Consider the following 56,759-nt stretch of genomic DNA (forward strand, 5'->3'; position numbering starts at 1 on the left):
AGAACGTCCAGGCCGGGCTGCGCACCGACTATCTCTTCCGCATCGCCAACCAGCGCGGCGGGATCGTCCTGGGCACGGGCGACCTCTCCGAGCTGGCCCTGGGCTGGTGCACCTACGGGGTCGGCGACCAGATGAGCCACTACGGGGTCAACGCCGGCGTCCCCAAGACGCTGATGCAACAGCTCGTGCACTGGGTCGCCGACTCCGAGCAGCTGCCGGAGGTCTCCGACACACTGCGCTCCGTCCTCGACACCGAGATCAGCCCGGAGCTCGTGCCGAGCACGGACGGGGACCGTCCCCAGTCCACCCAGAACAAGATCGGCCCGTACGCCCTGCAGGACTTCACGCTCTACCACGTGCTGCGGCACGGCTACCGCCCGAGCAAGATCGCCTTCCTCGCCGAGCAGGCGTGGTCGGACGCGACGAAGGGGGCGTGGCCCGCCTCCGTGCCCGAGGAGGATCGCGGGGAGTACGACCTCGCGATGATCCGCCGCTGGCTGGTCGTCTTCGTCGAGCGGTTCTTCGCGAACCAGTTCAAGCGGTCGGCGATGCCCAACGGCCCGAAGGTGCTGCCCGGCGGGTCACTGTCGCCGCGTGGTGACTGGCGGATGCCGAGCGACGTCTCCGGGGCGCGGTGGCTGGCCGAGATCGAGGACGAGGTCCCCGGGGCCTGACCAACGAACGATGGCGGGTGGTCACCACCCGGGGGCGATGACCACCCGCCACGTCGCGCGAGTGTGCGGGAGCTGCTACTGGATGCCGAGGGACTCGCTGTCGGTCGCGGAGTCGCCGCCCTTGCTGTAGGTGTAGCTGCCCATGCCCATCCGGGCCATCACGACGCCGGCCACGATCGTCACCACGGCCAGGATGGCGGCGACGATCCCCAAGGTGGGGCTCAGCAGGATGACGGCCAGCGTGCCGATGCCGCCCGACAGGATCCCGATGGCCATGACGGTCCACCACGCAGGGTTCTGTGCGTGGCCCAACTCCTCGACGGAGTGCGGGCCCGTCGGGGGATGCGGAAGACGAGGATGCTTGCTCATGGCGACATCATCCCATGCCCCCGCCCCCGTCGGACAGGGACCGCAACCATGGACCCGCACATCCTGCGCGGCTACGGTGAACTGGATCGCTACACCTGACGAAAGGTGGCCCCGATGGCCGTGTCCACCCGGTTGCGACGGGTCTCCGCAGGCTCGCGGGACACGCTCACCACCCACCCACCAAGCACCGGGATGGGATGGTCCGGCCACGACTTCCCCCACCCGCCCGGGCGTCGCCGTGTCCTCGGGGACGCCTTCGCCAAGGGCGCCGACCCGACGACGCCGGTGCAGAACATGCTGGCCGTCGCGCGCGACCTCGGGCCGGTCTACGAGATTCTCGCCCTGGGGCGCAAGTTCGTCTTCGTCGCCGGGGTCGACCTCGTCGGCGAGCTCTGCGACGACAAGCGCTTCGTCAAGACCCTCGCCCCCGGCGTGCACGACCTGCGGATGTTCGTCGGCGACGGTCTCTTCACCGCCCACACCGACGAGCCCAACTGGCGTCTCGCGCACGACCTGCTCGTCCCGGCCTTCGCCAAGCCCGCGATGCGGCGCTACCACGACGTCATGGTCGAGACCACGGACGAACTCATCGACGTGTGGGAGGAGGCCGGGAGCGCCGGGCACCACGTCGACGTCTCCCCGTGGCTGACCAAGCTCACCCTCGAGTCGATCGCGCGCGCGGCCTTCAGCCACACCTTCGCCAGCTTCGAGACCGAGGAGGTCGACCCCTTCGTCACGACCTTCGTCGCCTCCATGTCCTACGCGGCCGGCCGCTCCAACCTCGCCTCGCTCCCGCTCGTCGGCCGGCACCTGGTGCGCCGGCACGACCGCCGAGCGCTGGACCGACACCGCTACATCGACGACCTGCTGCAGCGGATCGTCGCCGAGCGCGCGGCGAGCGGTGAGCAGGTCGACGACCTGCTCGGGCGGATGATGCAGGTGCCGGTCGACGATGCCGGGACGATGCTCGAGGCACAGAACGTGCGCCACCAGATCCTCACCCTCCTCGTCGCCGGGCACGAGACCACCTCCGGCGCACTGTCCTTCGCGCTGTACCACCTCACCCGCGAGCCGGAGGTGCTCGCCCGGGTCCGCGCCGAGCTCGACGAGGTGCTGGGCACGGATCCCACGGCGACGCCGACCTTCGAGCAGGTGCCCAAGCTGCGCTACCTGCGCCGAGTCGTCGACGAGACGCTGCGGCTGTGGCCGACGGCTCCCGGCTTCGCGCGCTCCCCGCGGGAGACGACGGTCATCGGGGTCGACGGCAGCGCCGGCGTGCCCGGCGGGCTGACGATGACGCCGCAGGACTCGATGCTCGTCTTCATCCCGCAGTTGCACCGCGACCCGGACGTGTGGCCGGACCCGGACCGCTTCGACCCCGACCGCTTCCTGCCGGAGCACAACCGGGCGCGTCCCGCTCACGCCTACAAGCCCTTCGGCACCGGCGAGCGCGCCTGCATCGGTCGCCAGTTCGCGCTCCACGAGGCGGTGATCGTCCTGGCGAAGCTGCTGCACCGCTTCGACATCATGCCCGAGCCCGACTACCAGCTGACGATCACCGAGAGGTTGACGCTGATGCCCGTCGGCTTCCGAGTGGGACTGACCCGCCGCTGACCTCGGGTCGGGAGGTCACCGCAGCTCCCGGCGGATCACCTTCCCGTTGGTCGTGCGTGGCAGCGCATCGATCACGCGCACCTCGCGCGGGTGCTTGTAGGCGGCGAGTCGCTCACCGGCCCGGGCGAGCACGCGCTCGCGGATCGTCACCGCGTCAGTCGCCGGATCGGTCGGCACGACCCACGCGCAGACGAGGGTCACGCCGTCACCGACGTCCAGCGGACCGGCCGCGACCTCGGCCACACCATCGACGTCGGAGAGCGCGCCCTCGATCTCATTCGGTGAGATCCGGTACCCCATCGCGGTGATCACGTCGTCGCAGCGGCCCTGATAGGTCAGGTACCCGTCGGCGTCGAGGGAGGCCAGGTCATTGGTGACGAACCATTCACCGCGCAGCACCTCGAGGTTCTCCTCCGGACGACGCCAGTAGCCCAGCATCAGACCCGGGTCGTCACGGTGGACGGCCAGGCGACCGTTCTCCCCCACCGGCAGCGGGGTCGGGTCGTCGAGCCGGTCGGGGTCGAGCACGGTGATCCGGCGACCGGGTTGGGCGCGGCCGGGGCTCCCGGGTCGCACCGGCACGTCGGGGCCGCTGGAGACGAAGGTCGAGATCTCGCTCATCCCGAGCGCCTCGTACAGCGGCACCCCGGTCGATTCGGTCCACTCCCGCCACAGCGGCGAGGGGAGGGCCTCACCGGCCACGAGCGCCGCCCGCAGCGAGGACAGGTCCCACTCGTCGGGGTCACCGTGTCGCAGCAGGTGCCGGTAGACGCCGGGCACCGCAGCGAGGTGGGTCGCGCCGTACGCCTCGACCAGACGAGGCCAGAGCAGCCGGTCCCGCGGGCCGTCGTGGACGACTGCCGTCGCGGCGTTCGCCCACGGGTCGCTCAGGCCGACGCCGAGTGTGTACGTCCAGTTCAGCGCCCCCGCGTGCACCATGACGTCGCCCTCGGTCAGGCCGTACCAGCCGCGGTACATCGGACGTCGCCCCCACGCGCTGCGATGGGCGTGGGTGACCCCCTTCGGCCTGCCGGTGGTGCCGGAGGTGTAGCTGATGAACGCGGCCCGGTCCGGGTGGCCGACATCGTGCTCGGCGCGCTCGTCGCCGGCGACCCACTCGCCGATCGTGTGTGCCGTGATCGTCGGGATGTGCGGCGGGACGGTCAGCGGCAGGTCCTCGTCGAGGGCGACCGCCTTCGCGCCGCAGTCGGTGAGCAGACCTGCGGCCTCCTCGCTCGTCAGCTGGGCACTGGTGGGGACGGCGACGAGGCCGGCGGCGATCGCACCGAAGAAGACGAAGGGGAACTCCGCCCGGTTGCCCATCCGCAGCAGCACCCGGTCACCGCGCTCCAGGCCGAGCCCGGTCAGCCCGGCCGCGACGGCACGGACGGTGTCGTCGACCTGCGCGAAGGTCCACGACGACTCGTCCCCCGGGCCGGTGTGCACGACCACGAGTGCCGGGCGGTCAGGAGCGCGCCGGGCCGGGTCGGCCACGCAGTACTGCGACATGCCGAAGGGGGCGGGCGTCGCCTCTCCCGGGGCGGGCGCGACGGGCCAGCGGCTCACATCTCCTCGTGGGTGTCCGGGTCCGCGTCGAAGAGACGACCGTCGGGCCGGCCGAGCGCGGTGATCGCCTCGACCTGCGCGGCGGAGAGGTCGAAGCCGAGCACCTCGAGGTTGCCCGCCTGGCGCTGCGGGTCCGCGGACTTCGGCAGCGGCAGCGCGTCGAGGTGCAGGTGCCAGCGCAGGACGACCTGGGCCGGCGTGACCCCGTGGGCCCGCGCCGCGGTCGCCACCGGCTCGGCCGTCAGGACCTCACCCGCGCGACCCAACGGCGCCCACGACTGGGTGGTGATGCCGCGGCGCTCGTTGTCTGCGCGCTGCTGGACCTGGGGGAAGAAGGGGTGCAGCTCGATCTGGTTCGACGCGGGCGTGACGCCGGTGGCCTCGATGATCGCGTCGAGGTGGTGCGGCGTGAAGTTGCTGACCCCGATCGAGCGGACGAGCCCTTCCTCCTTCGCCTCGACGAGCCGCTCCCACGCACGCACGAAGGTGCCCTGCGAGGGGTTGGGCCAGTGGATCAGGGCGCTGTCGACGAAGTCGAGGTCCATCACCTGCAGCGTCGTGCGCAGACTGCGGTGGGCACCCCGGTGGTCACGACCGGGGATCTTCGTCTGGATGAAGACGTCACCCCGGTCGACACCGCTCGCCCGGATGGCCTCGGTGACCTCGCGCTCGTTGCGGTAGTTCACCGCCGTGTCGAGGAAGCGGTACCCGGCCTCGAGTGCAGAGGCCATGGCGCGCACGCCGGTGTCGCCACGAAGGGGGTAGGTGCCGAAGCCGAGGACCGGCACCGACGTGCCGTCCCCGAGGGTGCGGGTGGGAAGTTCAGCCATGTCCCCAACGTAGGGGACGCAGCCGAACTGCGCAGTGGGCGTTGCGCGCGGTGGGTCAGCCGTCGATGACGGCGAGCAGATCCCCCTTCGCCGTGAGGTACTCGGCCTCGAGCTGGTCGACGAGCTGGGCCACCGGGAGGACCTCGGTGATGCCGGCAACGGAGTGCCCGGCGCTCCACACGTCCTTCCACGCCTTGGGTGCGGGGCCGGTGGGCTGCTCCCGGGCGTGCGGGTTGGTCACGTGGGAGACGTCGATCGCGTCCGGGACGGGCAGGTTGTCCGGGTCGAGACCGGCCCCGATGATGCTCTCGCGCAGGAAGTTCCCCGGGATCGTGCTGATCGAGGGTGTGTAGACGATCTCCTCGGCGCCGGACCGCACGAGCATCTCACGGTACTCCTCGGTGGCGATCGACTCCTGCGTCGCCAGGAAGCGCGTGCCCATGTATGCCAGGTCCGCGCCGGCCGCCTGGGCGGCCAGGACGTCGCGCCCGGTGCTCAGCGAGCCACCGAGGATGAGCGGCCCGTCCCACACACGGCGGACCTCGGTGATCAGGGCGAAGGGGTTGAGCCCGCCCGCGTGCCCGCCGGCCCCTGCAGAGACGAGGATCAGTCCGTCGACGCCGGCCTCGGCGGCCTTGGTCGCGAACCTCGCGTTGGTGACGTCGTGGAAGACCAGACCGCCGTAGGAGTGGACCGCGTCGACGACGTCCTTGGCCGCGCCGAGGCTGGTGATGACGACCGGGACCTCGTGCGCGACGATCCTCTCCAGGTCGGCCTCGATGCGCTTGTTCGTCCGGTGGACGATGAAGTTCACACCGTACGGAGCGGGCTCGCGTCCGGAACCGTCAGGCTGGGCGAGCGCCTCCTCGATCCGGGTCAACCAGTCGTCGAAGTCCTCGGTCGTGCGCAGGTTGAGGGCCGGGAAGGTGCCGAGCACCCCCGCGCGGCAGGCACCGATGACCAGATCGGGGCCGGAGCCGAGGAACATCGGTGCGGAGATCACCGGGAGGCGCAGGCGCCCCCGAAGCTGCGTGGGCATCGTCATGGCCCCATTGTTCACTTGTTCGCCCGAGGCGCTTCGACCGCCCCCACCCCGCAACTGCCGAGGCTCTTGCAGATCCGACGCAGCCTCTCTGCGCAACTGCTCAGGCTCTTGCGGGCCGACGGTCGCCGAGGGAGTCGTCCAGGTTGCTCGAGCTGCCCGGCAACGGCAGCTCCTCCGGTGCGTGCGCGCCGACGGGCACCTGCTCCCCCTTCGCGCCGATCGGGACGAAGAGCATGTCCTGCGTGAGATCCGCGCGGCGGAAGGCGATCAGGTCCTTGACGTAGTTCTGCGGCATCGTCCACGGCGCCCGGTCACCGACCTTGGGGAACCGGGAGATCACGCGCTGCACGTAGCCGGACGTCAGGTCGAGGATCGGGCCGGCGGTCATGCCGTCGGGGGCGACGGGCACGGCCACCCCGAGGCCGCGGTCACGCATGTGCCGCACGAGCCGCGCGACGTAGCGGCTGACGAGGTCCGCGCGCAGCGTCCACGAGGCGTTGACGTAGCCGACCGTCATGGTGACGTTCGGGACGCCGGCGAGCATCAGGCCCCGGTAGGCGAAGCGTCGGGCCAACGGGACCTCCTGCCCGTCGACGACGAAACGGATCCCGCCGAGGGCCTTCATCAGCAGGCCGGTCGCGGTGACGACGATGTCCGCCTCCACGATCCTGCCGTCGGTGAGGCGGATGCCCTCGGGGACGAAGCGGTCGACGTGCCCCGTGACGACGCAGGCGCGCCCGCGGCGCATCTGCGCGTACAGGTCGCCGTCCGGCACGACGCACAAACGCTGGTCCCACACGTCGTACGGCGGGTCGAAGTGCTCGTCGATGACGTCCTGGGGCAGGTGGCGCCCGAGGTTCCCCCGGACGATCCGCCTGGCGGCCTTCGGCCGACGCCGGGAGAGCTGATAGAGGAAGGTCTGCAGGGCGAGGTTCTTCACCCGCGTCGCGGACTGCACGGCCCGGGGTCCCAGCCGCCGGCGCAGCAGCCGGACGAAGGGGTCGACCGAGGGCTGGTCGACAACGTAGCTCGGGGTGCGCTGCAGCATCGTCACGTGCGCGGCCTCGTCGGCCATCGCGGGCACGACGGTGACGGCCGTGGCGCCGGAGCCGATGACGACGACTCGCCGGCCGGCGTGCTCGAGGTCCTGCGGCCAGAACTGCGGGTGGACCACCTGCCCGGCGAAGTCCTCGACCCCGTCGAAGCCCGGGTCGTGCGTCTGCTCGTAGTCGTAGTACCCGCTGCCGAGGTGGACGAAGCCGGCACGCACCTGCCGCGGGCCGTCGGCGGTCTCGAGGTGGACCGTCCACTCCTGCTGGTCACTCGACCAGGTCGCGCTGCTCACCCGGCAGCCGGTGTGGACCAGCTCGGCGATGCCGGTCTCCTCGGCGGTCTCGCGGATGTAGTCGAGGATGTCGGCACCGTCGGCGATGGCCTTGCGGCCCGTCCACGGCCGGAACGGAAAGGACAGCGTGGACATGTCGGAGTCCGAGCGCACCCCGGGGTATCGGAAGAGATCCCACGTCCCGCCGGTCACCCCGCGCGCCTCGACGAGTGCGAGCTCGATGTCGGGGTTGGCCTCGCGGATGCGGTGCGCGGCCCCGATCCCGGACAGGCCGGCGCCGACGACGAGGACGTCGACCCGCTCGGGCAGCTCACGGTGTGTCTGGGGCTCGGTGGTCATCCTCGACCTCTCCTCGACGGACGTTCCTCGTCGGTAACCTACCGCTCCGGCACCGTCAGCAGGCAGGCGCCCGGCTCGGCGAAGGGGATCAGCTCGGCCGGCTCGGCGTCGTCACCGCGGTCGAGGGTCCCGTCGACGAGGCCGAGGTGGACCTGGCAGATGACGTCGGGGTTCTCCACGGCGAGGTCCAGGAGGGGGCAGGTGGTCAGGCGCACGGTCGCGCCGTCGCGCACCGGCCCGAAGCCCAGGTCGGCGAGGGTCGAGTCGAGGTGCTCACGCTCGGTCAGCGTGGCCCCGGGCGCGGCCAACCGCTCACCCCACGCCCGGCCGATGCGTCGGGCACGGTCGCGCACCTGCGGGCCGTCACCGCCGGCGATGAGGTCGGCGGCGAAGGCACCGGCGAGCGCCCGATACTCCTCCACCCGCACACCCGGCTGCGGACCGGCCTCGTACAGCACGGCGGGACGACCGCGGCCCTCGGCGGGGGCGGTGTCGGAGGTGACGAGGGATCGCCTGAGCAGCTGCGTGAGGTGGCTGCGGACGGTGTTCTCGTGGGAGCCGACGCTGGCGGCGATCTCGGCGACCCGCATGGGGCGGCCGCTGGCGCGCAGCGCCTCGAGCACCTGCCGCACCGCGGCCCCGAGATCGCTCGGGTCCGCCTCCGGCGCGGGCCCGGGCCCGAGGTCTTTGTTTTCCACGAGACCTAATGTAGTAATTTGGGACGGGGTCGAGCAACTCCCTTCCCCGACCCGAGTCGACGGCAAAGGAAGCACCATGTCCACGCACCTGCCCCTCGCCCAGGAGATCCCCGTCCTCGACGTGCGGCCCATCCCGCGCTCCATCCGGCACGCGACCGTCATCGGTGCGCTCTCGGCGATCGGGCCGGGCCGGGCCCTCGACCTCGTCGCCCCCCACGACCCACGGCCCCTGCTGCGGCAGGTCGAGGGTCTCGAGCCGGACACCTGGAACGTCGAGTACCTCGAGGAGGGCCCCGACACCTGGACCCTGCGGCTGACCCGAGCCGAGCCCTGACCCGACGATGTGCTCCTACTGCGGGTGCCGCTCCATCGGCGTCATCGGTCGCTTCAGCACCGAGCACGACGAGCTGATCAACGTGACCGGCCTGCTGCGACGCGCCGTGGGCGCGGACCGCAGGGACGAGGTCGTCGCGCTCGTCGACGACGTCGCCCGTCTGCTCCGGCCGCACACCGACGCGGAAGAGGTCGGTCTGTTCGCCGTGCTGCGTCGCGACGAGGACTTCACCGGGCACATCGACACCCTGTGCGGCGAGCACGTGGGCCTCGACGACCTCCTTGCCCGCATCCGTGCCGGCGAGAGCCACCTCGTCGACCGCTTCGACGCGGAGCTGCGGTCGCACATCCAGCGTGAGGAGAACGGTCTCTTCCCCGCCTCCCTGACCACACTCGGTGGCGCCGAGTGGGACGAGGTCGACGAGCTGACCGCCGCCGCCGTCCCCGTGTCCCCCCTTCGCTCGGCATGAGCCCCGACCTCTCCTCGCCGCAGCCGGCACCCGGGGCCCGGCCGAAGGGGGGCGGCTGGGCGATGCGGGACCGTCCCGGCCTGCTGTGGATGATCTCCGCCGTCATCACGGCGGTCGTGCACCCCTTCGTCCCGGACTCGACCTGGCTGATGGTCCACATGGTCGCCCTGGGTGCGCTGACCCACTCGATCATGGTGTGGAGCACGCACTTCACGGTCAGCCTGCTGAAGAACCGCCCCGACATCGACGTCCGCGCCACGCAGAACCGGCGCCTCGTGCTGCTCCACCTGGGCATCATCGGTGTGCTCATCGGGGTCCCGACCACGTGGTGGTGGCTCACCCTCCTCGGCGCCACGGGCGTCGCCGTCGCGGTCGTGTGGCACGGGTGGCAGCTGCTGCGGCGTCTGCGCGGCGCCCTCCCCGGGCGGTTCCGGGTCGTCGTGCACCACTACCTCGCCTCGGCCGCCTTCCTGCCCGTCGGCGCGACCCTCGGCGTGCTCCTCGCCCGCGGATACCCGCAGGAGATGCACGCGCGGATGACGCTGGCGCACTCCCTCGTCAACGTGCTCGGCTGGGTGGGCATCACCGTCGCCGGCACCCTGATCACACTGTGGCCGACGATCCTGCGCGTGCGCATGGACCCGGCCGCCGAGAAGCGCGCCACGCAGGCCCTGCCCGGCCTGGTCACCGGCCTCTCCCTCGCCGTCGTCGGTGCGCTCGCCGGGTGGCGCTGGGTGCTGCTCGCCGGTGTGCTCGGCTACCTGGTCGCCCTGCTGTGGACCGGGCGGTCGCTGCTCGCCCCCGCCCGCGCCAAGCCACCGATGCACTTCGCGTCCTGGTCCGTGGCGGCCGGAGCGGCGTGGTTCCTCGTGGGCATCGCGATGATCGCCTGGCGTGTCGCCACCGCACCCGACATGACCGCGGTGACCATCGGGTACGGCCGGGTGGCGGCAGTGCTCATCGTCGGTTTCGGCCTGCAGGTGCTCTGTGGTGCCCTCAGCCACCTGATGCCCGCGGTCATCGGCGGCGGACCGAAGGTCGTGCGGGTCGGGATCAGCGCCTTCGACCGGCTGGGGATGACGCGGATCGTCATCATCAACGTCCCGCTCGCCCTGGCCCTCCTGCCGGTCCCGTCCGGGACCCGGGTCGTGCTGACCGCCCTCGTACTCATCGGGCTCGCGGCCTTCATCCCGATCATGCTCACCGGCATCACGCAGCTCGTCGCGGCCCGACGCGAGGTCGCGGCCTCGACCCCGGCCCCACGCCGTGACCCCGAGCTGGGACGGGCCGAGGCCGCCCGGGTGCTCGATCCGCCGTTCCCACGCACTCAGCTCATGGCCGGTGTCACCCTCGTCGCCCTGGCGCTCGCCGCCGGGCCGACCCTCCAGCCGGTTCTCGACGGTACCGCCGGCGCCACCGCGGCCCCGGCGACCAGCGTCGAGCCCACCGGCGAGACCACGACGGTCGAGGTCGTCGCCCAGGAGGACATGAGCTACTCCCCCTCCCGCGTCGAGGTGCCGGCCGGCGACCGGCTGGTCATCGAGCTGACCAGCGAGGACGGCAGCACCGTCCACGACCTCTACTTCGACGACGAGCACCAGACCCCGCGCCTGACGAAGGGGGAGAGCGCCACCCTCGACGTCGGCATCGTCGGCGCGGACCGAGAGGGCTGGTGCACCGTCACCGGCCACAAGGCCATGGGGATGACCTTCGACGTCGAGGTCATCGGCGGCGCAGCCGCCGACGATGACCCCTCGGAGTCCGCCGACGGACGCACGGGACCCGGCAGGCACGGCATGCACGGCGGGAGCGGCGGCGACGGGCCCACGTCCGGGGACGACGCCCCCTTCGCCCTGGATCCGAGCCGGGAGTGGCCCGAGGACCTCGACGCCTACGACCCCGTCCTGCCGCCCCTCGGTGACGGGGCCACCCACCGGGTGACGCTGCGGGTGCAGGACCTGCAGGTCGAGGTCGCGCCCGGGGTCACGCAGACCCGCTGGACCTTCGGGGACACCGCCCCCGGGCCGGTACTGCACGGACGGGTCGGCGACGAGTTCGTCGTCACGCTCGTCAACGACGGGAGCATCGGGCACTCGATCGACTTCCACGCCGGCGCCCTGGCTCCCGATCGCCCCATGCGCACGATCGCTCCCGGTGAGGAGCTGACCTACACCTTCACCGCCGAGCGCGCGGGCATCTGGATGTACCACTGCGCCACGGCGCCGATGTCGACGCACATCGCCAAGGGCATGCACGGCGCGGTGGTCATCGAGCCCCCGGACCTGCCCGAGGCGGATCGCTCGTACGTGCTGACCGCCTCCGAGATCCACGGCGGCGAGTCCACGGACGGGGCGCCGGCCGTCACGACCTTCAACGGGCGGGCCTTCCAGTACGACGCGGACCAGCTGACGGCGAAGGTCGGTGAGCGGGTGCGCTTCTGGGTGCTCGACGCCGGGCCCGACGGCCCGCTGTCCTTCCACGTCATCGGTGGCCAGTTCGACACCGTGTGGGAGGAGGGCGCCTACCGGGTCGGCGGGCCCGATCGTGTCGGCGGGCAGGACACCGGGTCCCAGGCGCTCGGGCTGCTCCCGGGGCAGGGCGGCTTCGTCGAGCTGACCTTCCCCGAGCCGGGCCACTACCCCTTCGTCAACCACGTGATGACCGCCGGGGAGAAGGGGGCACACGGGATCGTCCACGTGCGCTGAGGTCGTGCGTCTGTAGTGTGGTCCTTCCGGGACCACACCCCGCGCATCCCCACGATGCGGTCCAGCAAGCGTCGCCACGCCGGCGGCAGGAGGGAGCCCGAGAGTGACCCCCACTCACGAGTCGACCACCACATCCGAGCAGCAGGACCGGGCGGAGAGCACGACACGCGATCCGCACCCGGAGCGACGCGATCCCAGCAAGGGATTCGTGGCGCTGCTGGGCTGGAGCCCCAACGCCGTGGAGGCCGTCGAGCAGTTCAACCGGCGCTACGTCGTCGTGGCGCCGGACTGGGCCGAGGACTACTGCCGCGAGCACGAGATCCCCTACGTGCCCTGGAACTTCGAGCGGCTCAACGACCGCTCCATGGAGATCGCCGAGACCCTGCAGGGGCTCGGTGTCGACGTCGCGATCCCGCTGTTCGAGGAGACGGTCGAGTGGGCCGGCGCCATCAACGCGGTCGTGATGGACCAGCCGAAGCTCTTCGGACAGGCGATGCTCCTGCGGGACAAGGCGCTGATGAAGCGCCGCGCCCAGCTCGGCGGCATCCGCGTGGGCATCTTCGAGGAGGCCTACGAGCAGGAGGACGTCATCCGCTTCCTCAAGCGCGTCAACCAGACCCTGCTGAAGCTCGACGGCGACCCCAACGACCCGATCCACCTGAAGGCGCTCGACAAGGCCGGATGCCTCGGCCACCGGATCATCCGCACCCCGGACGAGGTGGACTCCATCCCGGAGGAGGAGTTCCCCGTCCTGATGGAGTCCCACCTGGACGGGTGGGAGTTCGCGGTGGAGGCCTGGGTGCACGACGGGAAGATCCGCTTCCTCAACATCTCCGAGTACGTCCGGCTCGGGTACTCCGTCTTCGTCCCGGCCTCGCCGGACCTGGAGCGATACCGACCGGAGATCACCCGGCAGCTGGAGAAGCTGATCAAGACCTTCGACATCGATTTCGGCTTCGTCCACCCCGAGTACTTCGTCACCAGTGACGGCGAGATGTACTTCGGCGAGGTCGCCTACCGTCCGCCGGGCTTCAAGGTCTTCGAGCTCCTCGAGCGCGCCTACGGGTTCAACGCCTACCAGGCACTCGTGCTGGCCTTCGACCCCAAGACGACCGAGGAGGAGATCACGAGCTTCTTCCCGCGGGAGGTCGAGGACGCGACCGGATACGCCGGGTGCTTCGGGGTGTACCCGCGACGGCGCGTGGTGAGCACGCTCGAGATGCCCGAGGAGACCGAGGACCACGAGTACTTCGAGTCGCACGAGCTGTCCACCCCGCTGGAGGAGACGGTGACCAAGCGCACCGCCTTCGGGACCCACTGGGGCCTGCTCTACTTCTTCGGCGACGAGCCGCACACGATGCGCGAGCTGCTGTCGCGACAGGAAGACCTTGACTTCTACGTCTGACGGAGTGATCCGCGTGGACTCGGACACCTCCCTACTGGACAAGCGCCTGCGCACCCTGACCGACGCGGTCCGGGCCTTCGACGACGCCGGTGACCTCGGCAAGACCACCCGACTGCGCCGGGTCCTGGACGGGCTCCGACTGGTCCTGCGGCAGCCGGGTGGGCCGGCGGCCGTGCAAGCACGTGCCGGCGAGCTCGAGTCGGCCGGGATCTTCGCGGGGACCGACTGGGCGAGCCCCAGGTCCTTGGTCCCCGCGCTCAGTCCCGCTTCGCTCAGGAGCGCCGACACCGACACCGTCGTGATGGAGGTCGTCAGCGACCTGCGTCTGGTGGCCATCGCACTCGGCGAGTTGGCGCATCCCGACATCTGCGCGGACGAGGCCCGCGAGCACGTCCTGCAGGTGCTGGCGGCCAATACCTCGCTGCTCTTCTCCACTCCCACGGAGGCCGAGCGCGAGCAGCAGGGCCGGATGGCCCAGGTGACCCGGGCCGCGATGCAGCACATCGTCGATCAGCTCGGTTATGGCTCGGTCCTCGACCAGGTGGTCGAGGAGATCTGGCGGATCCTTCGCCAGCGCCCGGTCCAGGTCGATCACATCAAGGCCACCATCGCGCAGATCGCCGTGGCGGTGACCGATCCGGACACCGGCGCAGGACACCTGCCCCTCGGGGTCGATCGCCTCGTCAGCAGCCTCTTCGGTCCGACCGAGGCATCCCGGGACGACCCGGGCGTCGGTGAGTACCGGCGGCGCCTGGAGTCGATGGACGACATGGCGCTGCAGTACGAGGCCAGCGGCTTCGCCCGGTCGATGCACGACACCGGACTCGTGTCCGCCTACCACGCGGTCCTGCTGCGTTTCCTGCGTGAGCGCAGCAACTTCCTCCTCAGCGAGGCGTTGGGCCTGTCGAGCACCGGCCGGGAGAGCCTGCTGAGTTTCCACGACCTCGTCGACAAGCTCATCGACGAGGCGGTGCATCCCGAGACGGCGCAGGACGTCTACGGGCTGGCGCTCATGCTGGAGCGGGGGGTGCTCTTCGAGCCACCCGTGGCTCCCGCGCTGTGGCGGCAGCTGTCCCTGCCGCTGTCCGCGCACGCTCGTGAGCGCCTCGAGCTCGCCTTCGGCACGGCCCACGATGCGCGCGTCTGGCTGCTCGCCGGGACGCTGTCCGTGCTGGGCCAACCACTGGGCATCGGGCAGGGGGACAACCCGACCTGCCAGTCGGCCCGGGCCATGTCCATGTGGGCCTACAACGACCCCGACTACCTCCTCCAGACGATCGTCTGGGCTGCCCGTGACGACGAGGTCGTCATGCACTTCGAGGGACAGACGATCTCCTCCCGCGACACCGCAGTCGGTCTGGCGGCCACACTGCCGATCGACCTCGACGCCGCCTCGCTGCTCGTGGTCCCCCACCTGGATCGGATCTACGCCGAGATGGGTCACCGCTGCGCCGAGCGTGAGGGCGACCCGCACCGGTGGATCAACCCCGAGTTCCACGGGTGGTGGGCGGGCCGGGGGTTCCGGATCAACGTCGACGTCGGGACCGGCAGGCTGACCGACCTGGACGGGTTCGTCCGGCACTTCTACGCCAGCTATCACCCCTTCCACAACGGTGGTCAGCCGCTGATCCACCCGCAGCCGGCAGGAATCGCCGTCACGGACGCCGCTGCCCGCTTCGTCGGGTGGCACGCGATCACGGTGTTGCGCGTGGCCCTGGATCCCGCGGGCACGATGCGCGTCTACTTCTACAACCCGAACAACGACAGCGGCCAGGACTGGGGCGATGACGTCGTCGTGAGCACGGCCGGCACCGGGGAACGCTTCGGCGAGGCGTCCCTCCCCTTCGAGCAGTTCGCCTCACGGCTGTACATCTTCCACTTCGACCCGCTCGAACCCGGCGACTACGGCTCGGTGACCTCCGACGAGGTCGAGCGAGTCGTGGCGGCCATCACGCGCACCTGGGGCGCGGACCGCCTCCCCGAGGTGCCGCCGGGCGACTGAGCGTCCGCAGGGACGGTGGGCGGTCAGCCGCCCGGCCGCTGGCCGGCCGTGTTCGCGTCCGAGGTCGGGGCGGCCCGGTTGATCGACGCGATGATGACGTCGACGACGAGTTCCGGGTGGTCGTGCTGCGGGCAGTGCCCGCAGTCCGGCAGCGTCACGTGAGTGGCCCCGGGCAGGCGGGTGCGTGCGGTGTGCGCCTCGGAGGGCAGGAGGAGTCGGTCGGTGTCGCCCCAGGCGACGGTCGTCGGGACCTGCACGTCCTTGGTGAAGCGCATGACGGTCGCCCGGACAAAGTGCGGCCAGAACCCCTTCGACCGGCGCAGGTTGAGGGTGTCGTCGACCGCGGCCTCGACCGTGACCGTCTCGGGGTGGGTGTACAGCGAGCGGAAGGCGGCCCTGCGGAACCATGCCTGCCCGGCCAGCCTGCGGTGCACCGCCTCGGGCAGGTAGCTGCCGAACTTCATCATGAGCAGGTTCGCGGCGATGTTGGGCAGGTGGTGCACCGGGAAGAATCCGGCCGGGGAGAAGACCGTGGCGGTACGGACCGCGCCGGTGTGGGCCAGCTCGAGCGCGACGGCGCCGCCGAGGGAGTTGCCCACGACGTGCGGCCGATCGAGTCCGAGCGAGGCGAAGAGCCGCTCGAGCTGCTCCGCCGTGCTGCGCATCGAGTACCCGTCCGGCCGGGTCGGTGTCGGTGAGGTGCCGTGTCCCGGCAGGTCGACGGCGTAGACGTCGTACCCCCGGTCGTTCAGCAGCTGCGGCACCTCGCCCCACGCCTGGCGACGGTGACCGATCCCGTGGACGAGCGCAACCGGCTCGCCCGGGCCGGGCAGGTGGGAGTAGGCGATGGTGCTCTTCATGACTCCGATGTTACTTCCTAGTCACCTCCTGCGGCGAGGGCGCTCCGCCGGGACAGGCGGGCGAGGGCGGTGCGCTCTCACGCACAGATCACGCGCTCCGGCCGACGGGCGCCGCTAACGTGTCGCCATGGAGCCGGACGGGGCAGGAGACACACGCAGCCGCACCGCTGCGTGGACCCGGGTTCGGCGCACCGCCTGGCAGTTGATCACCTCGACCGTGGCAGCATCGTTCCGTCACCGGGTCATGGGGCTTGCCGCCGAGGCTGCCTTCTTCGCCATCCTGTCGCTTCCGCCGCTGATCTTCGCGCTGGCCGGCAGCATCGGGTTCTTCGTCAGCACCCTCGCCGTGGCCCAGGTCGAGACGCTGCGCGACACCACCCTGAGGTTGGCCGGCCAGGTCCTGACCGAGGACAGCATCGAGAGCGTGATCCGGCCGACGCTGGACGACGTCCTCGAGGGCGGGCGCTTCGACGTCGTGTCCATCGGCTTCGTGCTCGCCCTGTGGTCGGGGTCGCGGGCCCTCAACGTCTTCGTGGACACGATCACGATCCTCTACGGCCTGGCCGGACGGCGCGGCCTCGTCCGCACCCGTGCGCTGTCGTTCGGTCTCTACCTCATCGGTCTCGTGATCGGTGTGATCGTGGTTCCGCTGATCCTGCTCGGTCCCCGGATCATCGACTCGGTGCTCCCGGACCAGCTGCCGGGGGTGACGATCCTCTACTGGCCGACGGTGATCGTGCTCAGCGTCGCGTTCCTCACCTCGCTGTACCACCTGTCCGTCCCCGTGCGGACCTCGTGGCGCCACGACCTGCCCGGGGCGGGCCTGGCCGTGCTGCTGTGGATCCTGGGCAGCTACACGCTGCGGTGGGCACTGCAGAGCGTCATCGGGGGCACGTCGATCTACGGTCCACTGGCCGCGCCGATCGCCGTCCTGCTGTGGTTGTACCTCACCGCCGTGGCCGTCCTGATCGGTGCGGCACTGAATGCGGCGTGCGACCGCGTGTGGCCGGAGTCGGAGACCGCCCGGGCACGTCTGGAGGTGGTCCGCCGGCTGCGCAGCGACGCCACCTCCCGGCGGCTGCGCGAGACCGTCAGCTCCGAGGAAGTGGAGCGACTGGACGACGTCGGTCCGGGCGGGGAGCCGACGCCTCCGCACGAGTCGCGCACCGCCCGACCGAACAGTCGACACCTCGGCGACGAGTGAGCTCCGTCGAAGAAGCCGACGGAGCTCACTCCCTCGTGACCACACGCCCCCGACCACAGGGCAGCGAGTCAGTCCTCGGTGGGGTCGGCCTCCTGGTCGGCCTTCGTCTCGTGGACCGTGCCGTGGACGTGCTCCGGCGGGGAGTACAGCGAGTACACCTTGAGCGGCACGTCGCCGATGTTGGTGATGTTGTGCCACTGACCTGCCGGGACCATGACGATGTCGTCATCGCCGACCTCACGGTCGAAGGACAGGTCGTCCTGTGCCGGACCGAGCTGAGCACGACCGCGCCCCTCCTCGATGCGCAGGAACTGGTCGTGGTCCTCGTGGACCTCCAGGCCGATGTCGGCACCGGGCGCGATCGCCATGACGGTCAGCTGCATGTGGCTGCCGGTCCACAGCGTGGAGCGGTAGTTGGTGTTCTGCAGCGTCGCGTCCTCGATGTTGACGACGTAGGGCGCGGGGCCGTGGTCGGAGAGGTCGATCTGGTCACTCATCTGTGGATCTCCTTGTGTGCGAAGGGGGTCGAACCGACAGTAGTCGGGCTCAGGCGCTTGCACCGACGGAGTCCGGGACGTCGATCTGGTCCCCGGCCTCGATGGGACCGTCGGCCACCTTCGTCGCGGCCATGGCGGCCTCCTCGGAGGGCGCGCTGGTGCGGATCAGGTGATCGAAGGCGCTCAGCGACGCGGTCGACCCGGCGCCCAGTGCGGTGACGATCTGCTTGTAGGGCTCGATCGTGCAGTCTCCCGCGGCGAAGACACCCGGGAGGCTGGTCCTGCCGACGCTGTCGATGACGACCTCGCCGCGCTCGGTCAGCTCGATCGCGTCACCGAGCCACTCGGTGTTGGGCAGCAGGCCGATCTGGACGAAGACGCCCTCGACGTCGAGCTGCTCACTCCGGCCACCGTCGCGGGGCTCGACCGAGATGCCGGTGACCTTGTCGCCGTCACCGATGACCTCGGTGGTCCTGGTGCCGAGACGGATGTCGACGTTGGGCAGGGAGCGGACCTTGCGCTGCAGGACCTCGTCGGCGCGCATCTCGTCGAGGAACTCGACGAGCGTGACGTGACCGACGATGCCGGCCAGGTCGATCGCGGCCTCGACACCGGAGTTGCCGCCGCCGATGACGGCGATGCTCTTGCCCTTGAAGAGGGGGCCGTCGCAGTGCGGGCAGAAGGTGACGCCCTTGTTGCGGTACTCCTCCTCGCCGGGGACGTCCATGGTGCGCCAGCGTGCTCCGGTGGCCAGGACGACGGTCTTGCCCGACAGGGCCGCACCATTGGCGAGGTCGACCATGGTCAGGCCGTCCTCCCCTTCGCTCAGGCCGACTGCCTCCTGGCTGCGCACGAGCTCGATCTCGTAGTCGGACATGTGGCGCTCGAGGTCGGCCGCGAGCTTCGGGCCCTCGGTGTGCGGGATGGAGACGAGGTTCTCGATCGACATGGTGTCGAGGACCTGGCCGCCGACGCGGTCGGCGACGACTCCGGTGCGGATCCCCTTGCGGGCGGCGTAGATCGCGGCGGACGCTCCGGCGGGACCGCCACCGACGACGAGCACCTCGTAGGGGTCGCGGGCGTTGAGCTCCTCCGCAGCGCGCTCGGCGGCGTCACCACCGGACAGCTCGTCGACCTTCGCGACGATCTCGGGCAGCTCCATCCGGCCGGAGCCGAAGTTCTCGCCGTTGTGGAAGACGGTGGGCACGGCCATGACGCCACGCGCATCGGCCTCGTCGGGAAAGACCGCGCCGTCGATGGCGACGTGCTCGATGTCCGGGTTGAGCACGCTCATCAGGTTGAGGGCCTGGACGACGTCCGGGCAGTTCTGGCAGCTGAGCGAGAAGAAGGTCTCGAACCGGTGCTGTCCCCGCAGGGAGCCGATCTGGTCGAGGACGTCCTGGGAGGCCTTGCTGGGGTGGCCGCCCACCTGCAGCAGCGCGAGGACCAGGGAGGTGAACTCGTGACCCATCGGGATGCCGGCGAAGCGCACGGAGACGTCAGGGGCGCCGACGCGGGCGATCGCGAAGGACGGGACGCGCTCGTCGCGCTCCGCACCCTCGGCGACGCGGCGGGCGATCAGCTCGCTCATGCCCTCGATCTCGATGAGCAGCTCGTCGAGCTCGGTGGACTTGGCGCCGTCGTCGAGCGTCGCGACGAGCTCGATCGGCTCGCGGAGGTTCTCGAGGTAGGCCTTCAGCTGGGTGGCGAGATTCGGATCGAGGGCCATGGCGGAAGCGACTCCTGGGGGACGAAGTGGGCGTGCGTGGGGTCGGTGAGGGGTGACGCGCGGTGGCGCGCCACCCCTCATCCGAGATGCTGCAGACCGATCAGATCTTGCCGACGAGGTCCAGGCTGGGGGCGAGCGTCTCGGCGCCCTCTTCCCACTTCGCCGGGCAGACCTCGCCCGGGTTGTTGCGCACGTACTGCGCGGCCTTGACCTTGCGCACGAGCTCCTTGGCGTTGCGGCCGATGCCCTCGGCGGTGATCTCCATGAACTGGATGACGCCGTCCGGGTCGATCAGGAAGGTGCCGCGGTTGGCCAGCCCCTCGTCCTCGCGCAGGATGTCGAAGTTGCGCGAGATGGTGGCGGTCGGGTCACCGAGCATCGGGTAGGTGACCTTGCTGACGGCGTCGGAGGTCTCGTGCCACGCCTTGTGCGTGAAGTGCGTGTCGGTGGAGACCGAGAAGACCTCGACGCCCAGGTCCTTCAGCTCGCTGTCGTACTCGGCGGCGAGATCCTCCAGCTCCGTCGGGCAGACGAAGGTGAAGTCGGCCGGGTAGAAGAAGAAGATCGCCCACTTGCCGGCGATGTCCTTGTCGGAGAAGTCCTTGAACTCACCGTTGAGGTAACCGGTGGTCTCGAAGGGAAGGACCTTGGTGTTGATGAGGGACATGCGTTGGTCTCCTGTGCATCTCTCGGGTTCTGGGGTTCCCGCCCACGACGTTTTCTCTGGAGAACCTCGTGTTCTGGAATGCCTCCAGAATAATGGATGCGGTCGGGGGGGCGCAAATCCGGGGTCGGCCGCTCGCCCGTCCTGCTCAGGCGCGCTGGACGGCCTTGAGCGACAACGGCTTCGTCGAGCGAAGGGAGAGCTCCGCCACCTGTGCGAGGTACAGCTCTGCGCAGGCCAGCGCGTCGGTGAGCGGCTCGTGAGCGTGGTAGCGCGGCAGGCCGTACCGCTCGCGGGAGGCCCACAGCCGCACCTGACCGGGCAGCGGCTCGGCCGGAGCACCGACCCCCTCGGTGAGCACGCGGTGCTGGAGGGCGAGGGTGTCCACGCAGCTGACGACGAGGGGAGCTCCGTAGACCCGCTGGCACGCGGCCGAGAGGAACCCGACTTCGATCGAGGCGTGGTGGGCCAGCAGCACCCGTCCGGTGAGGGCCTCGAGCATCTCGACGAGGACCTCCTTCGGGACGGAGCCGGCGGCGACCGCATCATCGGTGATCCCGTGCACCGTCGCGGAGTCGCCGACGTCCATGCGCATCCCCACGATGTGCCGCCGGGCGCCGGCGAGATCGATGGTGGCGCCGTCGACCGGCACCCAGCCGGCCGCGATGACGCGGTCCCGTTCGACGTCGAGGCCGGTCGTCTCGACGTCGATGGCCAGGAGTGGCACCTCGTCCAGGGGCGTCCTCGGGTCGGGGAAGGGGGTGGACAGGTAGTCGCGCAGCGGGCCGGGCGGGGCGGCAGCCGCCGCGGACTGCCGACGCCGCCGCGACGAGCGACGCAGACCGGGCATCACGTGTAGTACTGCATCGGGTTGCGCTGGGCGAGAGCCTGCTGGGCACCCCGTACGACGTGGAAGGCCTCGCGGAGCGAGCGCTGCTCGAAGGCGGTGAGCTCGCTGGGGCGAAGCCGCGAGTCGGGCCGGGTACCGGCCGCGGCTTGCCTGGCCTGGTGTGCGAGCCGCACGTGCGAGATGAACTCCAGCGCATCCACGAGGCTGGCAGCCGTGTCGGCATCGATGGCACCGGAGCGCCCTGCGGCGAGCAGGCGTGCCCGCGTGTTGACGGAGACCAGCCCCGCCCCGAGCGCGTGGACCCGAGCGAGGTCGACGATGGCACCCACCCCACCGCGCTTGAGGTCGAGGGTGTCCCTGTTCTCCCCGGCCCTGGCCAGCACGAAGCCCCGGAAGAAGCCCAGCGGGGGTTCCTGGGCGAGTGCCTCCTTCGTGAGGTGGGCGAGGAACTTGCGCCCCTGCGGCACCCACACCGAGATGTCCTCCGCGAGCCGGGCGTGCAACGCCTCGTCGCCGTGCAGCGGTCGGGAGTCGAAGAAGATGCTCGCCCCGAGGACCGCGTCCGGCACCGGCTCGTGGATCCACTGTCGGAACTCGCGGCGCCACCCGTCGAGTCGCTGGCGCCAGCGGGAATTGCTCGCCATGACCTCGCCCTCGCAGCGGGGGTAGCCGGCAGCCTCGAGACCCTCGACCACCCGGTCCGCCAGAGCGGCGAGATAGGCCTCGGCGTCGTCGGGGGCGTCGTCGGCGATGATCACCGCGTGGTCCTGGTCGCTGCCGAGGGCCTGCTCGTGCCGGGCCCGTGAGCCGAGCACCATCCAGCAGTAACGCGGCGGCGGGCCGTGCTCCTCGCGCAGCTCGTCCTCGGCCAGGGCGATCAGCGCGCGCTCGATGGCGTCCCCGACGGACGTGACGATCCGGGTGATGTCGTGAGCGCCGACGTCCTGCTCGACGAGTTGCTCGACGAGCCGCGGCACCCGGCCGGCCATCTCGACCACGCCCGCGACATCGCGCTGCTGGGTGATGTCGCCGACGATGTGGACGGCATTGACCCGCTCCAGGCGCATCAGGTCGGTCGACGTCACCACCCCGATCGGCTGCCCCCCGTCGACGAGCGGCAGGTGGTGGACGTGTCGCTCGACCATCGTCAGCAGCAGCTCGACCGCGGCGGTCTCCGCCGGGGCGACGACGGGGTCGGGGGTCATCACCGCCGACACGGGCCCGTGCAGGTCCAGGTCCCGGGCGACAACCCGCCGACGCAGGTCCCGGTCGGTGAGGATCCCGGCCACCCGCTCCCCGTCGAGCACGAGGACGCTGGAGGAGTCCTGCGTCGTCATCACCTCCGCCGCCTCACGGATGGTCGCGCCGATCGGGACGGTGACGACCGGCTCCCGGCGGACGAGGTCACGGCCGGAGGACCGCAGGATCGCCTGGCCGGCGGCGTTCGTCGCGACCGAGGAGGCCGCCATCCGCAACCGGTCCGCGCGCTCGGCGTCGAAGTGGTCGGCGAAGTCCGGGTGCGCCTGCGACAGCTCGTGGAAGATCTCCCTCGGGAGGAGCAGCACGAGGGTGTCCTCGATGGCGACGACGTCGAAGCGCGAGGGGTTGTCCCCGACGAGGGTGGTCGAGCCCGCAGTCGTGCCCTCCCCTCCCCGACTGACGAGGTCGCCGTCGGCGTCGCGGATCTCGATCGCGCCCGAGCGCACGACGAAGAGGTCATTGCTGTCGACGCCCACGGCCATCAGGCTCGACCCCCGGCGGTGGTAACGCACCCCCATCCGCGCCGGCAGGCTGCGCAGGACCCGCTCGGGCAGGGCATCGAAGGGAGCGTGCCCGGCGAGGAAGTCCGTGACCTCCGCCAGTTCGACATCGACCATGGCCTCATCGTGGCACCCCGCGACCCCGAGGGTCAGGGCGCGCCGGCCGCTTCGCCACCGCGACCTCGAAGCGGCCGCCCTCGGGCACCGACTTTCCGGGCGCCAGGCCACCATGCCGGGTCGAGCAGCTTCTCCCAGCCGGTTCTCGCCGCGACCAACGACTACGGCGTCACGATCGACACGGTGGGCTGAGGTAGCGGTCCCGCCGGCTGAAGCGGCTCGCCCTACGACCACTGGCTGTCTCTGCTGGCAGCTAAATTGATCCATTCGGTGCTACACAGACGTACGCCTTTCGCGGAAGACGGGGACGGGATGAATCAAGAGATCCAGTTGATCAATGACGGGGACGGGGTTGCCGTCATAGGGGACTCAGCGGCTGTCGAGCGCTTCCTGGCAGCCGCCGAGCTGCCGTCGACGGACCTTGGCCTCCCGCGACTGGGGAACGCCCTCGCCAAGGGGTCAGGGCTCGCGGTGGTCGGTTCCGAAGTCGCAAAGGGCTCGGGTCGGTGGGTGAAGCTGACCGAGAAGTCAGCCAAGGCCCTTCAGGCATCTCCGGCGATGAAGGGATCCCAGCCTGGCGTCAGTCGGGCTGTCCTGACGAAGAACGGCAGGATCAAGGAGATCCTTGAGTTCTCGACGAGCAACGGGGACATGCTGGCCAATCCTGCGGTGCTTGCCGGAGCCGCAGGCATCATGGCCCAGCTCGCGATGCAACAGACGATGGATGAAATCACCGACTACCTCGCGGTGATCGACAAGAAGGTCGATGACATCCTCAGGGCACAGAAGGATGCGGTTCTTGCGGACATGCTCGGTGTGGACCTCGTGATCAAGGAAGCCATGACTGTCCGGGACGAGGTCGGTCGGGTCTCAGAGGTCACCTGGTCGAAGGTCCAGGCCACTTCGATGACGATTGCACGGACTCAGGCCTACGCCTTGCGGCAGCTCGATGCGTACGCGGAGAAGATGGAACGAGAGACCAAGGTCAGCGATCTGGCCGAGCGCGCCACGGAGGCCGAGGCGAAGATCCAAGAATGGCTCGCCGTCCTGGCCCACTGCTTCCAGCTGCAGGACGCCCTGGGCGTCCTTGAGCTCGAGCGGGTTCTGGACGCGTCCCCGGACGAGTTGGATCACCACCGTCTCGGCCTCCGGAGTGCCCGCGAGAACCGACGGAGCCTCATCTCCGACAGCACCGGACGACTGCTGGAACGCATGAACGCGGCCGGCACCTTGGCCAACGACAAGGTGCTCCTGCATCCGATGACGGCCCGCAGCGTGGTCGATTCGAGCAACATCGTCTCAAGCGCCGTCGTCGACTTCCACGGCATCCTCGGCGTCGCGAACGATCAAGAAGCACTTGAGGCGAAGGCGTGGAAGGCCGCCGCCACGGAGGCCACGGGCAAGGTTGTGTCCAAGGCATCCGACGGCGCCCAAGCCGCCAAGCGAGTTGGGGCCGAAACCGTCGGTCAGGCCACATCGACCCTTGACCGGGCAAGGTCCACGACCACACAGTTCTCGGTCCGGATCGCAGATCGATTCGCGCGTCGGCGTGGAGACACCGACGATGACTGACGCGAGTCACCCGTGGGTGATGCGCCCCCCGACGATGGTCGCCAGGGGGCGCATCGCCCGCAGGTGGGCGGCCTGCTCGGCGGTGCTCCGCAGGCTCGGGGGCGTGGGGTCCTCGTCGAGGAGCACGAGGTCGCCGGGCCCTCCGACCTCGATCGAGGTGATCCCGTCGGTCGAGGCCTCGAGCGCCTCCTGCGGACTGAGGGCCTGCTCCGGCGCCCAGGGTTCCCGCTCGTCGGCGCTGCGGTGGACCGCGGCGGCCATGGCCAGCCACGGGTCGAGCGGGGCGACGGGGGCATCCGACCCGAGACGAAGGGGGACCCCCGCGTCCGTCATCCAGCGCAGGGCGAAGCACCGGTCGAGCCGGTCCGACCAGAGGTCCTCGGTCGAGTCCCGGTCATCGAGCAGATGGGCCGGCTGCACGCTGGCGACCAGGCCGAGCTCGGCCATCTGCGGCAGGACCTCCCGGCGCACGAGCTGGGCGTGCTCGATGCTGCCGCGGGCCCCGGTGGCGGCGAAGGCAGCGACGGCGTCGACGAGGGCGGCATCGCCGATGGCGTGGACGGCTCCGATGAGGCCGTTCGCACGGGCACGGGTCAGCAGCTCGGTCAGTTCCTGCCGGTCGACGTTCTGCTTGCCGCGGGGGTCGCCGAGGGTCGTGTCGGTGAGGAAGGGCTCGCAGCACCATGCCGTGCGTGTGTTGAGGGACCCGTCGCTGATGATCTTGAGCGGGCCCATGGTGACCATGCCGGCCTCGTCGAGGACATCGCCGGTGCGCGCACCGGCCGCGATGACGTCCTCGAGGCCCTCGGGGTAGGTGCAGGTGCGCACACGCAGGCGGTCCAGCCCCGCCCAGGTGCGCCACGGCCACGCGGTGCGCCCCGACTCGAACTCCATGTCGACGATGCCGACGACGCCCTTGGCCGCGGCGTCGCTCATGGCGGCGTCGATGGAGCCGTGGACGAGTCGAGGATCCTCGGACAGGTCGCTCAGGTGCGTGTAGATGGGGAACCAGTCGTCCTCGTCGAGATGACCGGGGTGGTGCGGACGAGCGAGCGCACGGAAGGCAGCGCTGCTCAGCCATCCGGCGTGGCAGTCCCCGGAGATGAGGACGACGGGGTGGTCGCCGGCGGCGGCGTCGAGCTCGGCGGTCGTGGGCAGTCGGTCCCAGTCGGTGACCCGCCAGCCGAAGCCCTGCACCACCGCGCCGGGCTCGAGATCGCTCTCGGCGATGTGCCGGGCGATCCGGGCGGTGACCTCCTCCGGCCCTGCCGTGTCGGAGACGTCGACGCGCCGGGTCATGGCCGCCCACTGGCCGAAGTGCACGTGCGCGTCCCACAGGCCGGGGATGACCAGGGCTCCCCCGGCGTCGTGGTGCTGGGCTCCGGCGCGGTCCAGGTGCGGCCCGATCTCCTCGATCACGCCGTGGCGGATACGCGCGTCGACGGGGTCGGCGCCGGGGCGGAGTCGGACACCCGTGAGGAGGGCGTGCGGATCCTGATCGGTCATGATCGGCACTGTACGGCGCGGACACCCTCGCGGCATTCCCCTTCACGTCGTGGCCGCCGTCGAGGCAGCGCCCGCCCATCTGCCCAACGATGTGGAGGTCCGCATCACCGGGGTCCGCACGACCCCCACGGCCGTCGCCGTCACCCTGGCGATCTGCGATGCGAGCACCCGCGAAGGGAGGAGTCCGTCGCCCTGTCCTGACCGAAGACCTGGATCTGCTCAGTCCCGTGCCTCGTCGTTGGCCTGGCGGTTCGCCGTTCACTGGCCGGCGCGGGGGGTCACGTGATGCGATCGGTGGCGACCGCCATGAGCCGCTCCACCGGACCGCGGCCGACGAGTCGCCACCACATCCAGCAGGCGAGGACGGTCCCGACGAGGATGCCACCGGCCAGCAACGGCCAGTGGTCGGCGCGCGCCTGCCAGTCGACCGTCCGCGTCACGAGCGCGATCAGGGCCACGTGCAGCACGTATGAGGTGAGTGCCAGCGCGCCGACGGCCCGCACGGGCGCCATCGCGGTGACCGCCGACGACGCCCGCGGCCAGCGCGCGAGGAGGACGATCGCCCCGAAGGCACAGCCGGTCAGCGCCAGGTCCAGGAGCGAGTCGGTCAGGTCCCCGGAGACGACCTCGCTGCGTCCGATACCCGTGCCCGTCAGCCACAGGCCGACGACGGCGACACCGGCGAGCACACCGACCACGAGCGAACCGACCGCCACCCGTCGCGACAGGCCCCGGCGGGCGAGCACCACCCCGATGAGGACGAAGGGCAGCAGGCTCACCACGCGGTAGTGCGTGGACAGGACGAACCACTGGAGCACCTGATCGACCCACGCATCGGAGGACACGCGGGCGGGGTCGAGGACGGCCCGCGCAGCGGCATTGACCGCCGGACCTGCGGCGAAGGTGACGACGGCGAGCCCGGTGAGCACGGTCGCGGACAACAGGGTCAGTGGCGCCGCGACGACCAGCGTGGCGCCGAGGGACTGCAGCACGATCGCGACGAAGGTGTGCAACTGCTCGAGCGCGACCCCGATCGCGATCAGGATCACGCCACGGACCAGGTTGCGCAGCACGAAGGTCCTGCCGGCCACCGGCCTGCGCGCCCGGGTGAGCACGACCCCGGCAGAGACCCCCATGACCAGGGCGAAGAGCGGGGAGGCGACGTTGTTGACCACGAGGAGCGCGGCCCTGACCGGGACCGCATCGGTCGGCGCCCACACCCGCACGTGCGCGACCACCATGCAGACGACGGCGATGCCGCGCACGAGGTCCACAGCGGGATCGCGCCCGTTGTCCCACGGCATGGGGCGACCCTGTGCAGTAGTACGCCCACGGCTGGACAGGATCGTCACGAGCGAGGAACCTCCATGTCTGGTGTGGGCGCGACGAGTCTAGGTGTGACCACGCAACCCCGCTCGGGGACGACTCCGGTGGCGCCTGCCCGGACACGAGCGTTCCCTGTCCACGGCGAAGAACGGGCGAGACCCCCCTTCGCCCGGCCGAGCTGCTCGGGGTTACGGGTCGTCGTCGGTCGCCGCGGAGGTCCCCGACCCCGGCTCCGGGGAGCCCGCGCGCAGCATCTCGCGGAGGTCGTCGATCTTCGCCGCGGTGATGACGATCCCGTAGGCGAGCGACGTCCAGCCCACCAGCGCCGCGACCAGGCTCGCGATGAGCAGACCGGTGACGTCCTCACCCGAGGGCGGCCACATCGTCCACGGCAACCACCCGGTGGCGAAGATGCCCAGCGCGGCGAGCGCACCGAGCACGACGGTGCCCGTCACGAGCGGCGCGACGGGGTCCTTGTCCACGAGGCCGCTGAGGTGCGGCTCCTCACGGCGGAGCGGTCGACGCTTCGCAGTCATCGTCGGGTGGCTTCGAGGCTCACTGGCGCTCCCCGGACCTCACCCACCAGGTCGGCGGAGGCCATGGTCAGCCCGCGCTCGGGTGGGTCATGTCGGCCGGCACCACCCAGGCGTCGAAGTCCTCGCCGCTGATGTCCCCGGAGGCGATGGCCGCCTCGCGCAGGCTCGTGCCCTCCTTGTGCGCCTTCTTGGCGATCGCCGCCGCCTTGTCGTAGCCGATGTGCCGGTTGAGTGCCGTCACGACCATGAGGTTGCGCTCGAGGTTGCCCTCGATGGCCTCGGTGACCGGCTCGATGCCGACTGCGCAGTGCTCGTCGAAGGAGACGCACGCGTCGGCGATCAGGCGGATCGACTCCAGCACCGCGTGCGCCATGACCGGCTTGTAGACATTGAGCTGGAAGTTGCCCTGGCTGCCCGCGAAGCCCACCGTCGCGTCGTTGCCGAAGACCCGGGTCGCGACCATCGTCAGCGCCTCGGCCTGGGTCGGGTTGACCTTGCCCGGCATGATCGAGGACCCCGGCTCGTTCTCCGGGATGGCCAGCTCGCCGATGCCGTTGCGCGGGCCGGAGGCGTACCAGCGCACGTCGTTGGCGATCTTCATCAACGCGCCGGCGAGGGTGCGAAGGGAGGCACTCACCTCGACGAGCGCGTCGTGCGCCGAGAGGCTGGCGAAGAGGTTCTCCGCCTGGGTGAAGTCGTACCCGGTCTCCGCGCTGATCTTCGTCGCGGTGAGCGCGCCGAACTCCGGGTGGGCGTTCAGGCCGGTCCCGACCGCGGTGCCCCCGATGGCCAGCTCGCGGGCGCGCTCGTCGGCGTGCCGCACGGCGTCGAGAGCGAAGTCCATCTGGGCGACCCAGCCATCGATGACCTGACCGAGGGTGACCGGGGTGGCGTCCTGCAGGTGGGTGCGACCGACCATGACGACGTCGGCGTACTGCCGGGCCTTGTCGGCCAAGGTGTCGCGCAACTGCGTGACGGAGGGGTAGAGGCGCTCGTTGAGGTCGAGGACGATCGCGATGTGCATCGCCGTGGGGAAGGTGTCGTTGCTCGACTGGCCACGGTTGACGTGGTCGTTGGGGTGGACCGGCGTCTTCGTGCCCATCTGCCCGCCGGCGATCTCGATGCCGCGGTTGGAGATGACCTCGTTGGAGTTCATGTTCGACTGCGTGCCCGAGCCGGTCTGGAAGACCACCAGCGGGAAGTGCTCGTCCAGCTCCCCCCTGATGACCTCGTCCGCGGCCTGCGTCACCAGGTCGGCCACGTCCTGCGGCAGCTCGCCGAGCTCGGCGTTGGCCAGTGCGGTCGACTTCTTCAGCGTGCCGAGTGCGCGGATCATCGAGCGGCCCCACACGAAGGTGTCGCGGCCGATGTCGAAATTGCCCAGCGAGCGCTGCGTCTGTGCGCCCCAGTACTTGTCCGCGGGCACCTCGATGGTGCCCATGCTGTCCTTCTCCGCACGCGTCTGAGTCATGTGGGCCACGCTACTCGGCCGCCCGTGGCATCCGGAGTGAGCCCTACGGCGATGTCCGCACCCGGCATGCGCAATTGCGGGACGCGCGTGCGCGCAACGCCGTCAGGTGCGGCCGGTGAGCATCCGCGTGCCGGTCCCCCGCGCCTCGAGCCCGGCGAGGGCCGACTCCAGGTCCGCCGCCACGACGACGTCCGCCAGGCTCGCCTCGGACAGGAAGCCCGCATCGGCGATCCCTCGCAGGGCGTCCAGCAGCGGCGTCCAGAATCCGTCCGCGTCGAGGAAGCCGACCGGCTTGTCGAGCAGCCCGATCTGGCGCCAGGTCCACACCTCGAAGACCTCCTCGAGCGTGCCCATCCCTCCCGGCAGCGCGAGGAAGGCGCTCGTCAGGTCGGCCATCAGCGCCTTGCGCTCGTGCATGGAGGCCACGACGTGCACCTCGGTGAGGTCCCCCCTTCCCCACTCGCGGTCGACCATGAACTCCGGGATCACGCCGATGACCTCGCCGCCCCGCTCGAGCGCGCCCTGGGCGAGGGCACCCATCAGGCCGCTGCCCCCGCCTCCGTAGACGACCCCGATGCCGCGTCCGGCGAGGTCGGCTCCCACTGCGTGGGCGAGGTCGGTCCACCTGGGGTCCTTGCCGGGGGTGGAACCCGTGAAGCACGTCAGTCGCTTGATCACCGGTGAAGAATAGGCGCATGCAGCGACCCGACCTGACCGTCCTGGCGATCCCGGCCTTCATCGGCGCCATGGGGGCGGAGTACTGGTGGCAGCGGCGTTCCCCCGCCGAGCCCGGGACGATCCGCGCCGGCGACTACGAGCTGAACGACACGATCGCCTCCCTGACGATGGGCGTGGGGAGCCTGCTCGCCCCCGTCGTCGCCGGTCCGGTGGTGCGTCGCCTCGCTCCCGGCAGGACGAAGGGAGGCACCGCGCTCCTCGCGCTCGGCGCGGCCGCCGGGGTGGTCACCACCGTTGCCGACGTCCTGCGGCGACGCCGGGAGCACGGAGGGGAACTGCCGGAGGCGGGGGTCCTCCCTTCGCCCTCCGACCCGATCGTCGTGCGCTCGCGGGTCGACGCGCTCTCCCTGATGACCGCGGGGGCCGCCGTCGCCGCCGTGGGCTCCACGGCCGTCGCCGCCGCCTCCGTCTGGGCACTGGGCACGAGCGCGACGCGGTTGACGCGACTCGCCCCGATCCCGGCGCGCCGGGGGGCGCTGACGTACGTGGCCGCGATCGCCGGCTGGGACTTCATCTACTACTGGAACCATCGCCTCTCCCACGAGTCCCGGTGGCTGTGGGCGGTGCACGTCGTCCACCACAGCAGCGAGCGGTACAACCTGTCGACCGCCCTGCGACAGCCGGTCGCCGAGGCCTTCACGATGGCGCTGCCGTACGGGATGCTCACCCTGGCAGGGATCCCGCCGCGCTACGTCGAGGACGCCCGGGCGATCAACCTGATCTACCAGTTCTGGATCCACACCGAGGCGATCCGCTCGATCGGCCGGCTGGAGACGGTGCTCAACACCCCGAGTCACCACCGTGCCCACCACGGCAGCCAGCGGCAGTACCTCGACATCAACCACGGCTCGATCCTCATCCTCTGGGACAAGCTCTTCGGGACCTTCGAGCCGGAGGACGAGCCGGTGCGCTACGGGCTGACGCGCAACATCCACTCCACCAACCCCGGCGTGATCGCCACCCACGAGTGGCGGGACATCGCCGCGGACGTGGCCAGCGCGTCGACGTGGTCGGACCGCGTCGGGTTCCTGCTGCGCGGGCCGGGGTGGGCCGCCCTGCGGCGGGCACAGCCCGCACCCTCCCCGGAGTCGACCTGCGCGCCGGCGGCGCTGCCCGTCATGGGCTGACCCCGGCCTTCACCGCCGGCCGGTCAGCCGATCGGCTGCGCGAGGATCGCGCGCAGGCGCCGGGCGGTCTCCTCATCGCCGGTGACGGCGGGCTCGAAGGCGCCCGCGCGGTGCCACAGCCACAGGTCGAGTTCCTCGGCGGTACCGCTGATGCGCAGGTCGACCGGGTCAGCGGACCGGCCGATGTACTCGCGAGCAAGCACCTGGACGTCGTCCTCGTCCTCGTCCCGGCCGGTGCGTGGGTCGGTCCCCGTGAAGCGCCCCAGACCGAGGACGATGCGGTGACCGGTGTCGGTGATGTCGACGGCGACGCGGCTGCCGTCGGGTGCGAAGCGACCCCACCCGGGCAGCGCGCCGTACATCACCTCGAGGCACTCGACGACGCCGTCGGCCGCCAGGTGCGGGTCGAGGGGGGTGCGTTCCCCCGCCGCGAGCTCGGCGTCGACGCGGTGGATGAGCGCCTCGTGCGCCTGACGCCGCATCGTGAAGGCGACCGTGTGCAGGACGGTGTCCGATGCCCAGGTCCAGCATCCGTCGGCCGGGTCGGCATTGCGCAACCGCAGCATGAGGTCCTCGTGGGCCCGGTCGAAGAGGGCGAGGATCCCGTGCCGGTCCGCCGGCCGGTCCGGCTGCGGGTACTCCTCGGGCCCCTCCGGTCGATGGGCGACGATCCATCCCCAGAAGTGCTGGACGTCCCCGCCGCCGAGGTGCCACAGCAGGTCGTCGACGTCCCAGCCGGGGCAGCTGGGCACCGGGGTGCCCGCGGGCTGGTCGATCAGGACCTCTCGGAAGCGTCGCGACTCCCGCTCGATCGCCTCGAGGTAGGTGGCCATGGGCAGCCAGTGCTGTTCTGGATGGGTTCGCACGCACCGACACTAGCGGCGCGCGATCGGGTGTCGCCGCGGGAAGGCAGGATGGTCCGGTGACGACCACCGTGTTCTTCCATGCCCATCCCGACGACGAAGGGAGCGCCACCGCCGGGTCGATGATCCTCACCTCCCGCGCCGGCCACCGCGTCGTCCTCGTCTACGCGACCGGCGGCGAGCACGGCACCCTGCCTGCGGACCTGCCCGAGGGGGTGACGCTCGCCGAGCACCGACGCACCGAGGCACTCGCCTCGGCAGCGGTCACCGGGACCGCGCGGGTGGAGTGGCTCGGCTACGCCGACTCCGGGATGGCCGGGTGGGAGGAGAACTCGCACGAGACCTCCTTCCACGCCGCCGACCTCGAGGAGGCGGCCGGTCGACTGGCGACCGTGCTGGACGAGGAGGACGCCGACGTCCTCGTCGGCTACGACTGGCACGGCGGCTACGGGCACCCCGACCACGTCAAGGTCCACCACGTCGCCCACCGCGCCGCGCAGCTGGCCGAGCGGCGACCGCGCCTGCTGGAGTCGACGATGAACCGCGACCTCATGCGCTCCCAGATCGCCCTGGCCACCGAGCTCGGGGTCGAGGCACCGATGGACGCGGACGCTCCGATGGACGACGGCAACCCGATGGGACTGCCCGAGGCCGAGATCCACCACCAGGTGGATGTCAGCGACGTGCTCGACCTCAAGCGCGAGGCCCTGGCCTGCCACGCCTCGCAGGAGGACGTGCAGTGGATGCTCGCCATGCCCCCGCAGGTGTTCGCCGCTGCCTTCGGCGCCGAGCACTACGCGGAACCGGGCCGGCAACCGGGGATGGCCAGCGACCTCCCCTTCGCCTGATCGGCGCGGGCCGACCCACACCCTCCGACTCGACGTCCACGAGGGAGGCTCCTCTCCGTGCCGGGAGACGCGGCGGCCGCCCAGCGAGCGGCTCCTGCAGGTGCCACGATGTCCCCATGATCGACGCGACCGACCGACGTCACCTGGTGCGGGCCGTGGAACTGGCGGAGGAGGCGCTCGACGCCCACGACGAGCCCTTCGGCTCACTGCTGGTCACCTCCGACGGAGCCGTCCGCCTCGAGGACCGCAACCGCGTCTCGGGCGGGGACCACACACAGCATCCCGAGTTCGCCATCGCCCGGTGGGCGGCGCAGCACCTGACCCCGCACGAGCGCTCGGCGGCCACGGTCTACACCTCCGGCGAGCACTGCCCGATGTGCGCGGCTGCCCACGGTTGGGTCGGCCTGGGCCGCATCGTCTTCGCCAGCAGCTCGGCGCAGTTGGCGCAGTGGGCGGGTGAGCTGGGCCTGCCACCCGCACCCGTCGCGACGATCCCGATCACCACGGTCGTGCCCGGTGCCGTCGTCGACGGTCCGGACGACGAGCTCGCCCAGCGGGTCCGCGCGCTGCACGCCCGTCGCACCTGACTCCGGGCTGGGTCGAGGTACCCACGCGCGTCCAAGGGCGCCCGATCACCTCGCCCCAGTGAGACCGAGGGCTCACCCGCGCAGTGCGCGGTCGAGGTCGGCCCGGATGTCCTCGACGCCTTCCAGACCCACGGACAGACGCAGCAGGTCCTCACCGGGCTTGGCGCTCGCCTCGACCGGGCGGTGCGTCAGCGAGGCCGGGTGCTGGATGAGCGTGTCCACCCCACCGAGGGAGACGGCGTGGGTGATCAGCTCGCAGCGGGTGACCAGCTCGGCCGCCGCGTCGGGTCCTCCCCGCGGGCGGAAGGCGATCATGGCGCCCGGACCACGCATCTGGCCCTCCGGCACACTCTGACCGACCAGACCCGGATAGCGGACCTCCTCGACGAGCTCGTGCTGCGCCAGCCAGTCCGCGAGCACCTGTGCGCTCTCCTGCTGGGCACGCACCCGCACCGGCAGCGTCTGCAACCCGCGGTGCAGCTGGTAGGCGGCCATCGGGTGCAGCAGGCCACCGGTGAGTGCCCGTACCTGCCGCAGGCGACGTGCCCATGCGGCGCTGGTCGCGATGACCCCGCCCATGACGTCACCGTGGCCGCCGAGGTACTTCGTGGCCGAGTGCAGGGACAGGGCCGCACCCAGGTCGAGCGGCTGCTGCAGGACCGGGGTGGCGAAGGTGTTGTCGACGAGCACCGGCACCTCCCCGGCCGCCTCGGCGATCGCCCGCACGTCGACGAGGTCGAGCGAGGGGTTCGCCGGGGTCTCGATCACGACGAGGCCGGTGTCCTGCGGCCGGGTCGCGATGGCGGCTGCGACGCCGTCCGCGTCGGTCCAGGTGACCTCGGTCCCGAGCATCCCGGTGGCCAGCAGGTGGTCGCTGCCGCCGTAGAGCGGACGGACGGCCACGACGTGCGGGGTGCCGGCTGAGACGCAGGCGATGAGGGACGCGGTGAAGGCGGCCATGCCGGAGGCGAAGGCGACCGCCTCCTCGGCGTGCTCGAGATCGGCGAGCGCCCGCTCGAAACGGTCGACGTTGGGGTTCCACAGCCGTTGGTAGACCAGTGAGCTCACGCTCTCGTCCTCCGGGCGGCCGCCGGTCGCGAGGGTCTCGTAGGAACCCCCACCGGACCCGAGGTCGGTGACCGGGTAGGTGGAGGAGAGGTCGATCGAGGGCACGTGCACGCCGAGAGCCGCGAGATCCTCGCGTCCACCGTGCACCGCCGTGGTGTCCGGGTGTGTCATGTCTCACATCATGACAATGGTTTGACGTCAGCGACTAATCGGCCCTCACCGCGGCGCCAGCCACCGACCCACTGTGCTCGTCCCCCGTGAGCGAACCGAGCCGGACCGGACGGGCGCCGATCCCGACGACCCGGCCACCGCCCTTCGCCTCCTGCGAGGACACCGCCCGAACGATGTGCTGCAGGCTCGAGTTCGTTGACCGGGCAGCAGCACGTAGTGCGGCTGGGTCAACCAAGTGCTGCCTGCAGCAGTTCGTTCGGGGCATCCCGGGCGGCGAAGGGGGAAAGTGGCTAGGGTGAGCAGCGTCACCATCTGCGGCGAAGGGAGCGGCGGCCATGGCCCCGAAGGATTCGACGTTCCTGGGCTGGCCGGTGCTGCGCCAGCTGGCCTCCGGGGACTTCCTCGGACGCGGTAGCTCAGTCACCTCCCGCAGGACGCGCGAGATCGAGCCGCGGACCTCGACGGCCGATCGCGTCGTGCAGAGCGTGTGCCCCTACTGCGCCGTCGGCTGCGGGCAGCGGGTCTTCGTCAAGGACGAGAAGGTCGTGCAGATCGAGGGCGACCCGGACTCGCCGGTGAGCCGAGGCCGGCTGTGCCCCAAGGGAGCCGCGAGCGAGCAGCTCGTCAACTCCCCCTCCCGCCAGACGCACGTGCTCTACCGCGCCCCCGGCGCGCGGGAGTTCGAGCGGATCGATCGCGACACCGCGCTGGACATGGTCGCCGACCGCTACCTGGCGGCCCGCGCCAACAAGTGGCAGGAGGTCGACGACAAGGGTCGTCGGCTGCGGCGGACGATGGGGATCGCCTCGCTCGGGGGAGCCACCCTCGACAACGAGGAGAACTACCTGATGAAGAAGCTGTTCACGGCTTCGGGGGCGATCCAGATCGAGAACCAGGCGCGTATTTGACACAGTTCCACGGTTCCCAGTCTGGGATCCTCGTTCGGCCGAGGCGGCGCCACGCAGTACCTGCAGGACATGGCCAACTCGGACTGCATCATCATCCAGGGCTCCAACATGGCCGAGTGCCACCCGGTGGGATTCCAGTGGGTGTCCGAGGCCAAGGCGCGGGGGGCCAGGGTCATCCACGTCGACCCCCGCTTCACCCGCACCTCGGCGATCGCCGACACGCACGTCGCGATCCGGGCGGGCACCGACGTCGTGCTGCTGGGTGCCCTGATCAACCACGTCCTGGGCAACGACCTGTACTTCCACGACTACGTGCTCGCCTACACCAATGCCGCCACCCTGGTCAGTGAGGACTTCGTCGACACCGAGGACCTCGACGGCGTCTTCTCCGGGTACGACCCCGAGACCGGCAAGTACGACACGAGCTCGTGGGCGTACCAGTCGGGCAAGGAGGGTGACAGCCACGAGATCGGCGACCCCACCGGTGGGCACGAGCACGGGGAGAACGGCTCCCCCCGGGCGGCGGGTGACCTCCACGGCGCCGCGGGCCCGGCGCTCCAGCACGGCAAGGTCGTGCGGGACGAGACCCTGCAGCACCCGCGCACGGTCTTCCAGGTGCTCAAGCGCCACTACTCGCGCTACACACCCGAGATGGTGGCCGACGTCTGCGGCATCCCCGTGGAGCAATTCCACATCATCGCCGACGCCCTGACCAGCAACTCCGGCCGGGAGCGCACGACGTCCTTCGCCTACGCCCTCGGGTGGACCCAGCACAGTCTTGGCGCGCAGTTCATCCGCACCGCGGCCATCCTCCAGCTGCTGATGGGCAACGTGGGCCGCCCCGGTGGCGGGATCATGGCACTGCGCGGGCACGCGAGCATCCAGGGCTCGACCGACATCCCGACCCTGTTCCACCTCCTGCCCGGCTACCTGCCGATGCCGACCGTCGGCACGCACGACACCTACGAGGACTACCTGTCGAGCATCTACTCCCCGGACCAGAAGGGCTTCTGGACCGAGGCGCCCTCCTACACCGCGAGCCTGCTCAAGGCCTGGTGGGGTGACGCCGCGACGCCGGAGAACGACTTCTGCTACGACTACCTGCCCCGCCTGACCGGGGCCCACGGGACGTACCAGACCGTCATGGACATGCTCGAGGACGAGGTGGAGGGCTACTTCGTCGTCGGGCAGAACCCGGCCGTCGGGTCCGCCCACGGCAAGATGCAGCGGATGGCGATGACGCACCTGAAGTGGGTCGTCGTGCGCGACTTCCAGCTGCTCGAGTCCGCGACGTTCTGGAAGGACTCCCCCGAGATCGCCACCGGGGAGCTGACGACGGAGGAGATCGACACCGAGGTCTTCTTCTTCCCCGCTGCCACCCACGTGGAGAAGTCGGGCACCTTCACCCAGACCCAACGCATGCTGCAGTGGCACCACCGGGCGGTGCAGCCGCCCGGGGACGCGCAGAGCGACCTGGAGTTCTTCCACGACCTCGGGGTGCGCATCCGCGAGCGACTCGCCGGCTCGACCGACGAGCGCGACCGACCGCTGCTCGACCTGACCTGGGACTACCCGAAGGACGAGTCCGGGGAGACCGACGCCGCTGCCGTCCTGCGGGAGATCAACGGCTACCACCTCACCGGCGACAAGGCCGGTGAGCTGCTCGAGAAGTTCGCCGACATGAAGGACGACGGCTCCACCTCCGGTGGCTGCTGGATCTACACCGGCGTCTTCGCCGGCGGGGTCAACAAGTCGGCCAACCGCGTGCCGGGCGCGCAGCAGGACGAGGTGGCCCTCGACTGGGGCTGGGCCTGGCCGATGAACCGCCGGATCCTCTACAACCGCGCATCCGCCGACCCGCAGGGGCGACCGTGGAGCGAGCGGAAGAAGTACGTCTGGTGGGACGAGAGCGAGCAGAAGTGGGTCGGCAAGGACGTCCCGGACTTCCCCGTCGACCGGGACCCGTCCTTGCGACCCGGCCCGGACGCGAGCGGACCGGCGGCACTGGCCGGCGACGACCCCTTCGTCATGCAGGCCGATGGCAAGGGATGGCTCTACGCCCCCAAGGGCATGGTCGACGGACCGCTGCCCACGCACTACGAGGCGCAGGAGTCACCCGTCGCCAACCCGCTCTACACCCAGCAGAGCAACCCGAGCCGGATGACCTACCCGCGCAAGGACAACCTGTGGAGCCCCTCCGGTGAGGAGCCGGGCGCGGACGTCTACCCCTTCGTCTTCACCACCTACCGACTGACCGAGCACCACACCGCGGGCGGCATGAGCCGCTGGCTGCCCTACCTCTCGGAGCTGCAGCCGGAGATGTTCTGCGAGGTCTCCCCGCAGCTGGCCGAGCAGCAGGGCCTGGTCAACGGCGGGTGGGCGACGATCATCTCGGCACGCAGCGCCATCGAGGCACGTGTGCTCGTCACCGAGCGCATGACGCCGTTGGCGATCAAGGGACGCACCGTGCACCAGATCGGCCTGCCCTACCACTGGGGTGTCGGCCGGGACGCGGTCGTCGAGGGTGACGGGGCGAACGACCTGCTCGGGGTCGTCCTCGACCCCAACGTGCAGATCCAGGAGTCGAAGGTCGGATCCTGCGACATCCGACCCGGCCGCCGACCGAGGGGCGAGGAGTTGCTGCGACTCGTCGCCGAGTACCAGTCGCGCTCGGGTACGACGGTTGCCACGGGCAACGAGCATGCCGACGAGGTCTCCCCCGAGATGCGCGAGCGTCGTGCCGCCACCCTGCACCAGGACCCGACCGAAGGAGACCACTGATGGGTTACCTGAGTCGCCAGCTCGCCGGTCGCACGGACCCCGCGAGCGACGCCGGGTGGCAGGACGCGCCCAGCCGCAAGGGCTTCTTCACCGACACCTCGATCTGCATCGGCTGCAAGGCCTGCGAGGTGGCGTGCAAGGAGTGGAACGGCATCCCGCTCGACGGGTTGACGATCTCGGGCAACTCCTACGACAACACCGGTGACCTCGGGGCGAGCACGTGGCGCCACGTCGCCTTCGTCGAGCAGAGCCAGGAGCGGATCGAGGCGGCCCGCGAGTCCGGTCAGCGTCTCGTCGATCTCGGGATGCCGAGCGTCGGAGCTCCTGACCCGGCACCGCAGCCGGAGCCGGCGGTTGCGCAGCCGGCCGGCTACGGCACCCTGCCTGCGCCGATCGAGGGGCACGGGCCCGCGCTGTCGGACATGCTCACCGAGAAGGCGTCCGTCGAGAACGGCGGGAGCGGCGCCTACGGCCTGACGGCGGACGGGGTCCCCATCGTCGGCCCGGTGCCGGAGCTCCGCTGGCTGATGTCCTCGGACGTGTGCAAGCACTGCACCCACGCCGGCTGCCTCGACGTCTGCCCCACCGGCTCCCTCTTCCGCACCGAGCACGGCACCGTCGTGGTGCAGGACGACATCTGCAACGGCTGTGGCTACTGCGTGGGCGCCTGCCCCTTCGGCGTCATCGAGCGGCGCACCGATGCCAGCGTCAGCGTCACGGCGGACGACCACGTGCCCAATGTCGGTGTCGCCCAGAAGTGCACGCTCTGCTACGACCGGCTCACCCACGACCAGACCCCGGCGTGCGCCCAGGCCTGCCCGACGACCTCGATCAAGTTCGGCACGCACGAGGACATGGTGACCAGCGCCCGGGAACGGGTCGTCCAGCTGCACGAGCAGGGGTTCACCGAGGCCCGGCTGTACGGCGCCAACGAGGACGACGGCGTCGGCGGGACCGGATCGGTCTTCCTCCTGCTGGACGAGCCCGAGGTCTACGGGCTCCCGCCGGACCCGATCGTGCCGACGGCGAAGCTGCCCGAGATGTTCCGCGCCGCCGGGGTGGCCGGTCTGGGCCTGCTCGGCGCCGCTGCCCTCGCCTTCGTCGGGAGCAGGTCGTGACGACCTCCCCCTTCGACAACTTCCGCCCCCCGGAGACCGCACGACGGCGTCGGCGCGCCTCCGGTGTCCGCGGCGCCGTCAGCGGTGCGGCCAAGGACGTGGCGAAGGGGGCCCGCCGCAACTGGATGAACCGCGAAGGGGGAGGCCAGCGCGAGGCGCCGGCCGTCCCGGACGCCGAGTTCTCCAGTTACTACGGGCAGCCGGTCGTCAAGCCCGTGCCCTGGGACCACAAGATCTCCGCGTACCTCTTCGTCGGCGGCATCGCGGGCGTGTCCGGGATCATCCAGGCCGGGGCTGCCGCGACGGGCAACGCTGTCCTGCAACGTAACTCGCGCCTGACCGCGATGGCTACCGTCGGCCTCAGCGGGGCCGCGCTCGTGGCCGACCTCGGTCGTCCCGAGCGCTTCCTCAACATGCTGCGCACGGTCAAGCTCACCTCGCCGATGTCGGTCGGCACATGGATCCTGTCGGGGTACGCGGCCTTCACCGGGGTGACCACCGCCACCGAGGTGCTGGGCCTGCTGCCGGCGCGCGGCCCCCTTCGCTCGCTGTCGCGGGTCCTCGCTCCGGTGGCGGCGCCCGCCACCGTCGGCCAGGCCCTGATGGGCGCGCCGTTGGCGGCCTACTCCGCCGTGCTGCTCTCGGACACCGCCCACCCGGTGTGGCACGAGAGCCGGCGACAGCTGCCCTTCGTCTTCGTCGGATCCGCCGCGCTGGCCTCCGGCGGGGTGCAGATGCTGCTCACCCCGCTGGCCCACGCCGGGCCGGCCCGACGGCTCGCGCTGCTCGGTGCGGGGACCGAGCTCGTGGCGATGCACCGGCTCGAGGGACACCTCGCGCAGCTGCGCATCGACGAGCCGATCACCTCGGGCACGGGGGCCGGCACGTTGCGGCTGGCCAGGGCCCTGACCCTCGCCGGTGGCGCCGGAACCCTGCTGTCCGGGCGGAGCCGACTCGCGGCGCTCGCCTCTGGCGCCGCGCTGGCCACCGCCTCCGCACTCACCCGCGTGGGGGTCGTCGAGGCGGGCATCGAGTCCGCGAAGGATCCCCAGTACACGGTCCGCCTGCAGAAGGACCGGCTGGAGGAGCGGCGCAGCCGCGGCGTCGTCGACGACAGCATCGTCACGGTCGGCTAGACCCGCACCGACGCCTCGCATCACCCGAAGCAGTGGGAGGTTCCATGAGCACGGTCGACACCGCACACCAGTCAGGGTCCAGCTCAACGGGAAACCGTTGGATCATCCTCGCCGGTGGTGTCCTCGTCCAGCTGACGATCGGCGCCGTGTACGCGTGGAGCACGATGGGCCGTGCGCTGAACGCCGAGGAATCGGCCTTCGACCTGTCGACGGTGCAGACGGCCATCCCCTTCGAGGTGGCCATCGGCATGCTCTTCCTCGGCACCTTCCTCGGGGGGCGGATCCAGGACCGCAAGGGTCCGCGGGTCGTGGCGCTCTCCGGTGTCGTCATCTACTCGATCGGCATCATCCTCGCCGGCTTCGCGCGGGAGACCTCTGACCTGTGGCTGCTGATCCTCGGCTACGGCGTGCTCGGTGGGTTCGGCCTCGGCCTGGCCTACATCGTGCCGATCGCGATGCTGCAGAAGTGGTTCCCGGACAAGCGCGGCCTGATCACGGGGGTCGCCGTCGGCGGTTTCGGCTTCGGCGCCGTGATCACCTCACCGATGATGAACCGGCTCATCTCCGGGATGGAGGGCTACCAGGCCGAGCCCACCAAGGCCTTCCTCTGGCTCGGCGGCGCCTACCTCGTCTTCGGGCTCATCGGCGCCTCGGTCTTCAAGAACCCGCCGGCGGACTACGTCCCGCCCGGTGTGGCCAAGGCCCACGAGGAGCACGACGCGGAGAAGGAGGAGCGGGCCACGCAGGCCGCCCGCAACTTCACCCAGCAGGAGGCACTGAGCACCCCGCAGTGGTACCTGCTCACCCTCATCCTCACGGTCTCGGTCACGGCAGGCATCTCCCTGATCTCCGTCGCCGCCGACGCGGCGACGGACGTCGCCGGCTTCAGCGTCGCGGCCGCCGCGACCCTCGTCGGGGTCATGGGCCTGTTCAACGGTGCCGGCCGGATCCTGTGGGCTGCGGTCTCGGACAAGATCGGCCGCAGGTCCGCCTTCATCGGCATCCTGGGCTTGCAGGGACTGGCGCTCCTGGCCATCCCGCACATCGGCAACGCGGTGATCTTCTACATCCTCGCCGCGATCATCTACACCTGCTACGGCGGCGCCTTCGGTACCCTCCCGGCCACCGCCGGTGACTTCTTCGGCGTCAAGTACTCCGGCGGCATCTACGGACTGATGCTCATCGGGTGGTCCATCGGTGGGATCATCGGCCCGCTGCTCATCTCCTGGCTGATCGGCGCCGACGGGCGCTACACGCTGGGCTTCACCGTCATGGGCATCATCGCGCTGGTCGGCGTCATCCTCCCGATCATCGCGCGGCCACCGAAACACGCCTGAGCTCTCCCTGCCCCTCGGTCATGCGGTGAGCGCGTGCAGGAGCCAGACGTGGCTGAGGAGGAGCACCGTCATCAGCGGCATGGCGACGACGGCCAGGAGCCGGCCACGCCGGCCATCACTCGGCCCCTCCCCCGGCGCGGTGATCTCACTCGCGTCGTCGCTCAGGTCGTACCAGGTCACCGCCGTGCCGACCACGAGCAGGAGGACACCGGCGACACCCAGCGGCACAGGGGGCACGGTGAAGAGTGGATCCGAGAGCAGGATGACGATCCCGACGAGGACCCCGATGACGAGCGCGGGGAGCAGCAGGGCCAGGCGGGGGTGCTCGACAATCACCCGGAGCGTCTTGGGGACGAAGAGGGCCCCCACCAGCGCCAGGACCGCTGCCAGGCCCATCAGTTCGCCGGTGGTGACGCCGACGGGTCCGCCGGCCAACCCGCCGGCGAAGGCTCCCGCCGTACCGAGCATCCCGAGCAGCCCCAGGACGTTTCCACCGATGGTCGCGGGGCCGACGCTCCCCCCGCGACCGGCCGCCCCGGTGGCCGCAGCGATCTCCCGCGCGTAGACCTTCGCCTCGCCGAAGGCCTGCACCGCGGGCTCGCCCGACTCGGCCACATGGGTCTCGACGGTCATCAACTCGTCCCCGATCTGGTCGCCGGGGACGGAGAGCAGTCGCAGCTCGACGATGAAGTCGTCGCGCCATGCCTTCTCGACACTCGGGGCGATACGGCCCGGATCGGCGAAGATGCTCCGGTTCTGCTTCATGTCAGTTCCTCCCTGCTGCCGACCCGAGCGCACCGTCGGTGAGCCCCCGGGTGGTCGTCGTGAAGGCAGCCCAGCGGGCGGCCTGGTCGTGTGCGTACTCACGGCCGGCTGCCGTGAGCGCGAAGTACTTGCGGCCGGGGCCACCCTCGCCCGGCCGCCACTCGACCTCGACGTGGCCGGCCTCCTCGAGGCGTCCGAGAAGGGGGTAGAGGGTCCCGCCCTTGACCGCCCCCAAGCCCGCCCCGGAGAGTCGTCGGGTGATCGCGTAGCCGTAGCTGGGGCCGTCGAGCAGCACCCGCAGCACACACACGTCGAGCACGCCCCGTAGCCACTCGCTGGGCCAGTCGTGCTCGTTCATGACTAGATGGTAGGCCTAACTAGTCAGCCACGGCAACTAGTGAGCGGGTCAGGCTGCGTTGGGGATGACCACGACACCCTGGGGTGGCCGGGAAACCCGGTCATGACCGCGACATGGCCCGGTCATGACCGGAGTCTCCGGACACTCCAGATCATCCCGGACCGGAGGGCCGACCCGGTCGACCGCGCTCACATCACCTGCACGAGCGCACCGCCGGGCAGCGATCCGGCAGCGACGGTCTCGCCGACGACCGGGGCGCCGGGGACCTCGCCGACGACGAGCAGCCCACCGGAGGTCTGGGCGTCGGCGAGCAGGATGAGCTCCTCCTGCGTGATGCCCTCGGCGGACAGGTGCGGACGCACCCAGTCGAGGTTGCGGCGGGACCCACCGGGGACGTATCCGGCGGCGAGCGCCTCGCGGGCCCCGGTGACGTATGGCACCGCAGCCGCGTCGATCCGCGCGGCCACCCCCGACGCCCGAGCCATCTTGTACAGGTGCCCGAGCAGCCCGAAGCCGGTCACGTCCGTGGCCGCGCGGGCCCCGCCATCGAGCGCCGCTCGGGCGGCCTCCCGGTTGAGGGCGACCATCGAGGCGATGGCCTCCTCGCTGCGCTCCCCCGTCGCCTTGTGCCGGTTGTTGAGCACACCGACGCCCAGCGGCTTGGTCAGGCTGATCGGCAGACCGGCCTCGGCGGCGTCGTTGCGCATCATCCGGCCGGGGTCGGCCGTGCCGGTGACCGCCATGCCGTAGATCGGCTCTGGGGCGTCGATGCTGTGCCCGCCGAGCACGGGGCAGCCGGCCTCGGTGGCCACGTCGAGGCCGCCACGCAGCACCTCGCGCAGGCGGTCGGTCGAGATCAGCTCGCGGGGCCAGGCGACGAGGTTGATCGCCATGATCGGCTCGCCACCCATGGCGTAGATGTCGGAGAGGGCATTGGCCGCCGCGATACGGCCCCAGTCGTAGGGGTCGTCGACGACGGGGGTGAAGAAGTCCGACGTCGACAGCACCGCCTGCCCGTCCCGGATGCGCACGACGCCCGCATCGTCACCGTCGTCGAGCCCGACCAGCACGTCCGCGCCGGGCGGCGCCGGGACCTGCAGACCGGCCACGACCTGCTCGAGCTCCTCCGCGGGGATCTTGCAGGCGCACCCACCACCACGGGCGTACTGGGTGAGGCGAACGGGCTCCATGTCTGGAGGTTAGGCCACGGCATGGCCCGAACGAACCCGGGTACGACGCACGCATGAGCCACCGGGACACCGTCGATCGCCTGCTGCGCGAGCACGGCACCACCTACGCGGACGAGGCCGGGATCCGACTGCGGGACACGCCGGCTCCGCTCTTCCAGCTGCTCTGCCTGACCCAGCTCTTCGCGGCGCCCATCGGCGCCTCCGTCGCCGTGGCCACGATGCGCGAGCTGCTCGGGGCCGGGTGGACCACCCCGCAGCACCTTCTCGACTCGACGTGGCGGGAGCGGGTGGACGCGCTCGGTCGCGGGGGCTATCGCCGGTACGACGAGAGCACGGCGACGTACCTGGCGCAGATGGCCCAGCTGCTGCAGGAGCGGTGGCGCGGCGATCTGCGCCGGCTGCACGAGACGGCCGAGGACGAAGGGAGCCTGCGTTCCCTTCTCGAGGAGTTCCCCCGCGTCGGCCCGACCGGGTCGGGGATCTTCTGCCGTGAGGTCCAGGCGGTCTGGCCCGACCTGCGACCGCAGGTCGACGGCCGGGTGCGCCGGGGAGCCCGAGCGGTCGGCCTGCCCACCGACCCGGAGAACCTCGCCGCGCTCGTCGACGGTGACGACCTGGCCCGGTTGACCGCCGCGCTGGTCCGCGTCGACCTCGACGGCGGGCACGATGCCGTTCGGGCCTGAAGGCGCACGCCCACCAGTGAGGTCCTATGGTTGGCCGTGGAGGCGTCTGGGTTCCTGGTGGTCCCCCCGGTCTTCAACACCGGTGAGGCCGAGCATCTCGGTCTGGCGGGTTCGATTCCCGTCCGTCTCCGCCACACACTGCCCGTGTCACGACGGGTGCGCTCGGGTGACACCCTGTTGTGACACGGGAAGGGCCAGCCCCGACGAAGGGAGCACGAGGTGACCACGATCGACCCTCGTCGGGCGATACCCCGCACGGACGCGCTCCTGGCCGAGCCCCCCTTCGTCGCCGCCGCCGCGACCCTGGGTCGCGCCACGGTGCGCACCGCCGTCAACCGCGCCCAGGACCGCGCCCGGCGTGGGGAGATCCCCCCGGGCGACGTGGCCGCCACGGCCCTCGCCGGCCTCCCGAAGCGCGCCTCGTCCCTCACTGCCGTCCTCAACGCGACCGGCGTCGTCATCCACACCAACATCGGACGAGCACCCTTGTCTCCCAGTGCCGTCGAGGCCGTCGTCGATGCCGCCGGTCACGTGGACGTGGAGATGGACCTGACCTCCGGAGCCCGCGGTCGACGTGGTGCCGGAGCACTCGCCGCCCTGCGGGAGGCGGTGCCCGACGCCGGCGACGCGCTCGTGGTCAACAACGGCGCCGCCGCCCTGGTCCTCGCGACGACCGCGCTGGCCGCCGGCGCGGAGGTCATCGTCTCCCGCGGGGAGATGATCGAGATCGGGGACGGTTTCCGGCTGCCGGACCTCATCACCTCGACCGGCGCCCGACTGCGCGAGGTCGGCACGACCAACCGCACCCACGTGCGCGACTACCTGGAGGCGATCAGCCCCGACACCGGGTGCATCCTCAAGGCCCACCCGAGCAACTTCCGGGTCGACGGCTTCACCACGGCGGTGGGGTACGAGGAACTGCGCGGCGCCGTGCGTCCCGACGGTTCCCCCGTCCCGCTCGTCGCCGACATCGGGTCCGGCCTGCTCGCGCCCGACCCGCTGCTCCCGGACGAGCCGGACGCGAGCACCGCTCTGCGGCACGGGGCGACGATCGTCACCGCCAGCGGTGACAAGCTCCTCGGCGGGCCCCAGGCGGGCCTGGCCCTCGGTGCTGCCGAGATCGTCGAGACCCTGCGCCGCCACCCGCTCGCCCGGGCCCTGCGCATCGACAAGCTGACGATCGCCGCGCTCGAGGCGACCCTGCGGGGGCCGACCCCGCCGGCGACGAGGGCGCTGCACGCGAGCGCCGTCGAGCTGAGACCCAGGACGCAGGCGCTGGCCGCCGCGCTGGGGCGGGGTGTCGTCGCGGTCGAGGGTCGCGTCGGAGGAGGCGGCGCCCCGGGAGTGCCCCTGCCGGGATGGGCCGTCGAGGTGCCCGTCGAGGTCGTCGAGCGCCTGCGGACGCCGCCCGCCGGCACGCCGGCCGTCCTCGCCAGGGTCGACGACGGACGCGGTCTGATCGACCTGCGCTGCATCCCCGCCGACCGCGACGCCGACGTCGGGGCAGCGGTGCGAGCCGCCCTCGGTGATGTGCCCGACGTCCCCGGCGACGGGGCCGGGAGCGGAGAAGGGCTCCCTTCGTGAGGCGGGTGCTGGCCACGGCCGGGCACGTCGACCACGGCAAGTCCACCCTCGTGCGGGCACTCACCGGGCGCGACCCGGACCGGCTCGTCCAGGAGCGCAAGCGCGGCCTGACCATCGAGCTCGGCTACGCGTGGACGACTCTGCCGGGCGGGACCGAGGTGGCCTTCGTCGACGTGCCGGGGCACCAGCGGTTCGTCGGGACGATGCTCTCGGGGCTCGGTCCGGCACCGACGGTGGTCTTCGTCGTCGCCGCGGACCAGGGGTGGCAGGAGCAGAGCAGGGAGCACCTCGCGGCGGTGCAGGCTCTCGGGATCACCGACGGGCTGCTCGTGCTCACCCGGTGCGACCTCGCCGAGGCCGGCCGGCGGGCGCGGGTGCGCTCGCAGGCCTCGCGTCGCCTCGCGGCTGCCGGGCTCGACGTGCCGGCCTACGAGGTCTCGGCCGTGACCGGTGACGGTCTGGACGCGGTGCGCAGCGGACTGGACGCGCTCGTCACCCGGATGCCACCGCCCGACCCCGACGCGCCGGTGCGGTTGTGGGGCGACCGCTCCTTCACGATCTCCGGGGCGGGCACCGTGGTCACCGGCACCCTCGGCGCGGGCACCCTGCACAGCGGTGACCGGCTGACCCTCCTCGACCACGGCACCACCCGCGAGGTGACCGTGCGCGGACTGCACAGCCAGGACAGCGCGCGCGACGAGGTCGGCCCGGTCTCCCGGGTCGCGGTCAACCTGCGCCGCACCGACGACGTCTCCCGCTCGGTCGCGCTGCTGACGCCGGGAGCCTTCCCGCTCGCCCGTGTCGTGGACGTCGCGCTGGTCCCCGTCGACGGGGACGAAGGGGGCTCCCCCGGCGACGGAGGCGCGTCACCCGAGGTGGCGACGCTGCACGTCGGGTCCGCGGACGTGAGCGTCCACGTACGCCCGCTCGGCACGGGCGCTGCACGCCTGACCGCTGACGCGGACCTGCCCTGGCGCGTGGGAGACCGTGCGATCCTGCGTGATCCCGGTAGCCGACGACTGTGGTCGGTGCGGGTGCTGGACGTCGACCCGCTGCCCTTGCACCGTCGCGGGGCCGCCGCCGCCCGGGGTGATGCCCTCGTCACCGCGGCGAGCGACCACTCGCTCGCCGACGTGCGCGTTCGCACGCGCAGCGCTGAGCACTCCGCGCTCCTGGAGCAGCTCGGGACCGGGTCACCCACCGACGCCGTCGCGGTGGGTCGGTGGTGGGTCGACAGCACGGCCCTGTCGACCTGGCGCGAGCGGCTCGTCGACCACATCACCGAGCACCACCGCCGGCAGCCGCTGAGTGCGGGAATCACCGTGGCCGAGGCGGCCCGAGCACTGAGGTTGCCGGTCCACCTGCGCACGCGGGACCACGGCGGCAACCTGCCGCACGAGATCCACCCCCCTGCGGGGGACCTCGTGCGTCACCTGGTCACGATCGCCGGACTGTCGATCACCGACGGTCGCGTCCATGCCCCCCGCGCCGCCGGCCTCGGCGAGGCCGAGGCCGGCATCCGGGCCGTGGAGGAGAAGCTGCGGCAGACCCCCTTCGTCACCCCGGAGCGCCGTGAGCTGGCCGACCTCGGGCTGGGAACCACCCAGCTCGCCGCGGCCGAGCGGTTGGGGCGGATCCTGCGGTTGCCCGACGACGTCGTGCTGCTGCCCGACGGGCCGGCACGCGCGATGCGGGTGCTGGCCGGACTGGAGCAGCCCTTCACGCTCAGCGCCGCACGGCAGGCCCTCGGGACCACCCGGCGCGTCGCGGTACCGCTCATGGAGCACCTCGACTCCCGCGGGTGGACCCGACGGGTCGACGGCAGTCTGCGCGAGGTCGTGCGCTGACCCTGCGACGTGCTGGCGTCGTGTGGCCAGCAGCGCGTGCTGCTAGCCACACGAGGTGCGGCTGGCTCCCCTGCCGGGACGGAGCCGGGTCGCTCAGACGGGGGCCAGCTCGAGCGTCGTGCGCACGGGGACACCGTTGGTGAGGTTGTCCGCGACGGGGCAGTGCGTGGCCACGGCCTCCTCGAGACGGCGGTAGGACGCGTCGCTCTCCGGGCCGGTCAGGGTGACGGCCAGGTCAATGCCCTGGAAGCCGGCGCGGACCCCCTCGCCGGTGCCGAAGAAGCCGTTCAGGTCGATGTCGCCGGTGAGTGCCACATCGACGCCGTCGAGCGTGAGGCCCAACTTCTCCGCCCACACCTGGTAGGTGATGACGGTGCACGAGGCGAGCGCGGCCAGGAGGTGCTCGACCGGGTTGGCGCCCAGGTCGGTCCCGCCGAGCCCGGCCGGCTCGTCGATGGTGAAGGTGTGCTGTCGCGCCGAGAGGGTGACCTCGGTGGCGGTGCCGCGCTTCAGGGCGCCGGTGACCGAGGTGGTCAGGCGGTTCGGGCTGATTGCGGTGTCGTCGATCGTCTGGCTCATGGCATGACTCTTTCGTCCAGGGCTCTGGTGAACCCGCGCTTGACGCGGCCGGTCGGCACGCGTCCAGGTCCTCACCCGGGGCACCCCACCGAGGGTGGAGGGTTGCCGCCCAGCCAGCCGGGGCTTCGCGCTGGGACTCATGACCAAGACATAACCTCACATAGGTGAAGACATAATGTCCAGTTATGTTTCGGTGGGTCCGCCATCCGGACGCGGCACCCGCAGGTCGACGGTGAAGAGCGGGAGGAAGAGCTGCGCGAGCGGACCGATCGCGACCGCGTAGAGCACCGTGCCGATGCCGACGACGCCGCCGAGGAACCAGCCGACGACCACGACGCTGACCTCGATACCGGTGCGCACCACCCGCAGCGAACCACCGGTGACCCGCGCGAGGCCGGTCATCAGGCCGTCACGCGGGCCGGGGCCGAACTGCGAGCCGATGTACATGCCGGTGGCGATGCCGTTGAGGACCACCCCGCCCAGGAGGAGCGCGACCCGCCAGCCGAGATCCTCCGGCGGCTCCAGGACGGACAGCACGATGTCGGCGGAGGGCCCGATGAGCAGGGCATTGCCGATCGTGCCGATGCCCGGCTTCTGGCGCAGCGGGATCCATCCGAGGAGGACCAGCAGGGAGACCCCGATGACGATCGTGCCGAAGCTCAGTGGGACGTGCTTCGAGACTCCGACGTGCAGCACATCCCACGGGATCTGCCCGAGCGTGGCGCGGATGACCATCGCCATCGACGCCCCGTAGAGGAAGAGCCCGACGAGCAGCAGCGGGAGCCGCAGGGCCAGCCGTCCGGCACGCAGCTGCGCGAGCGGGCCGATGTCGGCGAGCTCTTGGCGACGACGGGGTGCACGGGCGGTGCGCGGTGAGGGCTCGGGAGTGGACACGGCCACAGTCTGCGCCATCGGTCGACCGCGCGGCACCTGCGGCCGCACGGAGCATGCTCACCCCACGCGGACGAGAGCGAGGGTGTCGACCTGCCGATGGAGGAGCGCCGCGTAGAGGTGGTCAGCGGGATCGACCGTCCCGACGAAGTGGCCGGCGAGCTCCAGGGAGACGAAACCGACGAGCGCCGCCAGCTCGGCGAGCACGGCGGCCGCGCCGCTGCCGGTGGCGCCACCGACGTCCGCGAGCCCGACCACCTGGCGGACCAACCCTCGATGGGAGAAGGAGGCGACCTCGGCCCCCTTCGCCGCCTGGAGGAAGTGGACTGCCACGGCCTCGGCGGCCGGGACGGTCTCCGCAGGAGCGACGTAGCCCGGGATCGGGGTGCCGTAGACCAGCTGGAACTCGTGCGGGTTGGCGACGGCCCAGCCACGAAAGGCGTGGCCGAGAGCCTTCCAACGCCTGTCGGGTCGTCGCGCCCGCACCTCGCCCAGGGCCGCGGCCAGCCCGTAGTAGCTCTCGACGATCATCGCGGTGAGCAGCGCCTCCCGCGTGGGGAAGTACCGGTAGACGGCCGAGGAGACCATGCCGACCTCGCGCGCGACCGCACGCATGGACAGGCCTCCTCCACCGCGTGATGCGATCTCCGCGCGTGCTGCCGCGAGGATCGCCGCCCTGGTGCGCTCTCGCGACTGCTCCCTGACTCCGCCCATGCACCGATGATGACACAACCGAGAGCACTGCTCTTGCCAGGAGTCGCACCGTCATCCATACTCCACAAATACGAGAGCACCGCTCTCTCACATGAAGGGACGACGACGATGCGACCGACGACCACCCGACACCTCGCCATGCCGGCCGCAGCATCCGGCCTGCTCATGGCCGCCTACCTGTTGCTGCGCCCCTACGGCGACGGTGGTTCGGCGACGACACCGCAGGCTGCCGCGGCCTTCGCCAGCTCGTGGTGGGTCGTCGCCCACCTCGCCGGAGCGCTGTCCCTGGTGCAGCTGGCCCGCGTCGGCCTGCGGATCAACGACCTGCTGTCGACCACCACGACCCGGCTAGCCCGCTGGAGCGGTCTGGCCGGAGCGGTCCTGGTCCTGCCCTACTTCGGTGCAGAGACCTTTGCCCTGCACGCCATCGGCCGACTCGGGCCATCCGATCCACAGGCGCTGTCGCTCGTCGACCAGGTACGCAACCACCCCGCCGCGCTGACCAGCTTCGGGCTCGGGCTGGCGCTGCTCGCGGTGTCCGCCCTGGCCACGGCACTGGCATGGCACGGTGCCGTGCGGGCCGGTCGGTGGACCGGCCCCACCTGGGCCGGGTGGCCCCTCGCGCTGACCGCGGCGCTCGTCCTGCCGCAGTTCTACCTGCCACCGACGGGACGGATGGCCTTCGGCCTGGTCTACGCGGCCGCCGCCCTGCTCCTGGCGGTCAGTGCGTGGCGGGCGCCGACGACCCGGGCTCAGTCACCGACGACCTTCTTTCCTCGCGCGACGACCTGCGCGTCCGGGGCGAAGACGATCGAGGGGTCCTTGCCCTCGTAGTCGAACTGGTTGAGGAAGAAGCGCATCGCGTTGATCCGGCCACGCTTCTTGTCGTTGGACTTGATGACCATCCACGGGGCGCGCTTGGTGTCGGTCCGCTCGAACATCGCCTCCTTGGCCCCGGTGTAGGCGTCCCACTTGTCGAGGCTCTCCAGGTCGATGGGCGAGAGCTTCCACCGACGCACCGGGTCGATCTGCCGGATGGCGAAGCGGGTGCGCTGCTCCTGCTGGGTCACCGAGAACCACAGCTTGGTCACGTGCACCCCGGCCTCGGCGAGCATCCGCTCGACCCTGGGCGCCTGGTCCATGAAGGTCTCGTACTCCTCGTCGGTGCAAAAGCCCATCACCCGCTCCACGCCGGCGCGGTTGTACCAGGACCGGTCGAAGAGGACGATCTCGCCGCTGGTCGGCAGGTGCTGGATGTAGCGCTGGAAGTACCACTGCCCCTCCTCGCGCTCGCTGGGCCTGGTCAGCGCGACCACCCGGGCACCGCGGGGATTGAGGTGCTCGGTGAAGCGCTTGATGGTCCCGCCCTTGCCAGCGGCATCGCGCCCCTCGAAGAGGACGACGAACTTCCTGCCGGTGTCCTGCACCCAGTACTGGAACTTCAGCAGCTCGATCTGCAGCAGGTACTTCTCGACGTCGTAGTCGTTGCGCGTCATCAGCGTCTCGTAGGGATAGTTCTCCCGCCACGTCTCCACGGCCTTGCCGTCCGGCGCGATGAGCTGCGGGTCGTCCCCCTGGTCGTCGCGGACGGTGTAGCCCTCGGCCACCAGCCGGTCGATGTACTCGCGGAGGTTCTGCTGCATGAACGATCAATACCACGCCCGGGTGACGCGCGGGTGTCCGTCGCGCCATCGGGTGGCGCCCTGACGGTCCTGCTTCAATGGCGTCATGGAGCAGCACCGCAGGTACTGGGAGGACACCTACCTCTTCGAGGTCGAGACCGAGGTCATCGAGGTGTGCGAGGAGCCGGCGCCCGGCATCGCCGTGCGCGACGGCATCGTCCACCCGAAGGGGGGTGGTCAGCCCGACGACGTCGCCACCGTGGACTCGCGACCGGTCTCCGTGAGCAAGGACCCCGGGGCCGTCTGGCTGCACCCCGAGGGCACGCTCCCCGCCGTCGGTGACCCGGTACACGTGGCGATCGACCCCGAGGTACGGCGCCGTCATGCGGCACTCCACTCCGCGGGGCACCTCCTCGATGCCTGCGTCCTGCCGCTCGGCTTCGTCAACGTCGGGCTGAGTCACACCCCGGGCCAGGCCTTCCTGCTGTATGACGTGGACGGTGGAACCCTCCCGGACGGGGAGGAGGCCAAGGCGTCGCTGATCGCGGCCGTCCTCGACCGGGCCCTCGAGCTCGTCGCCGCCGACCTGCCCTATGCCGCCGAGGTCGACGCGGACGGAGTACGCAGGGTCACGATCGAGGGTCTGCAGACCGACCCGTGCGGTGGCACCCACGTGCGCACCACGGGGGACCTCACCGACATCGAGATCACTCGCGTGCGCACCAAGAAGGGCCAGCTCAAGTTGAGCTACACGGCCGAGCACGCGTGACCCGGCCCCGACCGGCGCGGCGGCGTCCCCGGGCGTGAGGCCAGCGTTGTCCGCGCGTGCGAAGGTGGATGCATGAGGTGGCCCTTTGACAACACCTACGTCCGCGACCTCGGCTGGCTCGGGGCGCGGGTCGACCCGGTCCCGGTGCGATCTCCCGAGTTGCTCGCGCTCAACGAGGACCTCGCCGTCGAGCTCGGCCTCGACTCCGGCGGCCTCCGCTCGCCGGAGGGGGTGGCGGTCCTCGCGGGCAACGCCCTCGCCGAGGGCTCCGAGCCGATTGCCCAGGCCTACGCCGGGCACCAGTTCGGGCAGCTCACCCCGGTGCTCGGCGACGGCCGCGCGCACCTGCTCGGCGAAGTCGTCGACACCCGCGGCCGACGCCGGGACCTCGCACTCAAGGGGTCGGGACGCACCCCCTTCTCCCGGGCGGGTGACGGACGCGCGGTCACCGGCCCGGTGCTGCGGGAGTACCTCGTCGCGGAGTTCATGCACGCGGTCGGTGTCCCGACGACCCGGGCCCTGGCGGCCGTGGCGACCGGCGAGCGAGTGCAGCGCGAGCGGCCGCTCCCCGGTGCCGTGCTCACCCGGGTCGCCTCCTCGCACCTGCGCATCGGCACCCTCGTGCTCCTCGCCACCCGGGGCAGCCGCGAGCAGCTCGCCGACACCGTCGAGTACGTCCGCGCCCGCCACTACCCCGATCTGGCACAGCACGACCCGATGGCCCTGCTGTCCGCGGTCGTCGAGCGCCAGGCCAGGCTCGTCGCGCGGTGGATGTCCCTGGGCTTCATCCACGGCGTGATGAACACCGACAACATGACCCTCTCGGGCGAGACGATCGACTACGGTCCGTGCGCCTTCCTCGACGCCTACGACCCGGCGACCTTCTTCAGCAGCGTGGACGCCATGGGGCGCTACCGCTACTCCGCGCAGCCGGCGATGGCGATGTGGGGGCTGGCCCGCTTGGCCGAGTGCCTGCTGCCGCTGGCCGAGGGCGAGCCGGATGCGCTCATGACCGAGGCGCAGGAGCGCGTCCAGGCCTTCGCCGGGATCCACGAAGAAGCGTGGTTGGACGCCTTCCGGCCCAAGCTCGGGCTCGTCCGGGTGGGGACCGAGGACCGCGAGCTCGTCGAGGACGTGCTGATGATCGCGAAGGAGGAGACGCTGGACTTCACGAATCTCTTCCGGGACCTGGCCCGGGTGCTGCGCCAGGAGCCGACGCCGACCCTGGACCGCATCGAGGACGTGCCGCGCTGGCAGCAGTGGCGGAAGCGGTGGCTGGACCGCCTCGAGAGCGAAGGAGAGCCGGTCGGGTCCCGCCACGCGCTCATGGACGGGACCAACCCGATCCACATCCCCCGCAACCATCTCGTCGAGGAGGCCCTCGCCGCGGCCCACGCGGGGGACCTCGCCCCCTTCGCGCAGCTCCTGGAGGTGACCGGCTCACCCTTCGTGGAGCAGGAGGGGCGAGAGCGCTACGCCGAGCCCGCCGACTCAGACTTCACCCACGGCTACGTCACCTACTGCGGGACCTGACCCGCCGAGCCACCCCGCGGCCGACCCCGCTCGAAAGGGCCCCCTTCCCACCGCTGGTGGGGCAGGCTGTCCCCATGGGCAGGAGGAGCAGGGCCGGTGGAGCCACACCCGCTGTGCGAGCGCTGGCGGCGGCCGGCGTCGAGTTCACCGAGCACCCCTACGAGCACGACCCGGCGGCGCAGTCCTACGGGCTGGAGGCGGCCGAGGCGATCGGTGTCGCGCCGGAGCGGGTGTACAAGACCCTCCTCGCGCAGACCGACCTGTCCGCGCACCACGGTCTCGTCGTGGGCATCGTCCCGGTAACCGGGCAGCTCGACCTCAAGGCGCTGGCGGCCGCGGTCGGCGCCAAGAGGGCCAGCATGGCCGACCCCGCCCTCGCTGAGAGGACGACCGGCTACGTCGTCGGCGGGATCAGCCCGATCGGACAGAAGCGCACCCTGACCACGGTCGTGGACACCACGGCCGGGCTCCACACCACGGTCTTCGTCAGCGGAGGGCGACGCGGCCTCGACCTGGAGCTGCCCCCTTCGGACCTCGTGGCACTCACCTCGGCCACGGTCGCCGACATCGCCAAGGACTGACCGGCCGCCTCAGCGAAGGGGGGACACCTCGCCCACGCAGGCCACCGGCAGCTCGCCGCCGTAGACGTGCGGGAAGAGTTCGTCGACACCGGCTGCCGGTGGCTCCCAGCGCACGTCGAGGCCGTGGGCCACGAGCGCGGGCTCGTCCAGGGTGAGCAGGAGCAGTGGTTCGGTCACGTCGGTATAGAACCGCTCCCGGACCCCCGCCGTCTGCTCGGGTGAGCTGCAGTGCGTGAAGCCGACATCAGCGATGAGCTGCCCCCGTGTCGAGACCGGGTAGCTGCCCGTCTGCTGCGCGTGCAGCCAATCGGACTCGAGGGCGATGTGCTGGAGTGTCATGGCGCCATCCTGCCGTCTGAGCTGCACCGCTTTCCCAGAGTTTCCCCTGCTTCACCGGAGTCACAAACTCCTGCGAAGCAGGGGATTAACGGGTCACCCGATAATCCTGGGGCCCAGGTGACCTCTCACATCTTGACGCCGATGTACTTCATCTCCAGGAACTCGTCGATCCCGACGAAACCACCCTCGCGGCCGACACCGGACTCCTTGATCCCGCCGAAGGGCGCGGCCGGGTTGGACACGACCCCCATGTTGAGGCCGACCATGCCCGCCTCGAGCGCCCGGCTGACCCGGAAGCCCCGGTCCAAGCCCTGGGTGAAGACGTAGGAGACCAGACCGAAGGGGGTGTCGTTCGCCAGTGCGATCGCCTCCTCCTCGGTGTCGAACTCGCCGATCGCGGCGACCGGACCGAAGATCTCGGTGCTGGCGAGCTCGGCGTCGGCAGGGACCCCGGTGAGGACGGTGGCCGGGTAGAAGTAGCCCTCCCGGTCGGACGGCTCGCCCCCGAGTTGTGCCGTGGCACCGCGCGAGACGGCGTCGCGGACGAGCTCGTCGACCTTGTCGACCGCCCCCTGGTTGACCAGCGGCCCGACGACGACGCCCTCCTCGACTCCTCGTCCCATCCCGAGCGCACCCATCCGCTCGGTGAGCCGACGGGAGAACTCCTCGGCGACCGGACGCTGGACGAGGATCCGGTTGGCGGCCGTGCAGGCCTGGCCGATGTTGCGCATCTTGGCCAGCATCGCCCCCTCGACGGCGGCGTCGAGGTCCGCGTCGTCGAAGACGATGAAGGGGGCATTGCCACCGAGCTCCATCGACGTGCGCATGACCGTCTTCGCGGCGAGCTCGAGCAGGTGCTTGCCGACCGGGGTGGACCCGGTGAAGGAGAGCTTGCGCGAGCGGGGGTCGAGGATCAGCGGAGTCATCACGTCGTCGGTCTTGCTCGTCGTCACGACGTTGACCACGCCCTTGGGCAGGCCGGCCCGCTCGAGGATCTCGACGAGCGCGAGCGTCGACAGCGGCGTCTGCGAGGCCGGCTTGATCACCGAGGTGCATCCGGCCGCGATGGCCGGGCCGATCTTGCGGGTACCCATGGCCATCGGGAAGTTCCACGGCGTGATGAGGATGCACGGAC

Annotated in this window: 52 protein-coding genes, 1 tRNA gene and 1 riboswitch (2 of these 54 running past the window's edge); of the genes, 24 read left to right on the forward strand and 29 right to left on the reverse strand. The window is 71.0% G+C overall.

From position 1 onward, the window contains the following. Positions 1 to 674 carry the 3' end of an NAD(+) synthase gene (locus tag V1351_RS14810; RefSeq protein WP_338748961.1) on the forward strand. 1,441 nt of this gene lie to the left of the window's left edge, so the window shows 674 of its 2,115 coding nt (coding positions 1,442–2,115); the start codon falls outside the window, past its left edge; the stop codon is at positions 672 to 674. 75 nt (positions 675 to 749) lie between these two features. Here the strand turns inward: V1351_RS14810 and V1351_RS14815 are convergent, their stop codons facing one another. Beyond that, positions 750 to 1,043 (reverse strand): hypothetical protein, encoded by a 294-nt coding sequence (locus tag V1351_RS14815; RefSeq protein WP_338748962.1) that lies wholly within the window; start codon positions 1,041 to 1,043, stop codon positions 750 to 752. Between the two features lie 114 nt (positions 1,044 to 1,157). Here V1351_RS14815 and V1351_RS14820 point away from each other — a divergent pair, with 114 nt between their 5' ends. Next, positions 1,158 to 2,657, forward strand: a complete 1,500-nt coding sequence (locus V1351_RS14820) for a cytochrome P450 (RefSeq protein WP_338748963.1) — start codon at positions 1,158 to 1,160, stop codon at positions 2,655 to 2,657. A gap of 15 nt (positions 2,658 to 2,672) precedes the next feature. Here the strand turns inward: V1351_RS14820 and V1351_RS14825 are convergent, their stop codons facing one another. From V1351_RS14825 to V1351_RS14845, 5 genes are all read right to left on the reverse strand, one after another. Continuing rightward, entirely contained in the window at positions 2,673 to 4,223 is a 1,551-nt protein-coding gene (locus V1351_RS14825) for a class I adenylate-forming enzyme family protein (RefSeq protein WP_338748964.1), read from the reverse strand. Beyond that, positions 4,220 to 5,053, reverse strand: coding sequence for an aldo/keto reductase (locus tag V1351_RS14830; protein WP_338748965.1), 834 nt, complete (start codon positions 5,051 to 5,053; stop codon positions 4,220 to 4,222). The genes V1351_RS14825 and V1351_RS14830 overlap by 4 nt, the downstream gene beginning before the upstream one ends. A 55-nt stretch (positions 5,054 to 5,108) precedes the next feature. Further along, positions 5,109 to 6,092: an NAD(P)H-dependent flavin oxidoreductase gene (locus V1351_RS14835; RefSeq protein WP_338748966.1), complete on the reverse strand. Its 984-nt coding sequence runs from the start codon at positions 6,090 to 6,092 to the stop codon at positions 5,109 to 5,111. Positions 6,093 to 6,198: 106 nt separating this feature from the next. Continuing rightward, complete coding sequence (locus tag V1351_RS14840) at positions 6,199 to 7,782, reverse strand: flavin-containing monooxygenase (protein WP_338748967.1); 1,584 nt, start codon at positions 7,780 to 7,782, stop codon at positions 6,199 to 6,201. 38 nt (positions 7,783 to 7,820) lie between these two features. Then, positions 7,821 to 8,480, reverse strand: a complete 660-nt coding sequence (locus V1351_RS14845; RefSeq protein ID WP_338748968.1) for a helix-turn-helix transcriptional regulator — start codon at positions 8,478 to 8,480, stop codon at positions 7,821 to 7,823. Between the two features lie 76 nt (positions 8,481 to 8,556). Here V1351_RS14845 and V1351_RS14850 point away from each other — a divergent pair, with 76 nt between their 5' ends. The 5 genes from V1351_RS14850 to V1351_RS14870 all read left to right on the forward strand — a co-directional run bounded on the left by V1351_RS14850 (position 8,557) and on the right by V1351_RS14870 (position 15,395). Continuing rightward, complete coding sequence (locus tag V1351_RS14850; RefSeq protein ID WP_338748969.1) at positions 8,557 to 8,814, forward strand: DUF2249 domain-containing protein; 258 nt, start codon at positions 8,557 to 8,559, stop codon at positions 8,812 to 8,814. Positions 8,815 to 8,821: 7 nt separating this feature from the next. Further along, positions 8,822 to 9,283: a hemerythrin domain-containing protein gene (locus tag V1351_RS14855; RefSeq protein ID WP_338748970.1), complete on the forward strand. Its 462-nt coding sequence runs from the start codon at positions 8,822 to 8,824 to the stop codon at positions 9,281 to 9,283. Beyond that, the gene (locus V1351_RS14860) at positions 9,280 to 11,988 is read left to right on the forward strand and encodes a multicopper oxidase domain-containing protein (RefSeq protein WP_338748971.1); all 2,709 of its coding nucleotides are present in this window, start codon (positions 9,280 to 9,282) and stop codon (positions 11,986 to 11,988) included. Before V1351_RS14855 ends, V1351_RS14860 begins: the two co-directional genes overlap by 4 nt. 103 nt (positions 11,989 to 12,091) lie before the next feature. Beyond that, the gene (locus V1351_RS14865; protein WP_338748972.1) at positions 12,092 to 13,393 is read left to right on the forward strand and encodes an ATP-grasp domain-containing protein; all 1,302 of its coding nucleotides are present in this window, start codon (positions 12,092 to 12,094) and stop codon (positions 13,391 to 13,393) included. A gap of 13 nt (positions 13,394 to 13,406) precedes the next feature. After that, entirely contained in the window at positions 13,407 to 15,395 is a 1,989-nt protein-coding gene (locus tag V1351_RS14870; protein WP_338748973.1) for a hypothetical protein, read from the forward strand. 23 nt (positions 15,396 to 15,418) lie between these two features. On the opposite strand, the gene V1351_RS14875 is transcribed toward V1351_RS14870, so the two are convergent. Next, entirely contained in the window at positions 15,419 to 16,255 is an 837-nt protein-coding gene (locus tag V1351_RS14875) for an alpha/beta fold hydrolase (protein ID WP_338748974.1), read from the reverse strand. A 127-nt stretch (positions 16,256 to 16,382) separates the two neighbouring features. Between V1351_RS14875 and V1351_RS14880 the strand changes: the two genes are divergently transcribed. Beyond that, on the forward strand, positions 16,383 to 17,459 hold the full coding sequence (locus V1351_RS14880; protein WP_338748975.1) for a YihY/virulence factor BrkB family protein: 1,077 nt from the start codon (positions 16,383 to 16,385) through the stop codon (positions 17,457 to 17,459). Positions 17,460 to 17,527: 68 nt separating this feature from the next. On the opposite strand, the gene V1351_RS14885 is transcribed toward V1351_RS14880, so the two are convergent. From V1351_RS14885 to V1351_RS14905, 5 genes are all read right to left on the reverse strand, one after another. Then, positions 17,528 to 17,956 carry a cupin domain-containing protein gene (locus V1351_RS14885; RefSeq protein ID WP_338748976.1) on the reverse strand — a complete coding sequence of 143 codons (429 nt, stop codon included), beginning with the start codon at positions 17,954 to 17,956 and terminating at the stop codon, positions 17,528 to 17,530. Between the two features lie 49 nt (positions 17,957 to 18,005). Further along, positions 18,006 to 19,685, reverse strand: coding sequence for an alkyl hydroperoxide reductase subunit F (ahpF, locus tag V1351_RS14890; protein WP_338748977.1), 1,680 nt, complete (start codon positions 19,683 to 19,685; stop codon positions 18,006 to 18,008). 100 nt (positions 19,686 to 19,785) lie between these two features. Further along, a complete protein-coding gene (ahpC, locus tag V1351_RS14895) occupies positions 19,786 to 20,352 on the reverse strand; it encodes an alkyl hydroperoxide reductase subunit C (RefSeq protein ID WP_338748978.1) in 567 nt (188 codons plus the stop codon). A 145-nt stretch (positions 20,353 to 20,497) separates the two neighbouring features. Beyond that, the gene (locus tag V1351_RS14900; RefSeq protein ID WP_338752565.1) at positions 20,498 to 21,199 is read right to left on the reverse strand and encodes an exonuclease domain-containing protein; all 702 of its coding nucleotides are present in this window, start codon (positions 21,197 to 21,199) and stop codon (positions 20,498 to 20,500) included. Continuing rightward, complete coding sequence (locus V1351_RS14905; protein WP_338748979.1) at positions 21,199 to 23,076, reverse strand: DUF294 nucleotidyltransferase-like domain-containing protein; 1,878 nt, start codon at positions 23,074 to 23,076, stop codon at positions 21,199 to 21,201. The genes V1351_RS14900 and V1351_RS14905 overlap by 1 nt, the downstream gene beginning before the upstream one ends. Positions 23,077 to 23,388: 312 nt before the next feature. Here V1351_RS14905 and V1351_RS14910 point away from each other — a divergent pair, with 312 nt between their 5' ends. Beyond that, positions 23,389 to 24,648 (forward strand): hypothetical protein, encoded by a 1,260-nt coding sequence (locus tag V1351_RS14910; RefSeq protein WP_338748980.1) that lies wholly within the window; start codon positions 23,389 to 23,391, stop codon positions 24,646 to 24,648. 6 nt (positions 24,649 to 24,654) lie between these two features. Here the strand turns inward: V1351_RS14910 and V1351_RS14915 are convergent, their stop codons facing one another. The 5 genes from V1351_RS14915 to V1351_RS14935 form a co-directional block, all read right to left on the reverse strand. Then, positions 24,655 to 26,154, reverse strand: coding sequence for an amidohydrolase (locus V1351_RS14915; RefSeq protein WP_338748981.1), 1,500 nt, complete (start codon positions 26,152 to 26,154; stop codon positions 24,655 to 24,657). 278 nt (positions 26,155 to 26,432) lie between these two features. Beyond that, a complete protein-coding gene (locus V1351_RS14920; protein WP_338748982.1) occupies positions 26,433 to 27,458 on the reverse strand; it encodes an acyltransferase family protein in 1,026 nt (341 codons plus the stop codon). Positions 27,459 to 27,668: 210 nt separating this feature from the next. Further along, on the reverse strand, positions 27,669 to 28,016 hold the full coding sequence (locus tag V1351_RS14925) for a hypothetical protein (protein ID WP_338748983.1): 348 nt from the start codon (positions 28,014 to 28,016) through the stop codon (positions 27,669 to 27,671). Positions 28,017 to 28,083: 67 nt separating this feature from the next. Continuing rightward, positions 28,084 to 29,487, reverse strand: coding sequence for a class II fumarate hydratase (gene fumC, locus V1351_RS14930; RefSeq protein WP_338748984.1), 1,404 nt, complete (start codon positions 29,485 to 29,487; stop codon positions 28,084 to 28,086). Between the two features lie 102 nt (positions 29,488 to 29,589). Further along, positions 29,590 to 30,165 (reverse strand): TIGR00730 family Rossman fold protein, encoded by a 576-nt coding sequence (locus tag V1351_RS14935; RefSeq protein ID WP_338748985.1) that lies wholly within the window; start codon positions 30,163 to 30,165, stop codon positions 29,590 to 29,592. Between the two features lie 17 nt (positions 30,166 to 30,182). Between V1351_RS14935 and V1351_RS14940 the strand changes: the two genes are divergently transcribed. Beyond that, a complete protein-coding gene (locus V1351_RS14940; protein WP_338748986.1) occupies positions 30,183 to 31,352 on the forward strand; it encodes a sterol desaturase family protein in 1,170 nt (389 codons plus the stop codon). A 23-nt stretch (positions 31,353 to 31,375) separates the two neighbouring features. Here the strand turns inward: V1351_RS14940 and V1351_RS14945 are convergent, their stop codons facing one another. Continuing rightward, complete coding sequence (locus V1351_RS14945; RefSeq protein ID WP_338748987.1) at positions 31,376 to 32,218, reverse strand: maleylpyruvate isomerase N-terminal domain-containing protein; 843 nt, start codon at positions 32,216 to 32,218, stop codon at positions 31,376 to 31,378. Positions 32,219 to 32,274: 56 nt separating this feature from the next. On the opposite strand from V1351_RS14945, the gene V1351_RS14950 reads away from it, so the two are divergent. Beyond that, complete coding sequence (locus V1351_RS14950; RefSeq protein WP_338748988.1) at positions 32,275 to 33,063, forward strand: PIG-L deacetylase family protein; 789 nt, start codon at positions 32,275 to 32,277, stop codon at positions 33,061 to 33,063. A 116-nt stretch (positions 33,064 to 33,179) separates the two neighbouring features. Further along, positions 33,180 to 33,650, forward strand: a complete 471-nt coding sequence (locus V1351_RS14955; RefSeq protein WP_338748989.1) for a nucleoside deaminase — start codon at positions 33,180 to 33,182, stop codon at positions 33,648 to 33,650. A 72-nt stretch (positions 33,651 to 33,722) separates the two neighbouring features. Here V1351_RS14955 and V1351_RS14960 read toward each other — a convergent pair whose 3' ends face one another. After that, entirely contained in the window at positions 33,723 to 34,889 is a 1,167-nt protein-coding gene (locus V1351_RS14960; protein WP_338748990.1) for a trans-sulfuration enzyme family protein, read from the reverse strand. Positions 34,890 to 34,923: 34 nt separating this feature from the next. Then, on the reverse strand, positions 34,924 to 35,052 hold the full coding sequence (locus V1351_RS14965) for a hypothetical protein (RefSeq protein WP_338748992.1): 129 nt from the start codon (positions 35,050 to 35,052) through the stop codon (positions 34,924 to 34,926). A gap of 172 nt (positions 35,053 to 35,224) precedes the next feature. Here V1351_RS14965 and fdh point away from each other — a divergent pair, with 172 nt between their 5' ends. The 4 genes from fdh to V1351_RS14985 are packed head-to-tail and all read left to right on the forward strand — an operon-like array spanning position 35,225 to position 42,169. Further along, a complete protein-coding gene (fdh, locus tag V1351_RS14970) occupies positions 35,225 to 38,578 on the forward strand; it encodes a formate dehydrogenase (RefSeq protein ID WP_338748994.1) in 3,354 nt (1,117 codons plus the stop codon). Beyond that, positions 38,578 to 39,696: a 4Fe-4S dicluster domain-containing protein gene (locus V1351_RS14975; protein WP_338748996.1), complete on the forward strand. Its 1,119-nt coding sequence runs from the start codon at positions 38,578 to 38,580 to the stop codon at positions 39,694 to 39,696. The genes fdh and V1351_RS14975 overlap by 1 nt, the downstream gene beginning before the upstream one ends. Continuing rightward, positions 39,693 to 40,832, forward strand: coding sequence for an NrfD/PsrC family molybdoenzyme membrane anchor subunit (nrfD, locus tag V1351_RS14980; RefSeq protein ID WP_338748998.1), 1,140 nt, complete (start codon positions 39,693 to 39,695; stop codon positions 40,830 to 40,832). Before V1351_RS14975 ends, nrfD begins: the two co-directional genes overlap by 4 nt. 44 nt (positions 40,833 to 40,876) lie before the next feature. Continuing rightward, positions 40,877 to 42,169, forward strand: coding sequence for an L-lactate MFS transporter (locus tag V1351_RS14985; RefSeq protein WP_338749000.1), 1,293 nt, complete (start codon positions 40,877 to 40,879; stop codon positions 42,167 to 42,169). Between the two features lie 18 nt (positions 42,170 to 42,187). On the opposite strand, the gene V1351_RS14990 is transcribed toward V1351_RS14985, so the two are convergent. The 3 genes from V1351_RS14990 to selD all read right to left on the reverse strand — a co-directional run bounded on the left by V1351_RS14990 (position 42,188) and on the right by selD (position 44,482). Further along, positions 42,188 to 42,934, reverse strand: a complete 747-nt coding sequence (locus V1351_RS14990) for a hypothetical protein (protein ID WP_338749002.1) — start codon at positions 42,932 to 42,934, stop codon at positions 42,188 to 42,190. A gap of 1 nt (position 42,935) precedes the next feature. Beyond that, on the reverse strand, positions 42,936 to 43,292 hold the full coding sequence (locus V1351_RS14995) for a PadR family transcriptional regulator (RefSeq protein WP_338749004.1): 357 nt from the start codon (positions 43,290 to 43,292) through the stop codon (positions 42,936 to 42,938). 188 nt (positions 43,293 to 43,480) lie between these two features. Then, entirely contained in the window at positions 43,481 to 44,482 is a 1,002-nt protein-coding gene (gene selD / locus V1351_RS15000) for a selenide, water dikinase SelD (RefSeq protein ID WP_338749006.1), read from the reverse strand. A 53-nt stretch (positions 44,483 to 44,535) separates the two neighbouring features. Here selD and V1351_RS15005 point away from each other — a divergent pair, with 53 nt between their 5' ends. From V1351_RS15005 to V1351_RS15020, 4 genes are all read left to right on the forward strand, one after another. Then, positions 44,536 to 45,165, forward strand: a complete 630-nt coding sequence (locus tag V1351_RS15005; protein ID WP_338749008.1) for an endonuclease — start codon at positions 44,536 to 44,538, stop codon at positions 45,163 to 45,165. 38 nt (positions 45,166 to 45,203) lie between these two features. Further along, positions 45,204 to 45,299: transfer RNA gene (locus V1351_RS15010), tRNA-Sec, on the forward strand. Between the two features lie 85 nt (positions 45,300 to 45,384). Then, the gene (selA, locus tag V1351_RS15015; RefSeq protein ID WP_338749010.1) at positions 45,385 to 46,749 is read left to right on the forward strand and encodes an L-seryl-tRNA(Sec) selenium transferase; all 1,365 of its coding nucleotides are present in this window, start codon (positions 45,385 to 45,387) and stop codon (positions 46,747 to 46,749) included. After that, positions 46,746 to 48,596 (forward strand): SelB C-terminal domain-containing protein, encoded by a 1,851-nt coding sequence (locus V1351_RS15020; RefSeq protein ID WP_338749012.1) that lies wholly within the window; start codon positions 46,746 to 46,748, stop codon positions 48,594 to 48,596. Before selA ends, V1351_RS15020 begins: the two co-directional genes overlap by 4 nt. A gap of 93 nt (positions 48,597 to 48,689) precedes the next feature. On the opposite strand, the gene V1351_RS15025 is transcribed toward V1351_RS15020, so the two are convergent. The 3 genes from V1351_RS15025 to V1351_RS15035 form a co-directional block, all read right to left on the reverse strand. Beyond that, a complete protein-coding gene (locus V1351_RS15025; protein WP_338749014.1) occupies positions 48,690 to 49,175 on the reverse strand; it encodes an OsmC family protein in 486 nt (161 codons plus the stop codon). A 30-nt stretch (positions 49,176 to 49,205) separates the two neighbouring features. Beyond that, positions 49,206 to 49,320: riboswitch (SAM riboswitch) on the reverse strand. Positions 49,321 to 49,358: 38 nt separating this feature from the next. Beyond that, positions 49,359 to 50,087 (reverse strand): YczE/YyaS/YitT family protein, encoded by a 729-nt coding sequence (locus V1351_RS15030; protein WP_338749016.1) that lies wholly within the window; start codon positions 50,085 to 50,087, stop codon positions 49,359 to 49,361. A gap of 39 nt (positions 50,088 to 50,126) precedes the next feature. Next, on the reverse strand, positions 50,127 to 50,780 hold the full coding sequence (locus V1351_RS15035; RefSeq protein WP_338749018.1) for a TetR/AcrR family transcriptional regulator: 654 nt from the start codon (positions 50,778 to 50,780) through the stop codon (positions 50,127 to 50,129). Positions 50,781 to 50,888: 108 nt separating this feature from the next. Between V1351_RS15035 and V1351_RS15040 the strand changes: the two genes are divergently transcribed. Further along, positions 50,889 to 51,614, forward strand: a complete 726-nt coding sequence (locus V1351_RS15040; RefSeq protein WP_338749020.1) for a hypothetical protein — start codon at positions 50,889 to 50,891, stop codon at positions 51,612 to 51,614. Here V1351_RS15040 and ppk2 read toward each other — a convergent pair. Next, positions 51,533 to 52,423 (reverse strand): polyphosphate kinase 2, encoded by an 891-nt coding sequence (gene ppk2, locus V1351_RS15045; protein WP_338749022.1) that lies wholly within the window; start codon positions 52,421 to 52,423, stop codon positions 51,533 to 51,535. The two genes, V1351_RS15040 and ppk2, sit on opposite strands and share 82 nt — an antisense overlap. 85 nt (positions 52,424 to 52,508) lie before the next feature. Here ppk2 and V1351_RS15050 point away from each other — a divergent pair, with 85 nt between their 5' ends. The 3 genes from V1351_RS15050 to ybaK all read left to right on the forward strand — a co-directional run bounded on the left by V1351_RS15050 (position 52,509) and on the right by ybaK (position 55,285). Further along, positions 52,509 to 53,171 (forward strand): hypothetical protein, encoded by a 663-nt coding sequence (locus tag V1351_RS15050; RefSeq protein WP_338749024.1) that lies wholly within the window; start codon positions 52,509 to 52,511, stop codon positions 53,169 to 53,171. Positions 53,172 to 53,243: 72 nt separating this feature from the next. Then, the gene (locus tag V1351_RS15055; RefSeq protein ID WP_338749026.1) at positions 53,244 to 54,704 is read left to right on the forward strand and encodes a protein adenylyltransferase SelO; all 1,461 of its coding nucleotides are present in this window, start codon (positions 53,244 to 53,246) and stop codon (positions 54,702 to 54,704) included. Positions 54,705 to 54,778: 74 nt separating this feature from the next. Then, a complete protein-coding gene (ybaK, locus tag V1351_RS15060) occupies positions 54,779 to 55,285 on the forward strand; it encodes a Cys-tRNA(Pro) deacylase (protein WP_338749028.1) in 507 nt (168 codons plus the stop codon). A 9-nt stretch (positions 55,286 to 55,294) separates the two neighbouring features. On the opposite strand, the gene V1351_RS15065 is transcribed toward ybaK, so the two are convergent. Beyond that, positions 55,295 to 55,624, reverse strand: coding sequence for a DUF952 domain-containing protein (locus tag V1351_RS15065; protein WP_338749030.1), 330 nt, complete (start codon positions 55,622 to 55,624; stop codon positions 55,295 to 55,297). A gap of 125 nt (positions 55,625 to 55,749) precedes the next feature. After that, positions 55,750 to 56,759: the 3' portion of an NAD-dependent succinate-semialdehyde dehydrogenase gene (locus tag V1351_RS15070; RefSeq protein ID WP_338749032.1), read on the reverse strand. It continues 463 nt past the right edge of the window; the window shows 1,010 of its 1,473 coding nt (coding positions 464–1,473); its start codon lies off the right edge, out of view; it ends in the stop codon at positions 55,750 to 55,752.

The sequence above is a fragment of the Janibacter sp. A1S7 genome (assembly GCF_037198315.1).
In the GTDB taxonomy this organism is placed as follows: Bacteria; Actinomycetota; Actinomycetes; order Actinomycetales; family Dermatophilaceae; genus Janibacter; species Janibacter alittae.

Bases quoted from the DNA above. Each gene is read 5' to 3' on its own strand.
- V1351_RS14875 (WP_338748974.1), bottom strand. From the start codon at position 16,255: ATGAAGAGCACCATCGCCTACTCCCACCTGCCCGGCCCGGGCGAGCCG.
- V1351_RS15040 (WP_338749020.1), top strand. From the start codon at position 50,889: ATGCGACCGACGACCACCCGACACCTCGCCATGCCGGCCGCAGCATCC.
- V1351_RS15005 (WP_338749008.1), top strand. From the start codon at position 44,536: ATGAGCCACCGGGACACCGTCGATCGCCTGCTGCGCGAGCACGGCACC.
- V1351_RS14885 (WP_338748976.1), bottom strand. From the start codon at position 17,956: ATGAGTGACCAGATCGACCTCTCCGACCACGGCCCCGCGCCCTACGTC.
- fumC (WP_338748984.1), bottom strand. From the start codon at position 29,487: ATGACTCAGACGCGTGCGGAGAAGGACAGCATGGGCACCATCGAGGTG.
- V1351_RS14920 (WP_338748982.1), bottom strand. From the start codon at position 27,458: ATGCCGTGGGACAACGGGCGCGATCCCGCTGTGGACCTCGTGCGCGGC.
- V1351_RS14960 (WP_338748990.1), bottom strand. From the start codon at position 34,889: ATGACACACCCGGACACCACGGCGGTGCACGGTGGACGCGAGGATCTC.
- ahpC (WP_338748978.1), bottom strand. From the start codon at position 20,352: ATGTCCCTCATCAACACCAAGGTCCTTCCCTTCGAGACCACCGGTTAC.
- V1351_RS14830 (WP_338748965.1), bottom strand. From the start codon at position 5,053: ATGGCTGAACTTCCCACCCGCACCCTCGGGGACGGCACGTCGGTGCCG.
- V1351_RS14940 (WP_338748986.1), top strand. From the start codon at position 30,183: ATGCAGCGACCCGACCTGACCGTCCTGGCGATCCCGGCCTTCATCGGC.
- V1351_RS14840 (WP_338748967.1), bottom strand. From the start codon at position 7,782: ATGACCACCGAGCCCCAGACACACCGTGAGCTGCCCGAGCGGGTCGAC.
- V1351_RS14910 (WP_338748980.1), top strand. From the start codon at position 23,389: ATGAATCAAGAGATCCAGTTGATCAATGACGGGGACGGGGTTGCCGTC.
- ppk2 (WP_338749022.1), bottom strand. From the start codon at position 52,423: ATGCAGCAGAACCTCCGCGAGTACATCGACCGGCTGGTGGCCGAGGGC.
- V1351_RS14880 (WP_338748975.1), top strand. From the start codon at position 16,383: ATGGAGCCGGACGGGGCAGGAGACACACGCAGCCGCACCGCTGCGTGG.
- V1351_RS14990 (WP_338749002.1), bottom strand. From the start codon at position 42,934: ATGAAGCAGAACCGGAGCATCTTCGCCGATCCGGGCCGTATCGCCCCG.
- V1351_RS14915 (WP_338748981.1), bottom strand. From the start codon at position 26,154: ATGACCGATCAGGATCCGCACGCCCTCCTCACGGGTGTCCGACTCCGC.
- V1351_RS15035 (WP_338749018.1), bottom strand. From the start codon at position 50,780: ATGGGCGGAGTCAGGGAGCAGTCGCGAGAGCGCACCAGGGCGGCGATC.
- V1351_RS14975 (WP_338748996.1), top strand. From the start codon at position 38,578: ATGGGTTACCTGAGTCGCCAGCTCGCCGGTCGCACGGACCCCGCGAGC.
- V1351_RS15030 (WP_338749016.1), bottom strand. From the start codon at position 50,087: ATGGCGCAGACTGTGGCCGTGTCCACTCCCGAGCCCTCACCGCGCACC.
- V1351_RS14850 (WP_338748969.1), top strand. From the start codon at position 8,557: ATGTCCACGCACCTGCCCCTCGCCCAGGAGATCCCCGTCCTCGACGTG.
- V1351_RS15065 (WP_338749030.1), bottom strand. From the start codon at position 55,624: ATGACACTCCAGCACATCGCCCTCGAGTCCGATTGGCTGCACGCGCAG.
- V1351_RS14905 (WP_338748979.1), bottom strand. From the start codon at position 23,076: ATGGTCGATGTCGAACTGGCGGAGGTCACGGACTTCCTCGCCGGGCAC.
- V1351_RS14985 (WP_338749000.1), top strand. From the start codon at position 40,877: ATGAGCACGGTCGACACCGCACACCAGTCAGGGTCCAGCTCAACGGGA.
- selD (WP_338749006.1), bottom strand. From the start codon at position 44,482: ATGGAGCCCGTTCGCCTCACCCAGTACGCCCGTGGTGGTGGGTGCGCC.
- V1351_RS14820 (WP_338748963.1), top strand. From the start codon at position 1,158: ATGGCCGTGTCCACCCGGTTGCGACGGGTCTCCGCAGGCTCGCGGGAC.
- V1351_RS14835 (WP_338748966.1), bottom strand. From the start codon at position 6,092: ATGCCCACGCAGCTTCGGGGGCGCCTGCGCCTCCCGGTGATCTCCGCA.
- ybaK (WP_338749028.1), top strand. From the start codon at position 54,779: ATGGGCAGGAGGAGCAGGGCCGGTGGAGCCACACCCGCTGTGCGAGCG.
- V1351_RS14900 (WP_338752565.1), bottom strand. From the start codon at position 21,199: ATGCCCGGTCTGCGTCGCTCGTCGCGGCGGCGTCGGCAGTCCGCGGCG.
- V1351_RS14955 (WP_338748989.1), top strand. From the start codon at position 33,180: ATGATCGACGCGACCGACCGACGTCACCTGGTGCGGGCCGTGGAACTG.
- V1351_RS14815 (WP_338748962.1), bottom strand. From the start codon at position 1,043: ATGAGCAAGCATCCTCGTCTTCCGCATCCCCCGACGGGCCCGCACTCC.
- V1351_RS15025 (WP_338749014.1), bottom strand. From the start codon at position 49,175: ATGAGCCAGACGATCGACGACACCGCAATCAGCCCGAACCGCCTGACC.
- V1351_RS14995 (WP_338749004.1), bottom strand. From the start codon at position 43,292: ATGAACGAGCACGACTGGCCCAGCGAGTGGCTACGGGGCGTGCTCGAC.
- V1351_RS14925 (WP_338748983.1), bottom strand. From the start codon at position 28,016: ATGACTGCGAAGCGTCGACCGCTCCGCCGTGAGGAGCCGCACCTCAGC.
- V1351_RS14855 (WP_338748970.1), top strand. From the start codon at position 8,822: ATGTGCTCCTACTGCGGGTGCCGCTCCATCGGCGTCATCGGTCGCTTC.
- V1351_RS15050 (WP_338749024.1), top strand. From the start codon at position 52,509: ATGGAGCAGCACCGCAGGTACTGGGAGGACACCTACCTCTTCGAGGTC.
- V1351_RS14860 (WP_338748971.1), top strand. From the start codon at position 9,280: ATGAGCCCCGACCTCTCCTCGCCGCAGCCGGCACCCGGGGCCCGGCCG.
- ahpF (WP_338748977.1), bottom strand. From the start codon at position 19,685: ATGGCCCTCGATCCGAATCTCGCCACCCAGCTGAAGGCCTACCTCGAG.
- V1351_RS15055 (WP_338749026.1), top strand. From the start codon at position 53,244: ATGAGGTGGCCCTTTGACAACACCTACGTCCGCGACCTCGGCTGGCTC.